Raw genomic sequence first — 44987 nt, 5'->3', positions numbered from 1 at the left:
GAACGTGGTGTCGTCGGGCTTGAGGCCGAGACCGGCGATCGAGGTGTAGAACCCGATCTGCGCGTTGATGTTGTTGTACGTGCCCGGCTTGAACAGCCGGGTGGCCGTGCGCGGCCACCCGGCCCCTCCCCGTCACACCTGCGGGTCGGTGGCCTCGAACCAGGTGGGGTCGTCGGTCATCGACTGCTTGATCCGGAAGAGCGCGAACTCCTCCAGGGGCGGAAGCGCGTCGATGTGGAACCAGTCCACTTCGAGCGACTCGTCGTCGTTGACCCGGGCCGTGCCGCCGGTGGCGCGGCAGCGGAAGGTGACGTCCAGATACTGGCAGCGGTCGCCGTTCTCGTACTGCACGGGAGGCAGGGCCTGGGTGAGCACCACCCGCTCCGCCACACAGCGCACGGCCGTCTCCTCGTAAACCTCTCGCTCCGCCGTCGCCGCGGGCTGCTCCCCCGGTTCGGAGATGCCTCCGACGATCGACCACTTGCCGGTGTCGGCGCGTCGTCCGAGAAGCACTCTGCCTTCGTCGTCGAAGACGACCGCGCTGACGCCGGGCAGCAGGAGCAACTGTTGACCCGCGGTGGCGCGGATCTCGCGGATGAAGTCAGGAATTGCCATGCCACGACCCTACGTGGCGCGCGCACCCGCTCAGCGGGAACGTCGTGCGCGCACCGTCCGCGTCGCGACCCAGCCGAGACCGGTCAGCGCGAGCAGCGCCAGCAGCCCCTCGGGCAGCGGGCCCATCCTGGTGGCCGGAGTCAGCGAGGAGCGCAGCGGCACCTCGTCCACCAGGGCGTCGGGCGTGAACATCTTCGTCTTCTGGACGACGGTGCCGTCCGGGCGGATCACCGCGCTGACACCGCTGGTGACCGGGACGACCACGGAACGGCTGTGCTCGACCGCGCGTACCCGGGACATGGCGAGCTGCTGGTAGGTCATCTCGCTGCGGCCGAAGGTGGCGTTGTTGCTGGGGACGGCGATCAGCTGGGCGCCGTGCTCGACCGTGTCGCGTACGGCGTCGTCGAACGCGGCCTCGTAACAGGTGACCAGGCCGACTTCGGTGCCCGCCAGGTCGAAGACGCCGACCTTCTTGCCCGGCCCGAAGTCGCGCTGCACCCGGTCGACGTCCGAACTGAACATGCGCACGAAGGAGCGCATCGGCATGTACTCGCCGAACGGCTGGATGTGGCGCTTGTCGTACGTGGCCACCGGCCCCTTGTCCGGGTCCCACTGGATGAGGGTGTTGCGCAGGTTGCCCGTGTCGGGTTCGACGACGGCCCCGACCACGGTCGGCACACCGATCGCCTTCACCGCGTCGTCGATGACGATCCTCGCGTCGGCGTTGCGGTAGGGGTCGAGGTCGGAGGAGTTCTCGGGCCACAGGACGAAGTCGGGCTGCGGGACCTTGCCCGCCTTCACGTCCCGGGCGAGCTGCTCGGTGCGCTTCGCGTGGTTGTCGAGGACCGCGCGGCGCTGGGAGTTGAAGTCGAGGCCGAGCCGCGGCACGTTGCCCTGGATCGCGGCGACGGTCGCGGTGCCGTCCTCGGCTGAGTCGTCCACCAGCGGCAGAGAGGCGAGGGCGGCGGCGACGGGTACCAGGACGGCCGCAGCGGTCGCGGCGGCGGCCAGGCGGGGCAGTTCACCGGTGGTGCGGTGGATACGGAAGCGGCGGACGGCTTCGAAGAGGCCGAAGCCGCACAGCACCACGGCGAAGGAGAGGAGCGGGGTGCCGCCCAGGGCCGCGAGCGGCAGGAACACGCTGTCCGCCTGCCCGAAGGCGATCTTGCCCCAGGGGAAGCCGCCGAACGGCACCCGGGCCCGGAGCGCCTCGTCGAGCGTCCATACCGCGGCCGCCCAGAACGGCCAGCAGGAGAGCCGGGACACGGCGGAGATACCGATACAGCCCACGGCGATGAACAGCGCCTCCGCCGCGGCGAGGGCCAGCCACGGCACCGGGCCGACCTCTTCGCCCGTCCAGTGGAGCAGCGGCAGCATGAAGCCGAGGCCGGCGAGCAGGCCGAGGCCGAACGCGGCGCGGAGCCTGCGCTCGAACAGCACCCAGCCGAGCAGCGCGAACCCGGGCAGAACCAGCCACCACAGCGGCCGGGGCGGGAAGCTCGCATACAGCATCACCCCGGACAGGACGGCGGCGGCGGGCCGCACGAGGCGCGGCAGCAGACGGCCGGCTCGGGGGGTGGAGACAGGCTTCTGCGGGTCGCCGACCTGGGCGATGGTGGTGCTCACCCGGCGGAGTCTACGGTGGCGGGCCGGTTACGGGGGAGCCCTGTCCTGGTGGCGGAATCCCTACTGCCGGATCGTTTCTCCGCATCTCCTGCACATATGACCGCTGTGGCCGTTAATCTGTGCGCCAGTCCCCCGCCGACCGGGCCGGATCCGGCCCTCGCGAACGGGACGGTCACAGGCCGGGGGACGGACGTGATGGTTGCACCAGCAGAGCGGGCACCCGAGGGCGGCAACGCGTCCGACGTCGCCGGGGCACTGATTCTCGCCGCCTGTGCGATCTGGTCGCTGATCAGCGCGGCCGGACGCGAGACCCGGCCGGAAGGGGTACTGCTCGCGCTGCTCGCCGTCGCTGCGGGTTTCGCCTGCGGACGGATCTGCGGAACGCTGCTGCCGGTGGCCACCGCGGCCGTCGCCGCTCTGGCCGCCCTCGTCATGGCGCTGGTCTGGCGTCGCGGCATGCCCGGTGCGACGGCGACCGTGGAAACCGCGCCGGGACACACCGGTGCGGCCGCCGCGCTGCTGGTTCTGGCTGCCGGTGCTGCCTGTTGCGCGGCGGCCGCGGCCCGGCGGGAATCGCTGCGCTTCGCCCTGCGGCTGCTGGCTCTCGGCACGGCCTGTGCCTCGCTCGCGCTCGGCTCGTTCGCCGGGTTCACGGCGGCGATCGGGGTGCTGCTGTGCTCTCTGGCGGCGGCCAGGATGCGCAGCCGCCTGCTCGGTCTCGCAGGATTCGCGCTGGCTGCCGGTCTGATGGTGGGCGTCTCGTGGGCGGTGGCCGAGGACGTGCTGCCCGACGGTCTCACGGTCTCCCTGGAGGGTCAGCTGACCGGCAACCGCGTACAGCTGTGGCAGGACGCCGCGCGGATGGCCGGGGAGCACCCGGTTCTCGGCATCGGACCCGACCGCTTCGCCGACCTGAGCCCCACCGCTCAGCAGTCCCTCGGTTCGGACGGGAAGCCGCACTCGGCCGTGCTGCAGCAGGCGGCCGAGCAGGGGGTGGTGGGTGTGGTGCTGCTGGGCGCCGCCTTCGGCTGGCTCCTGTACGTGCTGTGGCGCTCGCCGCGCAGCACCGCGGTCGCCCTGACCGCCGGGGCGGCGCTCACCGCGCTTGCGGCGCTGGCGAGCGTGGGCAATGCGCTGAGCTTCACTCCGGTGACAGCGGGTGCGGGGCTGCTGGCCGGGCTGGCATCGGCCAGGCGGCCGATCGGAGCGAACGGGCCGGCCGGCGGCAACGGTACGGAGCAGATTCCGCGCGGCGGTGACGACGTGCCCGGGCGTGGCCCGAAGGTCGACCGGGCGGGGCTGTGAGGCGGGGCTGTGAGGCGGGGCCGGGGCCGTGTACTCGGAGCGGGGGTCTGACGGCGGCCGCCGCGCCGGTGAGCGGCAGATACACGGCCGGGTGCGCCGAGGCGAGGATCAGGTCCCGGCACCACCACAACGGTGCGCAACAGACACACAGGCCAAGTGCGCCGAGGCGAGGATCAGACGCCGGCCGACGCGCCGGTGGGAGGCAGGTGCAGGCGGTCACGGATGAACCGGACGCCCTCCTCCGCATCGTCGACCGTGACCGTGAAGGTCCTGCCGTCGCCGAGCCGGAGCACCAGTCCCTCGCCCCGGCGCACGACCACGGCCGTGCCCTGTTCGGGGCGCCAGCGGTAGCCCCAGCCGCCCCACTGGCGCGGGGTGACCTGCGGTGCGAACTCCGCGCCCACCACATGGGTGAGCAGAATCCGGCGGCGCGGCAGACCCATGTGGCCACAGCGCACTTCGAGGGCGTCACCGTCGACGCGGACCACCACGTTCACGAAGGCGAGGGTTCCGAACAGCATGAGCAGTCCTGCCGCCACGCAGCCGATCACCGACATCAGCAATGGGGCGACGCCGGAGGTCCAGGTGGAGCTCACGGCGAGCTGGATGCCGAGCGCCAGGCACGCTGCGCCGGCGGCCGCGAGCACCCATTGGGTCCGGTTGGTGGCCCGGCCGGTCCAGACCGCGGTGTGCGTGTCGGCACCGGTACGCGTCGGATTTCGGGGGTGGTCCCTCATGCCAAGCAGCGTACTGAAGAATCCGCGCGACGGGACGGGCCCAACGACCCCCGTCGGGCCGCCGGACGGTCAGCGGGCGGTGCTGACCGCGGCGAGCCCGCGCCCTTCCCGGTAGGCCAGCGCGGCTTCCGGCAGCTCGGACGGGTGTCCGCCGAGGAGTACGGCGAGCCCGGCGGCAGGTTCGGCCGACGGAGCGGGCTCGGCCCCGATCCGGCGCAGGGCCTGGGCGGCGACGGCGCCGGCCGAGCCGTGCAGGACGACGGGCGGGCGGCCGGGCTGCTGCACGACGCGGCGGATACGCTCGGCGACCAGCTCGTAGTGGGTGCAGCCCAGCACGACGGCCTGCACATCGGGCGGCGTGAGCGCGGCGGCCGCGGCCAGGGCCTTCTCGATACCGACCTCGTCCGCGTACTCCACGGCGTCGGCCAGTCCGGGGCATGGCACCTCGGTGACGGCCGCGGACCCGGCGAAGTCGCGGATCAGCCCGCGCTGGTACGGGCTGCCCGTGGTGAGGGGGGTGGCCCAGATCGCGACCGGGCCACCGGCAGCGGCGGCCGGCTTGATAGCCGGGACGGTACCGATGACCGGCAGCGCGGGCTCCAGCTCGGCCCGGAGCGTGGCCAGCGCGTGCACGGAAGCCGTGTTGCAGGCGACGATCAGCGCGTCGGGCCGGTGGTCCGCGGCGGCGCGGGCGACGGCGAGGGCGCGCGCCGTGACGTCTTCGGGTGTCCGTGGGCCCCAGGGCATGCTGGCGGGGTCCGACGAGAGCACCAGATCGGCGTCCGGCCTCAGCCGGCGTACTGCGGCGGCGGCGGCCAGCAGGCCGATTCCGGAGTCCATGAGCGCGATCTTCACCCGGTCACCATAGTCGACAGCCCTTGCGGTCCCGGCTCAGTGGTGCAGACTTCGGCCAATGAGCGCCGTTGCCTGGATCGCCGTGGGTTCGCTGGTCGCGTGGGTGTGGCTGCTGCTGGGCCAGGGGTTCTTCTGGCGGACCGACCAGCGGCTGCCCAGCCGTGCGGCGCCGGCGCGCTGGCCCTCGGTCGCCGTCGTCGTCCCCGCGCGTGACGAGGCCGACATGCTTCCGGTGAGCCTGCCGTCGCTGCTGGCGCAGGATTATCCGGGACATGCCGAGATCTTCCTGGTCGACGACTGCAGCAAGGACGGCACCGGCGACCTCGCCCGTGAGCTCTCCGTGCGGTGCGCGGGGCTGCCCGTCACCGTGGTGTCGCCCGGGGAGCCCGAGCCCGGCTGGACGGGCAAGCTCTGGGCCGTCCGGCACGGGATCGCGCTGGCCCGGTCCCGGGATCCCGAGTACCTGCTGCTCACCGACGCCGATATCGCGCACGAGCCGGACAGTCTGCGGGAACTGGTGGCGGCCGCCGTGTCGGGCGGCTTCGATCTGGTCTCGCAGATGGCGCGGCTGCGGGTGGAGAGCGTCTGGGAGCGACTGGTCGTGCCGGCCTTCGTCTACTTCTTCTCGCAGCTCTATCCGTTCCGGTGGGTGAACCGGGCGGGGACGCGGACGGCTGCCGCGGCGGGCGGATGCGTGCTGCTGCGGACCGAGGCCGCCGTACGGGCGCGGGTGCCGGAGTCGATCCGGCAGGCGGTGATCGACGACGTGTCCCTGGCACGGGCGGTGCAGCGCAGCGGTGGACGGATCTGGCTGGGGCTCGCGGAGCGGGTGGACAGTGTGCGGCCGTATCCGTGCCTGGCCGACCTGTGGCGCATGGTCTCACGGAGCGCGTACGCCCAACTGCGTCACAATCCGCTGGTGCTGCTCGGCACGGTGCTCGGCCTCGCACTCGTCTACCTGGCGCCGCCGGTGACGCTCGCCGCGGGACTGCTGGGCGGCGCCCCGGCTGCCGCCTGGGCCGGGGGCGCGGCCTGGGCCGTGATGGCCGGGACGTACATGCCGATGCTGGGGTACTACCGGCAGTCGCTGTGGCTCGCTCCGCTCCTGCCGTTCACCGCGCTGCTGTATCTCCTGATGACGGTCGACTCCGCGGTGCAGCACTACCGGGGCCGCGGTGCGGCCTGGAAGGGACGTACGTACGCCCGTCCCGAGGCCGCCCCGGATCAGTGAGCCGGCCTACTTGCGGCCGGGGGTCCAGTTCATGCCCCATCCGTAGGCCTGGTCGATGGTGCGCTGCGGGCTCACGCCGCGCTCCGGCACGAGATAGCGGGCCTCGCGCTGCACCGTGAAGTCTCCCCCGTTGCTGGTGATGAGCGCGAGCGCGCAGACCGTCGACGGGACGGTGCATTCGTCGAGCGAGAAGTCGATCGCCGCGCCGTGCTGCGGCTGGAGGGTGACGGTCGCGTGCAGATCCGCGAAACTCCGGGCCCCTTCGTAGATGGTGACGAAGATCAGGATGCGGCGGATCCTGGCCTTCTGGTCGAGGTTGATCGTCAGGTTCTCCCCGGAGGTGACGGCGCCTGTCCGGTCGTCGCCGTCGAGCTGGATATACGGCGGCTGCTGGAGAGCGCCGAAGGCGTTTCCGAGCGCCTGCACCACTCCCTTGCGGCCGTCGGTCAGTTCGTAGAGGGCGCAGAGATCAAGATCGAGATCGGCATGGTGTGCGACGGCCCGGCCGAGTTTGCTGCCCCAGCCCTTGAACTGCTTACGCACTTCCCAGTTGAGATTGACGCGCATGGCTCCCGAAGTCCCGCCCTGCTTCGCGAGCGAGACGGACGGTGCGTCCTTCGTGAGCGTCACCTTGGTGAGGCGGACGGGCTGGGTGACGGGCGGCGCCGGGGGTGCGGGAGGGACCGGCGGAGCCATCGGGGTGGCGAGCGTCGGCTGGGGGTACTGCGGCGGAGGCGGCGTGGCGGCAACCCTCGTTGCAGGGCGCGGCGGTTGGGGTTGCCGGGGCGTATGGGGCCGAGGCGCCTGCGGCGGCTGCTGCGGTTCGTCGACGGAGATCCCGAAGTCCGTGGCCAGCCCTTCGAGTCCGGTCCCGTAGCCCTGGCCGACCGCCCGGAACTTCCAGGCCCCCTGGCGCCGGTAGAGCTCGCCGAGGATGAAGGCGGTCTCCACCGTGGCGTCGGTGCTGTCGAAGCGGGCGAGTTCCGAGCCGTTCGCCGCGTCCGTGATCCGTACATAGAGTCCGGTCACCCGGCCGAACGAACCACCGTCCGCGGAGGCCGCCAGCACCACGCGGTCGACGGCGGGCTCCACCCGGGCCAGGTCGACGAAGAGCGTGTCGGTGGCGGCGCCGGCAGCGGTCCGCTTGCCCTCGTGGCGCACCGCTCCGGATGCGTGGGACGGCTGATTGTAAAAGACGAAGTCCGCGTCGCTGCGCACCTTTCCGGACCCGAGGAGAAGGAGCGCCGAGGCGTCCACGTCCGGGGTCCCGGGGGCGGCGCGCCACCCCAATTCGACGCGCACGGCCTGGGCCGCCACCGGAACATTGGTTCCTTTTAGCATGGTCATGCTCGCCCCCATCGCGAGTCCGGCTGCCGAGACTTTCCCGGTCAACCTAATGCCCGTCCCGTCACGAGGCCCACAGTGGTGCCCGGGCGGACCCGTGGACCCATCGGTAACCCCCCGTGAACTCGCCTTTTACACGATCACAACGCTCCCGGGTGCCCTTTTTTCCCAAGTTCGCTCGCATTGGGGATCGCTGTTCACTCACAACACGTAAAACAACCCTCTTATCGGGCTCCCCAATCAGCACATCGTGGGCTTAACTTAGGTGGCATGACCTCCCCCCGCTCCACCTACGGCGGCGGCTACTACGCCGCACCGTCGTTCCCCGACACTCCGATCTACGACTCCCTGGTCGCGGAGCGGGGCACGCCTCAGATCGCGCCGATCCGAGTGCCTGCCGCCTATGACACCGGCAACAGCTATCTGCCGGCGCTCCCGTCGGCCCTGCCGGCTCTGCCCGCGGCGCCCTCCCAGCCGAATCCGTCGTACGGCTACCAGCAGCCGATGGCGCAGCAGGGGTACACGCCGATGCAGCCGGCGCACCTGCAGCACGCTCCGGCGCCGTACATCCCGCAGCAGCCTGCCGGCGGCCGCGGGGGCTACCAGTCGCCTCCGCCGTACCAGCAGCAGCGGCCCGCGCCGGGTACCGGCTACGAGTCGATGCGTCCGGCGTCGCCGCGGCCCGCGCCCGCGCAGTCACCGTACGAGGACCCGTACAACCGCCCGTACCAGGGCCGGGGCTACTGAGCGACACCGCCCACCGGTAGCGACTGGCCGTCGGGGAGTGGCTGGCAGGATGGGGGCATGCCGTCCCCCGAACTGAGTGCCGTCCACATCCACCCGGTCAAGTCGCTGGCCGCGTGCACAGTCGGCGAGGCCGCCGTCGAGCCATGGGGACTCGACGGCGACCGCCGCTGGATGCTGGTCGACACCACGGGCAAGGTGGTCACGCAGCGTCAGCAGCCCCGCATGGCGCTGATCTCCGCCACCCCCGTGCCGGGTGGCGCAATCGTGCTGGCCGCGCCAGGGAGCGCGGCGCTCACCGTGGAGGTTCCGGAGCCGCGGGCGACGATCGACGTGGCGCTGCACCGCAGTCGCCTCGACGTGGTCGAGGCGGCGCGGGACGCCCACGCATGGCTCGGCGACTTCCTCGGCGTGGAGGTCAGGCTGGTCCATCTCGACGCGCCGGACCGGCGCAGACTCATCGATCCGGCCTACGCGCTGCCGGGTGAGACCGTCAGCCTGGCCGACGGCTTCCCTCTGCTGCTCACCACCGTCGCCTCGCTCGACGCGCTGAACTCGCTCATCGCACGGGGCGACCACCCCGGCGAGGGGCCGCTGCCGATGAACCGCTTCCGTCCCAACGTCGTCGTGGCCGGCACGGCCGCGTGGGCGGAGGACGGCTGGACCCGGCTCTCGATCGGCGATGTGACGTTCCGCGTGGTCAAGCCCAGTGCCCGCTGTGTCATCACCACGACCGATCAGCACACCGCCCGACGGGGCGCCGAGCCCCTGCGCACGCTCGCCCGGCACCGCCTGTCCGGCAAGGAGCTGCTCTTCGGCCAGAATCTGATCCCGGACACGGCGGGCGTCATCCGGGTCGGGGACCCGGTGCGCATCCTGAGCTGACCGATCCCGGCGAGCCGGGAAGCGGGAACTCCTGGGGAGGCGGGGCGGGTTGACAGGGTGAGGTTGCTCTCTCTTCGTCGCTCCGGCGCGCGGACAGCGCCGTATCGGGTTATGACGGATACGGAAGGGGGTGCAGGACTGTGCGAGCGCTCACGGGAGTCTGGCGTTGGCGGCACAATCCCCTGCGCCGCGCCACGGACAGGCGCGAGGCGTGGGTGGCTCTGGTGGCGCTTCTTCTGCTCGTGGTGGTGGCACCGGCTCTCGGCTGGTACTGCGGATCGCGTACTGACCACGCGCTGCAGGAGTCGGTACGGGCCCAGCAGGCGGACCGCCGGCTCACCACCGCCGTCGTGGTGCGCCACGTGGCCGACCGGCACCGCGTGTCGGACCCCGAGGTCTCCACGGACCGGATGGGGCGGACCACCGTGGTGGCCCGCTGGCACGCCCAGGACGGTACGGCGCGCAGCGCCACGGTGACGACCGCCTCGCGCGACACCGCTGTCGGCGCGCAGGTACGGATCTGGACCGACCTGGCGGGCAACCCCGCACTTCGCCCCATGGACGCGCCGACGGCGCACACCCATGCCGCGCTGGCCGGATTCGGCGCGGTGATGCTGGCCGTCCTGCTGGTCGAGGGCGGGCGGCGCGTGATCGTATGGCGCATGGTGCAACGGCGGTACGAGCGGCTCGACCGGGCGTGGGCCAAGGCCGGTCCGGACTGGGGCAGGACGGGCACCGGGAGCTGACGAGCTGCTGATCGGGTCAACTCCCGCCCTCCACGCGCGCTACGGTGGACCGGCCCGCCCGTCACTCCTGCAGGCAGGCCCCGGGTGATCACTGCCGCGAGGCCGGTGACACGGGCATCACACACGCACGAGGTGGGGGCACGACAGCGCCATGGCACAGGGCACGGTCCAGGTGACGCACACCGGCACATCGCGGTGGCGGCGCCGCACAGGCGAGTACGCCTCCCTCACCGCGGCTCTGGAAGCGGCGGCGGACGGTGATGTCCTCACCGTCGCGCCGGGCACCTACCGGGAGAATCTGGTCATCGCCCGCGCGGTGACGCTGCGCGGTCCCGAGGGCTCCGTCGGTTCCGTACGGATCGCACCCGTCGACGGAGTGCCGCTGACCCTGCGCGCCTCCGCCGTCGTCCAGGACCTCCATGTGGAGGGCCAGGACTCCGCCGCCCCGGCCCTGCTGATCGAGGAGGGCGCTCCGGAGATCGCGGACCTGCGGATCGTGACCCGCTCCGCCGCCGGGATAGAGGTGCGCGGTGCGGCCAGGCCCACCGTGCGCCGCTGCACCGTCGACAATCCGGCGGGAGTCGGCATCGCCGTACTCGACGGAGCGGGCGGGGTGTTCGAGGAGTGCGAGATCGTCTCGGCCGGGCAGTCCGGCGTCTCGGTGCGCGACGGCGCACACCCCCGTCTGGAGCGCTGCCGCATCCACCACGCCTCGGGCGCGGGTCTGTCCGTGACGGGCGAGGGCAGCGGCCTGGAGGCGGTCGGCTGCGAGATCTACGAGATCAAGGGCAGCGGGATACAGGTGTCCGCCCGCGCCGCGGCCCATCTCACGGACTGCACGGTGCACCGCACCTCCGCGGACGGCGTCACACTGGACACCGACGCGGTGCTCACACTGGCGGACTGCGACATCCACGACATCCCCGAGAACGCGGTGGATCTGCGGTCGCGCTCCGTCCTCACGCTGACCCGCTCGACCGTGCGCAGGTTCGGCCGCAACGGGCTCTCGGTCTGGGACCCGGGCACCCGGGTCGACGCGAACCAGTGCGAGATCCACGACAGCACCGGCGACTACCCCGCGGTCTGGGTGAGTGACGGGGCCACCGTGATACTGGATTCGTGCCGCGTTCATGATGTGCCGGACGCCCTCTTCGTGCTCGACCGGGGCTCGCGCGCCGATGTCGTGGACAGCGATCTGTCCCAGGTCCGCAACACGGCGGTGTCGGTCAGCGACGGGGCGACCGCGCAGCTCGACGACTGCCGCATCAGGGAGGCGTCCACCGGCGCCTGGTTCCGCGACCACGGCAGTGGCGGAACCCTGAACAACTGCACCATCGACGCGGTACAGACCGGAGTGATCGTCACCAAGGGCGCCGATCCGACGATCGAGCGCTGCACCGTCATCTCCCCCGCCGAGGCCGGCTTCTACGTGTCGGCCGAGGGGCGTGGCACCTTCCACAGCTGCCGGGTCACCGGAAGCGAGGGCTACGGCTTCCATGTGATGGACGGCTGCCGTACGACGCTGACGCGCTGCCGCACCGAGCGGTGCGCCCGTGGCGGTTACGAGTTCGCGGAGGGCGGGGCCCACGGCGACGCCTCGGCCACCGGCCCGGTCGTGGAGGACTGCACCAGCGACGAGAGCGCTCTGCGTACCGCCACTCCCCCGCCGCCGGCCGTCCTGACGGCCACCCAGTCGACACCGGGGCTGCTGGGTGCGGTCCCCGCGCCGCGCGCGGTGGAACCCGTGGCGGCCGAGGTGCCTGCCGAGCCCGCGCGCACGTCCGGAGCGGTGCTCGGCGAACTGGACGCGTTGGTCGGCCTCGACAGCGTCAAGCGCGAGGTGCGCGCCCTCACCGACATGATCGAGGTGGGACGCCGGCGTCAGCTCGCCGGCCTGAAGGCGGCTTCGGTCCGCCGCCATCTCGTCTTCACCGGTTCCCCCGGCACCGGCAAGACCACGGTGGCCCGCCTGTACGGCGAGATCCTGGCCTCCCTCGGGGTGCTGGAGCGGGGGCATCTGGTCGAGGTGTCCCGGGTCGACCTGGTCGGCGAGCACATCGGCTCGACCGCCATCCGCACCCAGGAGGCCTTCGACCGGGCGCGCGGCGGGGTGCTGTTCGTCGACGAGGCGTACGCCCTGTCACCCGAGGACTCCGGCCGGGACTTCGGCCGGGAGGCGATCGACACGCTGGTGAAGCTGATGGAGGACCACCGGGACGCGGTGGTCGTCATCGTCGCCGGGTACACCCACGAGATGGAGCGGTTCCTCACGGTCAACCCCGGCGTGGCGTCCCGGTTCTCGCGGACCATCACCTTCAGCGACTACGCGCCCGACGAGCTCCTTCGCATCGTCGAGCAGCAGACCGAGGAGCAGGAGTACAGCCTGGCGTCCGGGACCGGGGAGGCGCTGCTGAAGTACTTCACCGAGCTTCCCAAGGGACCCGCCTTCGGCAACGGCCGCACGGCCCGCCAGACCTTCGAGTCGATGGTCGAACGGCATGCGGGCCGGGTCGCGCAGCTTGCCGAGATGAGCACGGACGACCTCACTCTGCTGTTTCCGGAAGACCTTCCGGAACTTCCCTGAGCCCTCTCCCGGACTCGTCCGCCTGATGGGGCAGGACGGGGACGAGCCGGGCCAGGAGCGCGGCGCGCTCCTGGGCGAAGACGGGGTCCGCCTGGTAGTCGGAGTGCCCCAGCACCGGCTCGGGGAGCGGGTGTTCGGGGGTGCGCCCGTAGACCAGGGGATCCTTCAGCGGGCCCCGGTCCACCTCAGGACCGGATTCCTCGCCGAGCCGTACCTCGCCGCCGATCGGGTCGGTGGCCCGCCACAGGTTGCGCCAGCAGTGCACCGACCGGTGCAGCCCGTGCAGCTGGACAGGCCCGAAGTAGGCCGGGAACCAGCGTCCGTAGAGGCGTTCGATCGGCGAGCCGTAGGTGAGCAGGGCGACCCGGGCGCGGGTCTCGGCTGGCAGTTGCCAGACGGCGGAGGCGGCCAGGACGCTGCCCTGGGAGTGGCCCGAGATGACGAGCCGGCCGCGGGTGCGTGCGGTCCAGCCGGACATCCGGGAGGCCAGGTCGGGGACGGCCCGCTCCGCGTAGCAGGGCGGGGCGAAGGGGTGTGCGGCACGCGGCCAGAAGGTCCCCACGTCCCAGAGGATGCCGATGGTGCGCCGGGCCGAGGCATCCCGGTAGGCGCGCCGCCCGCAGGCGACGAACAGCAGGAACCCGAAACCGATGAGCCAGGATCCGGTGGACTGCGCCGCCTCGGCCACCGATTCGACGAAGGGACTGCTGCCGTCCATCGCGAGCCCGGGAACCTGTCCGCTCGCCCACGCCCCGCCGACCGCCCCCGCGCCGAGCATCAGTGTGGCGCCGGAGACCAGGCCCAGCATCCCGGGTGCGGAGTCGGTGAGCGCGGCCGTGGCCCGGGTCCGGGCGATCTGCTTCGTACGCGCGGGGTCGGGCCGCGCCTCCTCGTACTCCGTGTCGATCAGCGGCTCCAGCCGACGGGCCGCGCGATAGGTGCGGACGCCGAGCACGAGGCCCGGGACCAGGAGCATCATCAGCAGCACGGGGATGACGGAGGCCTGCCAGCTGAGGAGCACGGGTGGTCCCTCTATGACGGCGCTGCGTCCCATGCCCGGGCTGCCGGGCCCGTCGAGCCAGTCCGCGACGCGCTGGGCCACTCCCCCGGTCATCACACCGCCGAGCGCGCACGCGAGCATCGCGACGGCGGGGCCTCCGAGTCCGTGCATCACGGTCCGGGGCTCCGGGCTGCGCCGGTACAGGTTCAGTGACACGACGGCGAGGACGACGACGAGGGCGCCCTGGGCGAGGGTGACGACGCGGAACATGACGTCACCGGGAAGCGTCCCGGCGGAGACCCAGCCGGGGCGCGACCAGGCGGCGTGCAGCGCGGCGAGGACGAGCAGGACGAGGGCGGTCACGGGGAGGTAGGTGACGACGGCGCGGTCGAGGCGGTTGTCCAGGCGCCGTTCGCTCCGGCCGCGCCTGCAGACGACCCAGAGGACGACGAGCGTCCCCGCCACGAGCAGCGCCTCGATCAGCCTCCCGAACACCTCGGGTACCGGGCCGGCGACGGAACGGTCCTGGCGGGCGGCCGCGCCCGTGACGAAGGCGGTGACGGTGAGGAATCCGGCGGCGGTGTGGGCGGCACGCAGTCGCGCGACGAGCCGGCGTCCGTACCAGAATCCGGGCCTTCCGAGCGCGGGCCGCACCACGGGGTCGGTGTCCGTCCCGGGGGCCGGCCGCGGTGCGTCCTGCTCCGGGTCCGTGCCGGTGAGCGGTCGCTGGGACTCGTACGCGCTCCAGGTCCGGTTGGACAGATACCAGAGCAGTCCGACCAGCGCGGTCGGCGCCAGGGCGGCCAGGGCGAGGCGGCGGCCCGGCTGGGACCACCAGCCGCCCTGCGAGGCCGACAGGAACCCCAGCCACGACCGCTGGTCGGAACAGTCCGGCACGCCCGCGCACTGCCATGCGGTCAGATCGAGCGCGACCTCGCACACGGCGGCGGTCAGCAGAATGGTGAGGCTAAGCGCGATGAGCCGGACGACCAGGCCGTACAGCCGGATCGCCCGGGGGCGGCGCGTGGCGGCCGGGCGCATCCAGTGGGCGAGGTTGATCACCATGAACGGGAGCAGCAGGAGCCACAGCGCGCGGGAGCCGTTGCCGGAGGTCAGGTTGGACCAGCAGTACGCCTCGGGGATGGGCCGGTCCTGGTAGCGCTCGGGGTGCGCCTCCGCGTCGATGTCGCCGGAGCGCCGGTAGATGGCTGCCGTGGCGTCACCGGTGATGCGGACGGTGCGCGGATCGACGAGCATCTCCTGGGGGGTCGCGCCGCCCACGCCGTGGACCAGCAGCTCCAGTGCGGGTCGTTCGCTCTGCGGGGCGTGGGTGGCAGATGGCACGGGGGACTCGCTCTCGGAGGTGGAAGCCGGAAGGGGGACGCGGCTGATGCCCAGTCACCAGAGTGGTGGATGAGTCCGGGTGCCCGCACCGCTCTTCCGGATTCTCCCCGGTGCGGCGGCCCGCGACACCGCGTGGCAGGATGAGCCGTCGACATGGACTGCCGCACGGCCAGAGGGAAGGACCGGGCACTGCGTTGAGCGAGAATCAGAATCTGCTCGCGGAGCAGCGGCGTGCGCTGATCCTCGACGAGGTGCGCAGACGCGGCGGGGTCAGGGTCAACGAACTGACCCGGAAACTGAACGTCTCCGACATGACCGTCCGCCGGGACCTGGACGCGCTGGCCCGCCAGGGAGTCGTCGAGAAGGTGCACGGCGGTGCCGTGCCCGTGGTCGAGGCGAGTACGCACGAGCCCGGCTTCGAGGCGAAGTCGGCGCTGGAGCTGACCGCGAAGGAGGACATCGCGCGGGCCGCCGCCGCGATGGCCGTGCCCGGCAGCGCCATCGCGCTCTCCGGCGGTACCACCACCTACGCCCTCGCCCAGCATCTGCTGGACGTACCGGACTTGACCGTGGTGACCAACTCGGTGCGGGTCGCCGACGTGTTCCATGCGGCGCAGCGTCCGGGCTCACCCGGCTCGCGGCCCGGTGCCGCGACGGTGGTGCTCACCGGTGGGGTCCGGACCCCGTCGGACTCGCTGGTCGGCCCCGTCGCCGACCGGGCGATCGCCTCACTCCACTTCGATGTGCTGTTCCTCGGTGTACACGGGATCTCGGTGGAGGGCGGACTGTCCACGCCGAATCTGGCCGAGGCCGAGACCAACCGCCGCTTCGTCCAGTCGGCGCGGCGCGTGGTGGTGGTCGCGGACCACACCAAGTGGGGCACGGTGGGCCTGAGTTCGTTCGCCACGCTGGATCAGGTGCACACGTTCGTGACGGACGGGGGCCTGTCCGGGGGTGCCCGCGAAGAGATCGAGGAGCATCTTCCGGGTCTCGTGGTGGCCGGCCGGAGCGTGGACGGCGAGCCGGCGCAAGGCTGATCCGCGGATTCCGCTCAGCTCGCACCGGGGCCGTGACGTCCTAGGATCAACCTGTGGCCGTCTTCCGGATCGAGCGCTTCACCCCTCTGCCCGCAGCCGAGTCCTGGCGCCGGGTGACGGACTGGGAGCGGCACGCCGCGCAGGTCCCGCTGACGACGATCACGGTACCCACCGGGCTGCCGACCCGGATCGGAACAGTCTTCGTGGCCCGCACCGGGGTCGGCCCGCTGGCGTTCGACGATCCGATGGAAGTGGTGCGGTGGTCACCGCCGGCCGGCAGCCGGGCGGGTATGTGCCGGCTGGAGAAGCGCGGCCGGGTGGTGCGGGGCCGGGCCTCGATCGATGTGTATCCCACCCATGCCGGCTCCCATGTGGTGTGGGTGGAGGAGCTGGGCGCGCGGCTGCTGCCTCGGTGGGCCGATCCACTGGTCGCCGGAGCGGGCCGGCGGATCTTCGGCCGGGTGCTCGACTCCATGCTGGACCGGCCCGCGCGGCCCTACGCCTGACCGCTCCCGGATTCCCGGTCACGGGCCCCTTGAGCAGGTGATGTGACCGTCACACGATCGAGTCGTTTGTCAGTGTGACGGTTTTAGCCTACGGCTCAGAAGGCACCGAATCCATGCCGATCCACCCCACGCAGCAACGGTCCACCGGCAGCGGCGAACGCTCCGGCGTGCAGCAGGCCGAAGCCACGCTGATGGAGCACTATCCGCGTCTCGTCCGGCTGGCCTACCTGGTACTGCCGCCGTCCCTCGGCCGGCACCGCCGGGTGCTCGCCGCGCACGCCGCGGTGCAGCGCGCGCTTCCCCGGGCACGTAAAGCGCCTGAGGCCCCGGCTCCGGCGCATGTCCCCGCGCAGAACCGCGGCGCCGCGCACGGGCCGCCGCCGGAGGGCGCCGGGCCGGAGTACGTCCGGCTGCGGCTGCGGGTGCTGCGAACGGCGCTGGCCCACGAGCGGCGGCCTCGCTGGTGGCCGGGCGGGCTGGCGGCTCCGGCGGCGCTGCGCCCCTCGCTCCCGGCCGTCTGGGGCCTGCGGCTCTTCCCGCGCGCCGGTGGCGCGTCGGAGCTGGCCCTGGACCAGGCGCTGGCCGCGGTTCCCGCGGCGGTACGGGCCGCGTTCGCGCTGCGGCAGCTGGAGGAGCTGGATGAGCCCGCGGTCCAGGCGCTGCTCGTCCGGGCCGGAGCGCCGGACGCCGCGGAGGCGGTGCGGGCGGCGGGACATCTGGGCGGCGCCGACCGTGCGGCGGCCGGGTCACTGCTGCGCTCCGGGGAGTTCGACCCGTGTGTGCTCCAGACGCGTCCGAGTGATCTGCTGCGGCGTCGGCACCGCGTCCGGGCCGTGTCGGTCGCCGCGGCGCTGTGCGCGGTCGCGGGCGTGGTCTCACTGGCGGCGGTGGGCACGCCCGGCGCCGCGCCCACCGGCCGCGGCGTGCCGAGCGGGTACGCTCCCGCTCTCGATCCGGCCGCGCTGTCGCGCACGGCCGCCGGGCAGTGGGCGGACACCTCCCGCGTCGATTTCACCGCCTGGCCCGCCCGCGGCGACCGCGCCGACGACCCCGCTCTGCTCGGCCGGGCACTGCGCACCTGGGGCGGTGCCGCGACCGGCGTCGAGGTCTCCAGCACGCCCGGGACCCTGACGGTGCCGCCGGCCCAGCCGCCGCAGCTGCTGTACGCGGGCGAGGTGGACGGCGCCGCCGTGGTGCTGTTCCACGACCGCGGTGTGCGGGTGGTGCGCTACGCGGAGCCGCTGTCCGGGCCGGGAAGACCAGCGCTGGACTTCGCGCGGACGGATGACGCCGATGTGACGACGGGGGCGGCCGTGGTCGTCAGCCGCAGCGGGAACCGGGCCCGGTTCCTGCTGGCTCCCTGGATCTCGCAGACCACGACGCGCGATCTGCTGGCGCCGGACTCACCCGCGCGTGCGCTGCGGGTGGCCTCGGACGGAGTCACCGCGGCAGTGCCTCGTCCGTCGCCCGGCGTCCTCTGCGACGCCTGGCCGGTGCTCCAACTGCGTTCCTCCGAACGCATCGTGGAGAACCACGCGTTCCTCCTCACCGATCTGGGTGACCTCGCGCCGGTCCACCTCACCTTCACCCCCAAGCCGGTGGGTGGCGCTCCGGCACGCCAGCCGAGGGAGGCGACAGGCACCCCCGCTCTGCTGGCCTGGGCACGCACCGCCTGTTCGCTGGCGACGCTGCGCGGCAGCGGCGTCCGCGCGGTCAACAACTGGGAGTTCGCCGAACAGCGCCTGCCGGAGGTCGGCGCCCCCGCCCGGTGGCTCTGCACCCGGGCCGACACCTGGCAGGGCCCAGGGCGTGTTCTGGTGCAGTTCCTGGCCCCCGGCGGTTCGCCGACCGCGCCGGGGACGGTGGTGGCGGAGGAACGGGACACCGCCCGGTGCAGCCGCTTCGGTCAGCACGTCCTGGCGGGCACGCACTGGAGGGCGCCGTCCGGGAAGTGGTACGTGCTGGCCGCGGGAAGCCGCGCGGTGAGCCGGATCGAGGCCTCCGGGGCCGTGCACGGTGCGGCCGGCGGCAGGACGCTCGCGGTGCGGGCGCCGCGGGACGCTCCGGTGGAACTGACGGCCCGGCTGGAGGAGGGCGGCTCGCTCACGGCGGTGGGCCGGACCGGCCCCGGCACCACCGGCTGATCCCGTGCCGCCGTGCCTGACGACTTCTGACGGCGCGCCCGCTATGGTGTGCGCGGCCCGTCCGCCACCGACCGCACGGGAGGTGCGTTCCATGACACGCCGACTCCGCTCCGTGGGCCTCGACTTCATCGAGGCCGCTCCGCTGCGCCTGGTCTTCGCAGCCGAGGTCTCCGCACCGCCCGATGTCGTGTACCGCGCACTGGCCGAAGACGTCGAGGGCTGGCCCGGCTGGTTCACTCAGGTCACGGCGGCGCTGCCGCTCGACGGCGGCGCCGGCCGCGAGGTGCGGTTGCGGGGCGGGATCGCGTTCCGGGAGACGGTCGTCGCCACCGATCCGGGCGAGCGGTACGCCTACCGGGCCGACCGGTCCAACGCCCCCGGGCTCCATGCCCTGGTGGAGGAGTGGCAGCTGACCCCGGCCGGCACCGGAACCCGGGTGCGGTGGACCTTCGCCGCGGACGGCTCCGCCTTGTTCCGATTCACGATGCGGTGTGCGCGGGCGGCGGTGGGCAGGTCGTTCCGGGACGCCGTGCGCAACCTCGACCGCCGCCTCGCGGCGGCCACCGCCTGATCCGTCACGGACACGGGCCGGGGGCCTGTCAGACCGGCCCCTCTCCCTGCCCCGGCCAGTTGCCGGTGGCCAGGAAGTGGTCGATCGTCCGTGTGTACGGAGCGATGTCGAGGCCCTGGGCGGCCAGCCAGGTGTCGGAGTAGTACTTGTCGAGGTAGCGGTCGCCCGGGTCGCAGATCAGGGTGACGATGCTGCCGGTACGGCCCTGCGCGACCATCTCGGCGACCAGCTTGAAGGCGCTCCACAGCCCGGTGCCGGTGGAGCCGCCCGCCTTGCGGCCGATGGACCGTTCCAGGGCGCGCACGGCGGCGACGGTGGCCGCGTCCGGGACCTTCATCATCCGGTCGATGGCGCCCGGGACGAAGCTCGGTTCCATCCGCGGCCTGCCGATGCCCTCGATGCGGGATCCGCGGTCGCTCGTCGCGTGGGGGTCGTGGTGCGTCCAGCCGTCGAAGAAACAGGAGTTCTCCGGGTCGGGTACGCAGATGCGGGTGTCGTGCTGCATGTAGTGCACGTACCGAGCGATGGTGGCCGAGGTGCCACCCGTGCCCGCCGTGGCGACGATCCAGGCGGGCTCGGGGTACCGCTCCAGCCTGAGTTGCTGGTAGATGGACTCCGCGATGTTGTTGTTGCCCCGCCAGTCCGTCGCCCGCTCCGCGTAGGTGAACTGGTCCATGTAGTGGCCGCCGGTCTCCGCGGCGAGGCCCGCGGAAACCTCGTAGAGCGTGCGCGAGTCGTCGACGAAGTGGCAGCGGCCGCCGTGGAATTCGATGAGCCGGCACTTCTCGGGGCTGGTGGTGCGGGGCATCACGGCGATGAACGGGACGCCGATCAGCTTCGCGAAGTACGCCTCCGAGACGGCGGTCGAACCGCTCGACGCCTCGATCACCGGCTTGCCGGGACGGATCCAGCCGTTGCAGAGCCCGTAGAGGAACAGCGACCGGGCCAACCGGTGCTTGAGGCTGCCGGTCGGGTGCGTCGACTCGTCCTTGAGGTAGAGGTCGATCCCCCAGCTCTCGGGCAGCGGGAATCGCAGCAGATGGGTGTCGGCGGAGCGGTTGGCGTCGGCCTGGACCTTGCGGACGGCCTCCTTGAGCCAGGCGCGGTACGCCAGGTCGGTGCGGTCGATGTCGACGGTCGCCACGGCTTCGCCGCCGTGCCTGTGCTCACTCGTGCCCATCAGCGCGCTTCTCCTCGTACGACCGGTCTCGGCGAGCCCCACGATATTCCCCCCACCTGGGCAAACGTTGACTTTGATACTCCATAGCACTGCCTTGGTGCTGCGGGCCGGACCGGCGGACCAGCGCGTCGGGAATGGATACTTGCGTCCCGTTCCGCCCTGGTGCACAGGCTTCCGGATGTGCACACTTCCTCTCAGGGGTGCAATCGGAGGGGGCGAAAAGACCGTGTACGAAACGGAGTTCAGTGAGACGGGTGTACGCATCGACCGGTGGGCGCGATCGCTCACCCGGGCGGGGCAGGTGACCGTCAAGGACGGCAGGGTGGCCCTGCTCACCAGCTACGGCCGGGAGATCGACAGTGCGCCGGTGGGAACGGTGAGCGCGGGCAGACCGTGGTTCGCGGGCGAGGACGCGACGGTGGCGCGGGTCAACGGGACGCGGTACCGGCTGACGATGCCGCGGCGGCGCGGCAAGCCCGATGACACCGCCCCCGCTCGCCGCTTCCTCGAGGCCGTGCTCAGGGCGGGGGGCCGGCGGGGCTGACGGAGCGGCGCCACGGAGACACCGCGAGTTGCGGAGCCGTGGCAGCTGGGCGACATTGGAGACGCGTCACTCATGGTTCACCAGCGGTGACACTGCGATCCGGGCCACCGGCCAGTATCAGCAGGCAGCCATCCGCTGGATCCGTTCCTTCGTCTTCTTCCGGACCTACTTCGGGGAGTCGCAGCCGTGATCAGCGAGCCAAGCAGGCACTGCACGGTGGAGCTCCAGGCCCTGCCGTCGCGGATCGGTCAGGTCCGCAGAATCATCTCGGCGCAATTGCGCTACTGGCACCTCGATCCTCTGATCGACCAGGCAGCGCTCGGCGTCACAGAACTGCTGACCAATGTCCACCGGCATGCACAGCCGGACAAATCATGCACCGTCGAGGTCGAGTTGCTTCTCGAACGGCTGACGGTGTCCGTCCATGACCACGACCCACGGCTGCCGACCGTGCGCGCGGCCAGTGACTCCAGCACGTCGGGGCGCGGACTCGCGCTGATCGCCGCGGTCAGCGAGAGCTGGGGCGTCCGCCCCCGGGGCGGAGCGGGGAAGGTGGTCTGGTTCACCCTTCCCACGCCCTCCCTGTTCGCCACGCAGCCGCCGCATGCGCTGTACGGGGCGACGACCGACGGACCGTTCGAGCTGAGCGGCATCACGGCGCCCGAAAGCGTGTCGCCCTCGGTCGCGCGCTCGGTCGTCATCGGCTGACGCGGCAGGAGTGGGGCGCCCCTTGCGGGGGCCCCACTCCTCTCGTCGGGTCGCCGCTCGGACGCCCCTTCCTGCCGCATCCGTACGCGCCCCCGTGCCCGTGCCCGTACGCCTAGTCGGTGGCGATGGCGCGGAGCACGTCCAGCCGCGCAGCCCGCCGGGCCGGCGGCCGGCCGGCCAGTACGCCCGCCGCGATGCCCACCAGGGCGACCACGAGCAGCCGCATCGGCGGCAGCGCGAAGGCGAACACGGTGTCGCCCGTCCCTTCGGAAGCCTTGACCAGCACCCAGCCGAGGAAACCGCCCAGCAGCAGACCGCCGGCCGTGCCGAACGCGGCGACCAGGACCGACTCCCAGCGGACCATGGCAGGCAGCTGCCTTCTGGTCTGTCCGACCGCTCGCAACAGGCCCAGTTCCCTGGTGCGTTCGTGGATGGCCAGGGTCAGCGTGTTCGCGATGCCGAGCAGCGCGATCAGTACCGCCAGGGCCAGCAGCGCGTAGACCAGGGTGAGCATCATGTCGATGCCGCTCGCCGAGGACTGCGCGTACTCACCGCGGGTCTGCACGTCCGGGTTGCCGTACGCGGCGGCGGCCTTCTCGACCGCGGCCTTGCCGTCGGCCGTGGACACCCCGCCCCTGAAGGAGACGGCGATCAGCGAGTCGGAGTCCTGGCCGCGGTGCGGGGCCCAGGCCTGGCGGGTGATGGCGTAGTCACCGGCAGGCCCGGACTGTCCGTACACGGCCCGGACGGTGAAGGTCCGCTGCGTGCCGTCGGTGAAGGTGAGCCGTGCGGTGGAGCCCGTGTGCAGTCCGCGCTTGCCCGCCTCGGTTTCCGAGACGGCGAGGCCGTTCGCACCCAGCGTCCTCATCGACCCGTCGATCCGGCCGAGGTCGAAGACCGCGGCCAGCGCTGCCGGGTCGGTCACGGTGAGGGCGCGCCCGGAGCCGTCGACCTCCGCGACGCCCTTGCCGAGGCCGACCGCGGTGGCCACGTCGGGCAGCCGGCCGACAGCCGGCGCGAGGCGGGGGCTGAGACCGCTGCCGCCCGCGCCGAAAGCCGGTGCGCTGATGGCCACGTCACCGGCGAACGACCGGTCGACGGTCTCCTTCATGGTGGCCTTCAGCGAGGCGCCGAACACCGTGAACAGCGAGACCACCGCGACGCCGATCATCAGGGCGGTCGCGGTCGACGCGGTCCGCTTCGGGCTGCGCAGCGCGTTGCGCCGGGCCAGGTGCCCCGTGGCACCGCGCAGTCGGCCGAGCGGCGTGCCGAGAGTCCTTACGGCGCAGGTGGAGGCGACCGGGCCGAGTACGACGAAGGCGGCGAGGGCCAGTACCGCGCCGACAGCCGACAGCCAGACGGACGGGGCGGCCAGGACGCCGGTCAGGATCACCCCGACCGCGGCGAGCAGCAGTGCGAGCCCGGTGCCGGCACGGGCCCGGGAGGCGGCCGAGTCGTCGACGGCCGTCTCGCGCAGGGCGGCCAGGGGGGCGGTGCGTCCGGCGTGGAGGGCGGGCACCAGGGCTGAACCGACGCAGACGACCACGCCGACGGTGAGCGGCAGCAGCATGGACACGCCGCTGATGACGAGGGGCCCGTCGGGGAACGGGAATCCGATCGCGGGGAAGAGCGCCTGGAGTCCGGCGGCGATCCCGATGCCTCCGGCCAGACCGGCCGCGGAAGCGATCCCGCCGACGATGCCCGCCTCGGTCAGGGTCGATCCGAGGATCTGCCGACGGGAGGCGCCGAGCGCGCGCAGCAGGGCGTTCTCCCGGGTGCGCTGGGCGACGACGATGGCGAAGGTGTTGTGGATGGAGAAGGTCGCGACCAGCAGCACGATGCCGGAGAACACCAGCAGCAGGGTGGTGAACAGGCTCAGGAAGGCTCCGGAGACCATGTCCTGGTTCTCGGCGGCCGATGCCTGTCCGGTGACGGCCTCGGTGTCAGGCGGCAGCACGGGCCCCAGTGCGTCGACGAGTTCCTGCTGGCTGATGCCGGGTCCGGCCCGCACCTGAATGCTCGATGCCCGGCCGGGCATCGGGGTGAGGTGCTTCTCGGCGTCGGCGAGCGTCATTCCGGTGTACGTCACCTGCGCCATGCCGTCCTCGCCGCCGAAGGTGGCCAGGCCGACGACGGTGACACGGACCGGGTCGGGGGTGCGCAGGACGGTCGTGTCCCCGATCTTCAGCCCGCCCCTGTCGGCGGTACCGCGGTTGACGACGACCTCGCCGGGTGCGGAGGGGGCGTGTCCCTCGGCGAGCCGGTAGGGGTTGAGCTTCGGGTCGTCGATCCAGTTCCCGGCGAGGGTGGGCGGTCCCTGACCGCCGATGGGTGTGCCGTCGGCACCGAGCAGCTGGCCGGCTCCCTGGATGTCGGGGGCGGCCGCGGCGACCTGGGGCAGCTTGTCGATGCGCTGTACCAGGGCGGTGGACACGGGCCGCCGGGTGCCCTCCGACTCGCCGGAGACGGTGATGATGTCGGTGCTGCGTACGACGGCGTCCGTGCCGCCGGCCGCGTTGCCGAACATCGTGCCGAAGCTCGCGCGCAGGGTGTCCCCCATGACGAGCGTGCCGGCGAGGAAGGCGACGCCGAGCAGCACGGCGGTCAGGGTGCCGACGAAGCGGCGCCGGTGGGTGAGGAGCGAGGAGAGGCCGATGCGCACGGAGGCGGGGGTGCCGGTCATGACTCCCCCTGGGCGCCCGGTGCCGGGTCGAACGCCTTGAGGCGGTCGAGTACGCGTTCAGCGGTGGGGGCCTGCATCCGGTCGACGAGCCTGCCGTCGGCGAGGAAGACGACTTCGTCGGCGTGCGCGGCGGCGACCGGGTCATGGGTCACCATGACGACGGTGCGGCCGGTCTGCCGGACCGTGCGGCCGAGCAGCCGGAGCACTTCCTGGCCGGCCCGCGAGTCGAGGTTGCCGGTGGGTTCGTCCGCGAAGACGACGTCCGGATCCCCTGCGAAGGCCCGGGCGACGGCGACCCGCTGCTGCTGGCCGCCCGAGAGTTCGCCGGGCCGGTGGTGCAGCCGGTCGCGCAGTCCGACGGTGTCGACGATCGCGTCCAGCCGGGCCCGGTCGGGCCGCTCCCCCGCCAGGTCCATGGGAAGCGTGATGTTCTCGGCGACGGTGAGCGTCGGGAGGAGGTTGAAGGCCTGGAAGACGAATCCGATGCGCCGGCGGCGCAACAGCGTGAGCCCGCGGTCGTCGAGCGCCCCGAGTTCGGTGTCGCCGATGAAGGCGGAACCGGAGGTGAGGGTGTCGAGTCCGGCCGCGCAGTGCATCAAGGTGGACTTGCCGGAGCCCGAGGGCCCCATGATCGCGGTGAAGCGGCCGGCCGGGAAGTCGACGCTCACCCCGTCCAGGGCCCTGACCTCGGTGTCGCCCGTGCCGTAGACCTTCACGGCACGGGCGACCCGGGCGGCGGTCGTGGTGGGGGTGGCGGGCGCGGTGGTGGTCATGCCGCACCGCCCTTGCCGAGGGTGCCGAACTGCTCGTCGAGGACGGAGAGCCGGCGCCAGTACTCGTCCTCGTCGATCTCCCCGGCGGCGAAGCGCCTCCCGAGCAGCGTGATCGGTGAGGCCTCGGCAGGACCGTTCCGCTCCGCGCGGACCTGCCCGGGGCCACGCCGGCCGCGCCACACGGTGCGTCGCAGGACGGTGACGACGGTGATGACGACGACTGCCCAGACGAGCGGGAACAGGAGGACCCAAGGTCCGGGTCCGCCGTCGAAGGCGAGGGTGTTCATCTCGGTCAGCTCCTCGGTTCACGGTTCGGATGCACGCTTCTCTTTCATCACCGAGCCTGTCTCCGCAGGGGGGTCCGCGTCGTCGTACGGCCAGCGGCCGTACGCGTACCCCACCGGGAGTAGGCGGCGGTCCCGCGGCTGCTCCCGTCCTGCGTGATCCCGGAAACCTGGATTCTGTACCTACTGGTATGTACAGTGGGCGCATGAGCACTTCTGACCGTCTGATCGAAGCCACCCGGGAGCTCCTGTGGGAGCGCGGCTATGTGGGCACCAGCCCCAAGGCCATCCAGCAGCATGCGGGCGCGGGCCAGGGCAGCATGTACCACCACTTCACGGGCAAGCCCGATCTGGCCCTCGCGGCCATCCACCGCACCGCCCAGGAGTTGCGTGCCACGGCGGGCCGCGTGCTCGACACACCGGGTTCGGCGTACGAGCGGATCTCGGGCTATCTGCTGCGTGAGCGCGACGTGCTGCGCGGCTGTCCGGTCGGGCGGCTGACGATGGACCCCGAGGTCATCGCGAACGACGAGCTGCGCGCGCCCGTCGACGAGACGATCACCTGGCTCCGCGACCGGCTCGCCGCGATCATCCAGGAGGGCCTGGACAACGGCGAGTTCACCCCTTCACTGGAGCCCGACGACATCGCTGCGACCGTTGTCGCGACCGTGCAGGGCGGCTATGTGCTGGCCCGCGCCTCGGGCTCGACGGACGCCTTCGACGCGGCCGCACGTGGGCTGCTGGCACTGCTCGCCCCTCGCACGGAAGCCGCCTGACCCTCCGTCGTACGCCGCCCACCCCGAGGAGCACTTCGCGCATGCGCATCACCAGGAACCGCCCCGACACGCGGTCCGGACCGGCCGAGCACTTCAACGGCACCGTCTGGCTCGACGAGGTTGCTTCCCCCGAACCACCTTCCAGGCTGCGGGTGTTCAGTGTGCACTTCGCACCGGGCGGGCACACCGGCTGGCACACCCACCCGCACGGCCAGGTCCTGCACGTCACCGAGGGTGAAGGCCTGGTGCAGCGCAGGGGCGGTCCGGTGGAGGCGATCCGGGCGGGCGACACCGTGTGGATCGAGCCGGACGAGTGGCACTGGCACGGCGCCGCGCCGCGCACGTTCATGACCCATCTCGCCCTCGTGGAGGCAGCCGAGGACGGCGCCACCATCCACTGGCACACCGACCCCGGCGTCCCCGAGTACCCGGCAGCCTGAGGAGCCCACGATGCACGCGATGCAGTACGAGATCACGTTGCCCGCCGACTACGACATGGGCATCATCCGCGACCGGGTGGCGAAGCGGGGCCACCTCATGGACGCCTTTCCGGGACTCGGTGTCAAGGCGTACCTGATGCGGGAGATCGGCGAGGACTCCCTGGTCAACCAGTACGCGCCGCTCTATCTGTGGACCGGCTCCGAGGGCATGAACTCCTTCCTCGGGGGGCCCGGATTCCAGGGCATCGTGCAGGACTTCGGACGCCCCGCGGTGCAGCACTGGACCGGCCTGTCGTACGAGGAGGGCCCGTCGTCGGCCACGCTCCCCCGCTCGGCCACCCGCCTCCGCTCGCCCGTCCCTGCCCCGACCCCTCCGGCGGACGCGATCGGGGCCGCGGTGGAGGAGAGCCGGCGGCTCGCGAAGGTGCCCGGTGCGGTCGCCACGGCAGTGGCCGTCGACCCCCGCCACTGGGAACTCCTCCACTTCACGCTCTGGGACCGTCCCGCGCCGCAGGAGGCCGGAGACCGTTACGAGGTGCTCCACCTCAGCGTCCCGGAGCGTGCGCGGCTCGGGGAGGGGCACCGGTGGTAGCCGCGGTCCGTACCGTCCTCGGGGACATCCCCGCAGGTGGGCTCGGTGTGTGCGACGCCCATGACCATCTCTTCCTGCGCAGTCCCGTGCTCCCGGGCCAGGAGCTCGACGACCCGGTGGCGGCGGCCGAACGGCTGAGGGCCTTCCGCGGGTTCGGTGGCCGGTCCGTGGTGCAGTGGACGCCGTACGGCATGGGGCGTCGAGCGGACACGCTGACCGAGCTGTCCCGTTCGACGGGTACGCATGTGGTGGCGGCGACGGGGCTGCACCAGGCCGTGCACTACCCGGCCGCACTGCTCGAACGGATCCGGGACGATCTCGCGGCGCTGTTCGTCTCCGAGCTGACCGTCGGCATCGGCTCCACGACGGTACGAGCGGGTCTGATCAAGGTCGCCGGTGCCTTCCACACCGTCGATCCCCACGCCCGGCTCACGATGACGGCGGCCGCCGAGGCACATCACCGTACGGGGGCACCCATCGCCGTCCATCTGGAGCTGGGCACGGCCGCCCCGGACGTACTCGACCTCCTGTGCGGCACGTTGGGCGTCGCACCGGACCACGTGATCCTCGGGCATCTCGGCCGGTCGCCCGACGGAGCGGCCCAGCGGGAGGTGGCGCGGGCCGGGGCGTTCCTCGCGTTCGACGGTCCCTCGCGGGCCCACCATGCGACGGACTGGCGGCTGCCCGAGGAACTCGCGGCGCTCGCCGGGGCCGGGTTCGGCGGGCAGTTGCTGCTGGGCGGCGACACCACGGTGCCGGAGACTCCGGGCATGCCGCATCTGCTCCGCCGGCTGCGCCCACGGCTGACCGAGGTGCTGGGGGCGGGCATCGTGGAGGACATGCTGGTCGCCAACCCGGCACGGGCGTTCGCGTTCGCGGCGCCTACGCCGGCTGCCTGACGGGCGGGCAGCCACCCCGGAGCGGCGGCGAGCCGTCCCGCCTCAGGCGAGCGCGCTCAGCGGGTCGTCCAGTACCGGCTGCCAGGCCAGCTCCGCCGCGCCGACCAGACTGTTGTGGTCCAGAGTGCAGGGCAGGATCGGCACACTGCCGCTGCGCCCCCACAGGCTGCGGTCGGCGACGACCGCGCGCAGCCGTTCCGGGTCCGCGTCCAGCAGGGCGCGGTGCAGGCCGCCGAGGATGATGCGGTCCGGGTTGAGAATGTTGACGAGTCCGGCGAGGCCGAGGCCCAGCCGGTCGATCAGCTCCTCGGCGGCGTTGCGCACCGCCACATCGCCGTACTCGTTGCGCAGCAGGTCCCCTGACTGCTTGAGCAGGGACTCCTCGGGGCCGGGCGCGCGTCCGGCCGCGGTGAGGAAGGCGAGCGGGTCCGTCTCGACGTCGAGACAGCCGCGGCCACCGCAGTGGCAGGGCCGGCCCTCGGGGTTGACGGTGAGGTGGCCGACCTCCAGGGCAAGGCCCGAACTGCCGGTGTGCAGACGGCCGTCCAGGACGAGTGCGCCGCCGACACCGCGGTGGCCGGTGGCGACGCACAGCAGATGCTGGGCCCCGCGCCCGGCTCCGTGACGGTGCTCGGCGAGCGCGGCGAGGTTGACGTCGTTTCCGGTGAACGCCGGTCCGGTGATGCCCGCTTCGCGAACACATGTGGCGAAGATCTCGCGGACCGGGGCGCCGGCGGGCCAGGCGATGTGGAGCGGGTTGAGGGCGGTGCCCTCCGGCTCGGCGACGGCGGACGGCACCGCGAGGCCCGCCCCCACGCATCGCAGACCACTGTCGCGCAGCAATCGTGCGCAGTCGTCCACGACTTCACCGATGACCTGGGCGGGATCGGCCGTGATGGTGACGCAGCCCGGGGCGGTGGCGACGAGCCGGCCGCCGAGCCCGACCAGTGCGGCCCGGAATCCGTCCGCGTGCACCTGGGCGGCGAGGGCCACCGGCCCGGACTCGCGTACGGAAAGCCGGTGCGAGGGCCGGCCCTGCGAGCCGGCGGCCGAGCCGGGGCTGGAGTCGACCTGGATCAGGCCGAGGGCCTCCAGCTCCGCAGCGACCGCTCCGGCGGTGGCACGGGTGACACCCAGCTCGGAGGTGAGGACGGCGCGGGTCGGCGCGCGTCCGGTGTGGACCAGCTCAAGCGCGGGCCCGAGCGCGCTGCGGCCCCTCTCCAACTTCGTCCGGGTGGTGGTCCCCTTGCCGTTCATGGGGGCGAGTCTCCCATGATCCGGAGGTGGCGCGGACGCCACCGCGTGCACCTGCTCGCCCGCGCCGCCCCGCTCCATGGCGTGGAACCGCCGCCCGTGTCACGGCATACGGGCCGGATGGACGGCGGTCTTGCGTCCCCCGTCCACGCGCCCCTATGCTGAGTTTGTGCCGCAACTAAACAAACTGCGGACGGCCCTGCCGGGGGGACCGGGCGGAAACACCGCCCCACCTTCATCGACACGCCTCCGTACCGCGCTGACCGTGTTCTTCGCCCTCGACGGGTTCCTCTTCGCCGGCTGGGTGGTCCGCATCCCGGCCATCAAGCAGCAGACCGGCGCCTCGGCCTCCACTCTCGGCCTCGCACTCCTCGGCGTGTCCGCCGGCGCCGTGATCACCATGATGCTCACCGGCCGGCTCTGCCGCCGTTTCGGCAACCATCCGGTGGCCGTGGTCTGTGGCGTCCTGCTGCCGCTCAGCATCGCACTGCCCGCCCAGACCCATTCGGCACTCTCGCTCGGGCTGGTGCTGCTCGTGTTCGGCGCCGCGTACGGCGGCATGAACGTGGCGATGAACAGTGCGGCGGTGGATCTGGTCGCCGCTCTGCGGCGTCCGGTGATGCCCAGCTTCCACGCCGCGTTCAGCCTCGGCGGCATGATCGGCGCCGGACTGGGCGGCCTCGTCGCGGGCGGCCTCTCGCCCTCCGCGCACCTGCTCTGCCTGACCGGAATCGGGCTGCTCGTCACCGCCTTCGCGGGCCCCGTCCTGCTGCGGTATCCGTCGCTCAAGCCCGCCCCGTCGGCGGCCGACGGTGAGGAGGGCACCCGGCGCCTGAGCGGACGGGCACGCCGTGTGGTGATCCTGTTCGGCGTGATCGCGCTCTGCACCGCGTACGGCGAGGGCGCCCTGGCCGACTGGGGTGCCCTCCACCTGGAGCAGGACCTGCACGCCCACCCCGGGGTGGCGGCAGCGGGATACTCGCTGTTCGCGCTCGCCATGACGGCGGGCCGGCTCACCGGCACGGCACTGCTCGAACGGCTCGGGCAGACCCGCACCCTGGTCGCGGGCGGCGGCACGGCGGCGGCCGGAATGCTGCTCGGCTCGCTCGCCCCGACCACCTGGCTCGCCCTTCTCGGGTTCGCCGTCACCGGACTCGGTCTGGCGAACATCTTCCCGGTGGCCGTCGGCAGGGCGGGCGAGCTGGCCGGCCCCGGCGGAGTGGCTGCGGCCTCGACGCTCGGCTACGGCGGCATGCTGCTCGGCCCGCCCGCGATCGGCTTCCTGGCCGACTGGTTCTCCCTGCCCGTGGCCCTGACCACAGTGGCGCTGCTGGCCCTGGCCGCGGCGGCACTGGGATACGGCGCCCGCAATGCGGTGCAGTGAGTAGCCGTACTCAGGCAGGAACGGTTCTCCCGCCCCAGGATAGAGACACAACGCCCCTCCCGCCTGCTGTCGCGGGGTGAGGGCGCAGGTCATCCACGGGGAGCACGCCATGAACAAGCCGGTCCTGGCCAAGCAGCACGTCCACGCGCTCGCACGCCTCACGTTCGGCAACGCCGCATCGCTGATCTACCTGGGTGTGGTGGCGGCGACAACGGTACTCGTCACCGTGGACACGCTGTTCGTCTCCCACGAGGACGCCTCGTTCGCCGGGGTGTGGCTCTTCTTCCTGGCGGCACCGACCGTCTTCGCCTTCTTCGTCGGCAGTGCGCTGCTGGGCGCGGAAACGGCCGGACCGGCCTGGTTCGTCCACGTGGCCCTGGTCGCGTCCGTACTGGTGCAGTCGCTCGCGCTGGGCTGGTTCGTACGACTGATGCGCGGGGGCCGGGGCCGGACCCGTCAGGCCCGCCCCCAGGGCGCCTGATCCCCTGGCACAATCCCTGCCATGAAGATCGCGGAGCACATACGATCCCTGGCCGCCGAGGGCCGCTTGCTGGCCGACGCTGCGGAGGGGGCGGGGACCGGGGCGCCGGTGCCGACCTGTCCGGGCTGGCAGGTGCGCGACCTGCTCAGGCACACCGCGATGGTGCACACGTGGGCGGCCGCCTTCGTGACCGAGGGCCACACCTCGTACGTCCCCGACGCCGGGGAGCCGGACCTGGACGGGTCCGAACTGCTCGACCGGTTCCGTGCGGGGCACGGGCTCCTGGTGGAGGCGCTGGAGCGCGCACCGGAGGACCTGGAGTGCTGGGCCTTCTTCGCGGCGCCGTCGCCTCTGGCCTTCTGGGCGAGGCGGCAGGCGCACGAGACGGCGATCCACCGGGTGGACGCGGAGTCCGCGCGCGGCGGGGCCCTCTCCCCCGTGTCGTCCGCCCACGCGGTGGACGGCATCGACGAGTTGCTGCTCGGGTTCCACGCCCGCCCCAAGAGCAAAGTGCGCACCGACGTACCGCGCATCCTGCGTGTGCGGGCCACGGACACTGACACCGCATGGACCGTACGGCTCTCCGCCGAGCCCCCGGCAGCCGTGCGCGAGGACGAGTCGTCCGTACTGCCGCCCGTGGACTGCGAGTTGAGCGCCACCGCCCAGGAGCTCTACCTCACGCTCTGGAACAGGCTGCCCCTCACGGCTCTTGCGGTGGAGGGCGACCCCGACCTTGCGCGGCTGTGGCGCGAGCGCTCCTCGGTCGTCTGATCCTGAGCCGGCCGGGATCCTGAGCCGGCCGGGACACGGGAAGGGCGGGACACGGGAAGGGCGGGACACGGGAAGGGCGGGCTTGTCCGCCCGCCACCGCGACTGTGACACTTCGGACATGGGACACAGAAGCCAGGCGGACCGTGACGCCATGACCGTCGAGATCGGCTTCGCGGTGCTGACCGGAGCCTTGCTGGCGGCGGTCGCGTTCGTCGCGGTCTGCGCCCCCGCCCTCCTGGCGTCGGGCGGCGGTGTGGGCCCCGGGCTGCCCGTCGCGGCGGCCGCCGTGGCGGTGCTGGTCTTCGTCGGCCGCGTCGTGGACGTGCTGCGGCGGTTCAGCCGGCGCGACACGGAGCGCGAGGTCGGCGGGCGCGGCCCCCTGCTGCCGGATCAGCCCAGCCAGCCCGGGCGCACCAGCCCCGACTCATAGGCCAGCACGACCAGTTGTGCCCGGTCGCGGGCGCCGAGCTTCACCATGGTCCGGCTGACGTGGGTCTTGGCGGTGAGCGGGCTGACGACGAGGCGACGGGCGATCTCGTCGTTGGACAGGCCGATGCCGACCAGCGCCATCACCTCCCTCTCCCTGTCGGTCAGTTCCTTCAGCGTGGTCACCGCGGCAGGCTCCTTGGACCGGGCGGCGAACTCGGCGATCAGGCGGCGTGTGACGCCCGGCGACAGCAGTGCGTCACCGCCGACCACCGCCCGGACGGCCCGCAGCAGTTCCTCCGGCTCGGTGTCCTTGACCAGGAAGCCGGAGGCTCCGGAGCGGATCGCCTCGAAGACGTACTCGTCGAGCTCGAAGGTGGTGAGCATGATCACCTTCACGTCGTCGAACGCGGGGTCCCCGGTGATCGTGCGGGTCGCGGCGAGGCCGTCGAGGCGCGGCATGCGAATGTCCATCAGCACGGCGTCCGGACGCAGTTCACGCACCAGGCGGACGGCCTCCTCGCCGTCGGCGGCCTCGCCCGCCACCTCGATGTCCGGCTGGGCGTCCAGCAGGGCCCGGAATCCCGCCCGGACCAGCAGCTGGTCATCGGCGAGCAGTACGCGAATCACGGAGTCTCCTTCTGGTGCGCCGTCCGGCCCGAACCGTCGGCCGGCAGCGGAAGTTCGGCTCGTACCCGGAAGCCGCCGTCGGGCCGGGTCCCCGCCTCGATCGTGCCACCCAGGGCGGCCGCCCGCTCCCGCATCCCGGCCAGCCCGTTGCCGCTGCCCCCGGCGTCCGTGCCGGTGGCGGGTCCCTCGTCGTCGATCTGCAGCGTGATGAGGTCCGGCCCGTATCCGACCCGGACCTCCGCGGTACGCGAACCGGAGTGCCGGACCACATTGGTCAGCGCCTCCTGGATGATCCGGAACGCGGCCAGGTCCGCGCCGGGCGGTACGGCCCCGCGCACGCCGTCCGTGGCGACGGTGACGGTCAGTCCGGTGCTCGCGGCCTGATCGACGAGTTCGGGAAGCCGGTCGAGTCCGGGGGCCGGCGCTCTGGGCGCCTCACCGGGCGTACGGAGGGTGTCCAGGACCTGCCGCACCTCGCCGAGCGCCTCCTTGCTGGCGGCCTTGATGGTGGTGAGCGCCGTACGGGCCTGCTCGGGATCGGTGTCGAGCAGGGCCAGTCCGACACCCGCCTGGACGTTGATGACGGAGATGCTGTGCGCGAGGACGTCGTGGAGCTCGCGGGCCATCCGCAACCGTTCCTCGTCGGCCCGCCGCTTCTCGGCGCGTTCCCGCTCGGCACGCTGTGCGGCCCACTGCTCACGGCGTACGCGGACGAACTCGGCGGCCACGATGATGGCCACCACCCAGGCGGCGACGCCCACTTCCTGCCCCCCAGGGCGCCGCGGCGTCGCCGTCGGGAGGCAGCCACCGGTAGAGCCAGTGCCCCACCAGCAGGTGGCCCACCCACACCATGGCGACCGCCGACCACGCGGCCCGCCGGTGTCCGGCGACGACGGCACTGAAGCAGCCCACGGCGACGGCCAGGAAGACCGGTCCGTACGGGTAGCCGGCGCCGAGATACAGCGTCGCCGCGGCCGCTGCCCCGAAGACGGCCGCGACAGGGTGGCGGTGGCGGAACAGCAGTACCGCAACGGCGGCGATCAGCAGCAGCCGGGCAAAGAGGTCGAGCGGGGCCCTCTCATCAAGTTGTCCGTGCGCTGCGACGGTCGAGCCGACCATGACGACGACGCCGAGCAGGATCGTGGACGCCCAGGGCAGCCGGCCGGCGGAACGGCCCTGCGTGCCCGTCAGCCAGCGCGGCGGCCGGCCGTTCCTCCAGAAGTCCCATGGGCCCTGCGAGGTCGTCCGGTCATCCGGCCCGCCGCGCGCCCAGGACGGTCGACGCGACGTTCCGCCCTGGTTCCCGGAGGGACCGCCGCCGGTCCGTGCGCGCTGCTCTTCCATGGCGGCCACGCTAGACCGCGCACCCGCGCCCGGGCATCCGCCGGGCGTGGTGATCACCCGTACTCCCCCGGGAGTACGGCGAACGGGGCCGTCGGCCTCGTCGACGGCCCCGTTCCCAGGACCTCTCGCCCGGATCATCCCGGTCCGGCGGAGTCCCGCCCGATCCGAACGGAAGAACCTCAGCGGCGTCCGCCGAGCAGACCGACCGTACGGGCGAGCTCGGTCACGGCCTGCCGGAAGAAGGCCTCACGGGCCTCCACCACGCGGTTGAACTGGCCGAAGATCTCGAACGACAGCAGCCCGAAGAGCTGAGACCACGCGGCGACGAGCGGCACCGCCGCCGCCGGCGGAAGCCCCGGGGCGATATCCGCGGCAAGCCGTTCGGCCTCGGGGCGCAGTTCCGCGGAGAGCGGCGGCAGCGCAAGCCCCTCCTCGCGGTACGCGTCCTCGACCACGGCGATGAGGACGAGACCGACCCGGGAGGCGGGACCGACGGTGTCCTGCGGCGCGGTGTAGCCGGGCACGGGCGATCCGTAGATGAGCGCGTACTCATGGGGGTGTGCCAGGGCCCAGTCCCGCACGGCGCATGCGACAGCGACCCAGCGGGCCAGATGGACGGCGGTCGCGGTCCGGGCGGATGCGGGGGCCCTCGCAGCGGCGGTCCGGGTGGGGACGGGGGCCTCTGTCGCCACTTCCGTCTCTTCCGCCCCTTCCGCCTCTGCCCGGTGGGCGCGTTCGGCGGCCTCGCCGACGGAGTCGTACGCGTCGATGATCAAGGCGGTGAGCAGATCGTCACGGCTGGGGAAGTAACGGTAGAGCGCCGAGGAGACCATGCCGAGCTCGCGTGCCACGGCGCGCAGCGAGAGTTTCGCCGCGCCCTCGGCCGCGAGCTGTTTCCTCGCCTCGTCCTTGATGGCGGCGGTGACCTCGATGCGGGCCCGTTCCCTGGCTCCCCGGATAGCGCTCATGGTCGTCAGTCTGCCACGAATATGGAGCACCGACCAATAACGAGAGCAGTGCTCTTGCTTTTGCGTACAAGTTCCGTGCACACTGATCTCAAGCGAGAGCACCGCTCTCTCAAACTGTAGGGGTCCCCATGTCGCAGCCGTACTACCTTCAGGGCAGCCCGTTCGCCATCCGGATGAACAGCGTCATCGGCTGGCTCGCACGGCACGGGGTCAGCCTGCTCGGTTCTCAGGAGCTGTCGGTGAGGGGCCGCAAGAGCGGGCAGCTGCAGCGCATCCCCGTGAACCCCCACACCCATGAGGGCGTGCAGTACCTCGTCTCCGCACGGGGCCACTCCCAGTGGGTGCGCAACATGCGGGCCGCGGGCGGCGGTGAGCTGCGGGTGGGCCGCAGGACCCGAGCCTTCACGGCCGTGGAGATCGCGGACGACGAGCACAAGGTGATCGTCGTCCGCGCCTATCTGGAGCGCTGGGGCTGGGAGGTCAACCAGTACTTCAAGGGCATCACGGCCAAGTCCACGGACGCCGAACTGCTGGCGGCCTGCCCCGACCACCCCGTCTTCCGGATCACCGTCGAAAGCTGACCCGGAGCCGGATCACCACCGAGAGCCGCTTCGAGGGCCGGGATCAACGTCGAAAGCCGGCCCGGGGGCCGGGATCACCGCCGGGAGCCGGCCCAGGACCGGTTCACCGCCGGGAGCCCGCCCGGGGGCCGGATCGCCCTACCTTCCCGATCCGGCCGGACCTCTGATGTGCCGCCGGTCCTGGCAGTCCCCTACCGGTCCATCGCCGACAGCGCCCGCTGCGCCAGCGGGTGCGACCGGACCAGTTCGGCCAGCGAGGTCGTCCCCCGGGTGATGCCCGCGAACGCGTTCCACGCGGGGCGGAAGCCCGTCAGCACCGCGTGCAGCATGCCCGGACGCCGCTCGAAGAGCTTCAGCATGCGCCGTCCCACGCTCATCTCGACGCCGAGTCCGGCCTTGATGGCGAACGCGTAGTTGAGCGCCTGACGGCGGGCGTCCACCGCGTCGTGCGACTCCGCCACCCGCACCGCCCACTCACCGGCGAGACGTCCCGAACGCAGGGCGAACGAGATGCCCTCGCGGGTCCATGGCTCCAGCAGACCGGCCGCGTCCCCGCACACGAGCACCCGGCCCCGCGAGAGCGGCGAGTCGTCGCTGCGGCAGCGCGTCAGATGGCCGGAGGAGATCTTCGGCTCGAAGCCGGCCAGGCCGAGCCGTGCGATGAAGTCCTCCAGATACCGCTTGGTGCCGCCGCCGTCACCGCGAGCCGAGATCACCCCGACCGTCAGGGTGTCCCCCTTGGGGAAGACCCAGCCGTAACTCCCCGGCATGGGGCCCCAGTCGATCAGTACCCGGCCCGCCCAGTCCTCCGCGACCGTCTCCGGCACGGGGATCTCGGCCTCCAGACCGAGATCCACCTGGTCGAGCTTCACCCCGACATGCGCTCCTATCCGCCCGGCGCTGCCGTCCGCGCCCACGACCGCACGGGCCAGGACCGTCTCGCCGCCGGACAGCACGACCGCGACTGTGCGCCGGTCGGGCACGGCGGCACCGTGCTGCTCGACCCGGGAGACCGTCGCCCCGGTGCGGAGTTCGGCACCCGCCTTCTGTGCCTCCTCGACCAGGCCCGCGTCGAACTCCGGGCGGTTGATGAGGCCGAAGAGCATGCGCCTGGAGCGGCGGGTGCGTGCCAGCCTGCCGTTCAGCGAGAACGTGACCGCGTGGATCCGGTCCCGCAGGGGCAGTTCGAAACCGGGCGGCAACGAATCGCGCGAATACCCGATGATGCCGCCGCCGCACGTCTTGTAACGGGGCAGTTCCGCCTTCTCCAAGAGCAGTACCCGACGGCCGGCGACCGCCGCCGCGTATGCCGCGGAGGCTCCCGCCGGTCCGGCGCCGACTACGACGACGTCCCACACGGACGACTCTTCGTGCTCATGTCCGGCGTCTGCGTTCTCGCTGCTCACGATGTGCTTCTGCTCCCGATCCGACCAGTGGCCCAAGCTGCTTCCGGCATCCTACGGCGCGTTGCGGCCGGGACCTGCTGTGGGAGGATCGGCCGAGCCTCCGTCGCACCTGCAACGCCGCACTCCTGGCGTTCATGTACCCGGAATACGTACACATAACGTCGCACCCACGAGGAGCGTGCCCATGACCGCCCATCCGATTTCCGAGACCGTCGCCTCGCTGATGCCCCGCGCCAAGGCGGAGCTGACCGAGCTGGTGGCCTTCCAGTCGGTGGCGGATCCCGCGGTGTTCCCGAAGAGCGAGTGCGAGGCGGCCGCCGCATGGGTCGCCGACGCGCTTCGCACCGAGGGGTTCCAGGATGTCGCCCTGCTCGACACCCCGGACGGCACCCAGTCCGTCTACGGCTTCCTGCCCGGCCCGGCCGGCGCACCCACCGTGCTGCTCTACGCGCACTACGACGTGCAGCCGCCGCTCGACGAGTCCGCCTGGCTCTCCCCTCCGTTCGAGCTGACGGAGCGTGACGGCCGCTGGTTCGGCCGGGGCTCGGCCGACTGCAAGGGCGGCTTCATCATGCACCTCCTCGCGCTGCGCGCCCTCAAGGCGAACGGCGGGGTCCCGGTCTCGGTCAAGGTGATCGCGGAGGGCTCGGAGGAGCAGGGCACGGGAGGCCTGGAGCAGTACGCGCAGGCGCACCCGGAGCTGCTCGCCGCGGACACCGTGGTGATCGGCGACACCGGAAACTTCCGGGTCGGTCTGCCGACCGTCACCTCGACGCTGCGCGGGATGACGATGCTGCGGGTGCAGCTCGACACACTCGAAGGCAACCTGCACTCCGGCCAGTTCGGCGGCGCCGCGCCCGACGCCCTTGCCGCGATGATCCAGCTGCTCGCGTCGCTGCGCGCCGAGGACGGCACGACGACCGTCGACGGCCTCACGACGGACACGAAGTGGGACGGTCTGCAGTACCCGGAGGAGGAGTTCCGCAAGGACGCCAAGGTCCTCGACGGGGTCGGGCTGATCAGCACCGGCACGGTCGCCGACCGGATCTGGGCGCGGCCCGCCGTCACCGTCATCGGGATCGACTGCCCCGCGGTCGTCGGCGCGACACCCTCGGTGCAGGCGAGCGCAAGGGCGCAGATCAGCCTGCGGGTGCCGCCGGGCGAGGACGCGGGCGAGGCGACGAAACTGCTGACCGCCCACCTGCGGGCGCACGCCCCCTGGGGCGCGCGCGTCTCGGTCGAACAGGTCGGACAGGGACAGCCGTTCCGTGCCGACATCACCAGCCCGGCGTACACCGCGATGGCGGACGCCATGCGGATCGCGTACCCGGGCCAGGAGATGCAGTCCTCCGGCATGGGGGGCTCGATCCCGCTCTGCAACGCGCTGTCCGAGCTGTACCCGGAGGCGGAGATCCTGCTGATCGGACTCAGTGAGCCCGAGGCGCAGATCCACGCGGTGAACGAGAGCGTGTCCCCCGAGGAGCTGGAGCGGCTGTCCGTCGCCGAAGCGCTCTTCCTGCAGAACTACGCCGCTTCGAAGAAGGCCTGAAGCACATCGGTGGCCGGAGCGGGCGGGCCCCGTTCCGGCCGTCTCCGGCCGCTACGCGTTGAGCGAAGCTCGCCCGGAGCGCAGATCCGTGCGAAGGGCGCCCGCTCCTGCGTACGTTCGGTGCATGGATGTTGTCGAGGTGCTTCCCCAGCTGCACATGTTCCGGTTCCGGATCGGCCAGGCGTACCTATGGCGCGACGAGGCGGAACTGACCCTGATCGACGCGGGCGACCTGAACGCGGCACCCGCCATCGAGGACGCGGTGCGCGAACTCGGTCACGACCCCGCCCGCATCGCCCGCATCGTGATCACCCACGGCCATCGAGACCACTACGGCGCGGCCCAGGAACTCGCCGACCGTCACGGCGCCGAGATCCTGGCGCACCGGCTCGACGCGCCGGTGATCCGCGGCGAGGAGGAGATCGGCGATCCGGTCCTGCTCGACTGGGAACGCCCGCTGCACGAGAACGGGCTGACCCTGCCCGCGGCTCCACCGACCCGGGTCGACACCGAACTGTCCGACGGCACGGTACTGCCCTTCGGCGATGGGGCACGGGTCGTCCACTCCCCCGGACACACCCCGGGAGCCATCGGTGTCCATCTCCCCCGCCACGGGGTGCTGTTCACGGGTGACTGTGTCGCCGAAGCGGGGGGCGTGATGCTGGGCGTGATCAACATCGACCGCGAGCAGGCCGCGGCCTCCTTCCGGCGGCTGGCCGCACTGGAGGCGGCCACGGTCTGCTTCGGCCACGGCGATCCCCTCACCGCCGACGCGGTCGCGGTCATGCACGCCTCAGCCGACCGGGACTCCGGCCTCGAGGTTGAGCACGGCTGAGCGCTCACGGGCGCGCAGCGCCCAGCGCAGCCTTTCGTATCTGGTGGGCGGCAGCATGGTGGCGGCCTCCTCCTCGGTGACGAACCGCCAGGCGCGCAGTTCGGAACCGGGCAGCACCAGCCGTTCGGCGACCGCGTCCGGCAGCGTCCCTCCGTCGAAGAGCAGCCGCAGCCCTCCGTATCCGGGCGGCTCGGGCGCCTCCCAGTCGATGACGAGGAGTCCGGGCACCCGTTCGAGGTGGATCCCTATTTCCTCGGCCACCTCCCTGATCCCGGCCTGTGCCGGTGCCTCGCCCGCCTCCACCACCCCGCCGGGGAACTCCCAGCCGGGCTTGTACGTGGGGTCGACGAGCAGCACACGGTCGTGTTCGTCGAAGAGCAGCACGCCGGCCGCGACGGTTTCCGCCGTGGGGTCGGGTGTCTGGACGATCTCGCAGGCCGGGGCCTCTCCGGTGCGCACGGCCTCGGCGATGCGCTCGGCCGTCTCGCGGGGGGTGAGTGCGCTGTTGTCGATGGTGTGCGCGTCCCGGGTGATCCAGTCGAGTGCCGAACGGTAGGGCTCGATACGGTCGTACGCCCACTGCCCGGTCCCGCCGACCGTGCCTGAATCGTCGGGGAACTCGGCCCGGTGGGCGATCCGTTGACGCAGGATCGTTTCCTCTGGTGAGAGCAGTACATGGCGCACGGCGATGCGCCTGGAGGCGAACCCTCCGAATATCTCGTCGCGATACTCCTGTCGCAGCAGTGTCATCGGCACCACCAGTACCCCGCCGACCTCAGCCAGCAGCGCTGCCGCGGTGTCCACCACGAGACGCCGCCAGATCGGCAGGTCCTGGAAGTCCGTCACCTCGGCGAACTTCTTCTGGGGCAGCAGGGATCCCAGCCCCGTGCCGGTCAGTTCCGGGTCGTAGAAGGTGCTGTTCGGGATCAGATCGATCAGTTCACGCGCGGCGCTGGTCTTGCCCGCGCCGAACGCACCGTTGATCCAGACGATCACGGTTCCCCCTCTTCCGTAGCCCCCTGTGGCTTGCCCGCAACACCCTGCCGCGAAAACACGACTGTGGCGATGACGTTGCACGAACGCAACCGCGCAGGCCGCCGTCCGGCGTCTTCCGCTGCGGGAACGGCGCCCGACCGGGCGGCATCCGGCCGTAACGGCGACGGCGGGACCGTCGTTGGAGCGGACAGCAGAACGAACGACAGGGGGCGGACCGTGCGTCGCACCGTACTTGAGCAGTTTCCCGCCGGGGGCCCGCGGGGCAGTTGGCCCGCGGAGGAGTTCGCTGCGGCCCGTCGCGGGGAGGGCGTGGCGGCGGAGGTCGTGATGGACCTGGAACAGGACGCGTTCCTGGTGGTCGTACCGCAACAGTCCTCGGATCGGGGCCGCTGACGTCCGTGGGCACGGCACGGGCGGTGAAGCTGCCCGTCATACCTGCGGCGCGCGGAGCGAAACGGCCGGGTCCGCAGGTCGGTCCGACCGGTCGGTGGCACCCCGCTGCGGGCCCGCGTCGCCCTCGTGCCGACGGGCGGACACCACGTCGAAAAGCGTCCAGCCGTCGATGCACCGCGGCGCGGCGTCGTCGGTGCACCAGCCGTGGGTGGTCACCGCCTCTTCGAGCAGCGCGCGGACGGTGCCCGGCTCGTGCAGGTTGAGGTAGGCGCCTCCTGTTCCGACCGCGCCGGAGGGCAGCAGGCCGTCGGGCACCGCCCGGCCCGGCCCTCCCGAAAAGGTGATCTCCAGCCGGCCCCGGCCGTCCAGCGGGTGGAGAGCCAGTACCTCGCGGCAGCCCTGTGCGAGGCCGTTGACTCTCTCGTGCCGGTGACCGACCTTCCAGAGGAAGGTGGTGCCGTCGACGACGAGACGGCGGGACTTCTTCTCGCTCCGGGCCATCCCCGGATGCTAGGGCGTGTCACCCCGCCAGTCCCACTTGTTTGAATCCTCGGCCCGCGGCCCGTACTCGGCTCTGCCACCCGCCCCGTACGCACCGATCTCGGTGACCAGCGCGGATCCGTCCGCCAGTGCCACCTTCGTCCAGCCGGTCACGTCCAGCAGCAGCCCGTCGAGCGGACCGCCCACCAGCTCCCGGTAGACCCGCCCCGGCCGGGGGCCCGGATCCGGGTCGTCGTGATCGGCGCCGTACACCCGTCGCCGCATGATCTCGTCCATACCCGAAGGATCGCATCGACCACTGACAACTTCCTCGGTCGGTGAGCTCGTGTGACTCGATCGGAGGCACGTGCGCTCGCCCGGGCGTTGATCCTTCGGATCCGTACCGGGCTCGGGGTGCCGGCTAACGGCTGTCCCGTAATCCGTGGTGGATCAGCGCGCGGCGTCGGATGCGGTGCATCGCTAAGCGGAGAGGCGTCCACATACCGGATGTATCCGGGTGTTCCGACAACGCGGCGAGGTGCCGTAGCTGTCGTCGTGCGCCCGCCAGGGATTGTCGGGACAGCCCTCAGCTCGGTGACCGGGGAGGTTCGCCGGGTCAGCCGGTCATTCCTTCTCTGAGGCAATCGCGAGATGGCGGCGGCAAATGTCGGCGGCCGTGAGGTGCGGTGTGTGCAGCGCATTGGTGTAGAGCCGCATCTCACGAGCTGCCCGGTCGAGGCGCTGCCAGAATGCGAGCGGCAGGTCAAGGTCGTCACTGAGATCGACGAGACAGTCGAAAGCAAGTTCCAGCTCGTTGTGCTCAAGAAACTCAAGCGTTGCTGAGAGGTCGACGTCGGGCAGGCCCTTCAGGCAGTCCCGGGCGGCGTCGAGGTGTCCGAGGGTCCGGCTCCAGCTGGCCTGAAGTACCTCGCGATCAAGGGTCATGACGTCAGTGTCGTCGGTGCTGTCCGCATGGTCACGCGGCTTTCGCCGGTCGCCCGCCCGAGCGGAGGCCCTTCTCGCCTAGAACTCCCAACAGAACGATTCTCGAGGCGGTTGGATCAGTCCGGGACTGGTGACCTGGAGGTGTGGGGCAGCTCGGCCGAAGCCGAGGATCCCCACCGTCCGCCCCACCCGCGCCGCGAACCGGCCCAACCACTCCGGCAAACACCGCCGTCACGGCCTGCACTTCCTCGCCCTCACCGACGAGAACGGCCGCCTGATCCGGATCTCCACAGCCCACCCCGGCCGCACCCACGACATCACCGCCGCCCGCCGCGACCACATCCTCACCCCCCTGCGCGCGGCCGGCCTCGGCGCCCTGGCCGACCTCGGCTTCCTCGGCCTCACCGACGACAGCGACGACAGCGACGACAGCGACGACCCGGTGATAGTCATCGGCTACAAGGCCACCCGCGCCCGCAAGCTCACCCCCGGCGAGAAGCAGGCCAACCAGGTCCTAGCCGCCGCACGCGCTCCCGTCGAACATGGCTTCGCGCGCCTGAAGACCTGGCGCATCCTCACCAGACTACGCACCGATCCCGCTCGCGCCACCGACCTTCTGCGCGCTCTCCTGGTCCTCTCGAACCTCGACTCCCACGCTGACAGATGATCAGTCATATTCGGCGCGGCGCGGCTCCGTCCTGCCAGCGGTAGAGGTCGCGCAGCAGGGAAATCTCGGCGCCGTGATGGATCAGCTCCCTGTTGACGTGCAGGACCCTGTTCTCCATGGGATACCGCTCGGGGCCCACCGTGGGCGGATTGTCCAGGTCAGCGTCCGAGAGCTCGCGGACCCCCGCGTTCCATCTCCCATACATCTCATCGAGCTGTTCTAGCGCCTCGTCAGCGGTCCCCGCGTAGGCGAATGCCTGGGACTCGAGGTCCTGGCCGCCGAAGTGCCATCCGACCCGATAGCCCAGGCAGGAGACGGTGATGTGCGCCAGCCGCCAGGCAATCGTGGTCACCGGCGCAGGCACCGGGGCAGGGGACGCGGAGTCCATCGCCCATTCCCCCGAACCTTCCGACATCGGTGCGGGCGACGTGCCACGTGGGCGGATGCTCCAGCAGCCGCGCACCGGCTCCCAGAAGTACTCCTCGTCGGAAAGACCTTCCAGCCGTGGCCGCAGGTTCTTGCTCCAGTACCAGTCCAACTGGTCCGCGAGCCGCTCGCTTCTTTTCATTTCCGCACACTACATACAACGGATACCTGGCTGCGCCCCTCGCGGACGCCGCCACCGGCCGTGGACCGCGAGACCTACCGAACCAGGAGATGACGCTGGGGCCTGACGTGCCCTTCGGGCCGCGCCGCCACGAGCGGCTCAGCCTCGACCGATGACATGACGGATGATCAAGACCGCAGACTCCCGCCCGCGATCAGCACGAGTATCCCGAGCGAGCGCCACGCCAGAGCTTCCGACCTGCATGTTCGAAGATGGCGAAGACTCTCTGATGGTCATCGACGAGGGCTGCTTCTCCCGGGTCAGCTGCTCTGCTTCCCTGCGTTGGGAAGGCAGGCTTGCGCTGGCTGCCTGACGTGGGAACACAGTCCGCACCAGTCCTCGTTCCGCCACACTCCACCCGTCACCGCGTGCCGTAGCGCATCGACCGTGGTCGCCAGGTTCTCGGCCCGCTCCGTAAAGCAACGCACGACCCAAATATCTTCTTCGCCCCACCACTTGTGAAGCTTCAGATGAATCGCAGTCTCGCTGCCGACCCACCACCTGTCGGCGGGCCCAGTTGCCTCGACGTCGAGGGCAGGGAGGCCGGCTTCGGCGACCGTCGGCTCCTGGCTGGGTCCGGTGGCAACAGCGAAGGTCACATGGGGCCAGTATCGGACCTGTGACAACTGGGCATGGGCCTCCAAGCGCTGAAGGATGCTGCTGTTGATGATCCGGGGACGTCCCGCGAGCGTCATGGCGGTGCGCTGGTCCGGGAGGACGTCGACCGACCAGGTCTGGTCACCGTCGTGGATGCCGCGGAAGGTCCAGCCCTCGATGTTGAGGTAGATGGTGGCCTCGCCGTACAGGCCGTGTTCCATGCCGTTGGAACCCAGGAGCGGGTACCACAGGCCGCCGTAGCGTTCCTCGAAACGAATCATCGCCTCGATGGCCTCAGGCGGCACTGCTGCCTCATCCCCGTCGGAAGTCTGCGCGCGGGCCAGTGCACGTATGCGGTCGGCGGGCATCTCAGGGCCGCGCCGTGCCCGCGCCAGGAGAGTCGCGACGCGGGGCGACAAGCAGGGTGTCGGCGTACACGTGAACGCACATAGTCGCGTACGGATGAACGTGCAGGGTTCTTGATGCGCTGAGTGCCGGCCCCCGGCACGCTGCTGCCTGT

General features: G+C 71.8%; 44 protein-coding genes and 2 pseudogenes. 25 read left to right on the top strand and 21 right to left on the bottom strand.

Annotation, left to right across the window (positions count from 1 at the left end; genetic code table 11):
• Positions 1-132 precede the first annotated feature (132 nt).
• Both ABT025_RS30190 and lnt read right to left on the bottom strand, forming a co-directional pair.
• Entirely contained in the window at positions 133-615 is a 483-nt protein-coding gene (locus ABT025_RS30190; protein ID WP_351001365.1) for an NUDIX hydrolase, read from the bottom strand.
• Between the two features lie 30 nt (positions 616-645).
• Positions 646-2241: an apolipoprotein N-acyltransferase gene (gene lnt / locus ABT025_RS30185; RefSeq protein ID WP_351001362.1), complete on the bottom strand. Its 1596-nt coding sequence runs from the start codon at positions 2239-2241 to the stop codon at positions 646-648.
• Between the two features lie 195 nt (positions 2242-2436).
• On the opposite strand from lnt, the gene ABT025_RS30180 reads away from it, so the two are divergent.
• On the top strand, positions 2437-3546 hold the full coding sequence (locus tag ABT025_RS30180) for an O-antigen ligase family protein (RefSeq protein WP_351001359.1): 1110 nt from the start codon (positions 2437-2439) through the stop codon (positions 3544-3546).
• 173 nt (positions 3547-3719) lie between these two features.
• On the opposite strand, the gene ABT025_RS30175 is transcribed toward ABT025_RS30180, so the two are convergent.
• Both ABT025_RS30175 and ABT025_RS30170 read right to left on the bottom strand, forming a co-directional pair.
• On the bottom strand, positions 3720-4283 hold the full coding sequence (locus ABT025_RS30175) for a hypothetical protein (protein ID WP_351001356.1): 564 nt from the start codon (positions 4281-4283) through the stop codon (positions 3720-3722).
• Positions 4284-4352: 69 nt separating this feature from the next.
• A complete protein-coding gene (locus ABT025_RS30170) occupies positions 4353-5138 on the bottom strand; it encodes a glutamate racemase (protein ID WP_351001353.1) in 786 nt (261 codons plus the stop codon).
• A gap of 58 nt (positions 5139-5196) precedes the next feature.
• Between ABT025_RS30170 and ABT025_RS30165 the strand changes: the two genes are divergently transcribed.
• A complete protein-coding gene (locus ABT025_RS30165) occupies positions 5197-6369 on the top strand; it encodes a glycosyltransferase (RefSeq protein WP_351001350.1) in 1173 nt (390 codons plus the stop codon).
• A gap of 6 nt (positions 6370-6375) precedes the next feature.
• Here the strand turns inward: ABT025_RS30165 and ABT025_RS30160 are convergent, their stop codons facing one another.
• Positions 6376-7728, bottom strand: coding sequence for a TerD family protein (locus tag ABT025_RS30160; RefSeq protein ID WP_351001347.1), 1353 nt, complete (start codon positions 7726-7728; stop codon positions 6376-6378).
• A 255-nt stretch (positions 7729-7983) separates the two neighbouring features.
• Here ABT025_RS30160 and ABT025_RS30155 point away from each other — a divergent pair, with 255 nt between their 5' ends.
• The 4 genes from ABT025_RS30155 to ABT025_RS30140 all read left to right on the top strand — a co-directional run bounded on the left by ABT025_RS30155 (position 7984) and on the right by ABT025_RS30140 (position 12672).
• Complete coding sequence (locus ABT025_RS30155; RefSeq protein WP_351001344.1) at positions 7984-8460, top strand: DUF6643 family protein; 477 nt, start codon at positions 7984-7986, stop codon at positions 8458-8460.
• Positions 8461-8517: 57 nt separating this feature from the next.
• The gene (locus ABT025_RS30150; protein ID WP_351001341.1) at positions 8518-9342 is read left to right on the top strand and encodes an MOSC domain-containing protein; all 825 of its coding nucleotides are present in this window, start codon (positions 8518-8520) and stop codon (positions 9340-9342) included.
• 140 nt (positions 9343-9482) lie between these two features.
• Positions 9483-10088, top strand: coding sequence for an Rv1733c family protein (locus ABT025_RS30145; RefSeq protein WP_351001338.1), 606 nt, complete (start codon positions 9483-9485; stop codon positions 10086-10088).
• 151 nt (positions 10089-10239) lie between these two features.
• Positions 10240-12672: a right-handed parallel beta-helix repeat-containing protein gene (locus ABT025_RS30140; RefSeq protein WP_351001335.1), complete on the top strand. Its 2433-nt coding sequence runs from the start codon at positions 10240-10242 to the stop codon at positions 12670-12672.
• Here the strand turns inward: ABT025_RS30140 and ABT025_RS30135 are convergent.
• A pseudogene (locus tag ABT025_RS30135) lies at positions 12645-14929 on the bottom strand (hypothetical protein); the annotation flags it as partial. The gene ABT025_RS30140 and the pseudogene ABT025_RS30135 overlap by 28 nt on opposite strands.
• A 281-nt stretch (positions 14930-15210) precedes the next feature.
• Between ABT025_RS30135 and ABT025_RS30130 the strand changes: the two are divergent.
• The 4 genes from ABT025_RS30130 to ABT025_RS30115 all read left to right on the top strand — a co-directional run bounded on the left by ABT025_RS30130 (position 15211) and on the right by ABT025_RS30115 (position 19274).
• On the top strand, positions 15211-16053 hold the full coding sequence (locus ABT025_RS30130; protein WP_351001332.1) for a DeoR/GlpR family DNA-binding transcription regulator: 843 nt from the start codon (positions 15211-15213) through the stop codon (positions 16051-16053).
• A gap of 53 nt (positions 16054-16106) precedes the next feature.
• Positions 16107-16559: an SRPBCC family protein gene (locus tag ABT025_RS30125; protein ID WP_351001329.1), complete on the top strand. Its 453-nt coding sequence runs from the start codon at positions 16107-16109 to the stop codon at positions 16557-16559.
• 113 nt (positions 16560-16672) lie between these two features.
• A complete protein-coding gene (locus ABT025_RS30120; RefSeq protein ID WP_351001326.1) occupies positions 16673-18703 on the top strand; it encodes an amino acid adenylation domain-containing protein in 2031 nt (676 codons plus the stop codon).
• Between the two features lie 91 nt (positions 18704-18794).
• Complete coding sequence (locus tag ABT025_RS30115) at positions 18795-19274, top strand: SRPBCC family protein (RefSeq protein WP_351001323.1); 480 nt, start codon at positions 18795-18797, stop codon at positions 19272-19274.
• A gap of 28 nt (positions 19275-19302) precedes the next feature.
• Here the strand turns inward: ABT025_RS30115 and cds1 are convergent, their stop codons facing one another.
• A complete protein-coding gene (cds1, locus tag ABT025_RS30110) occupies positions 19303-20454 on the bottom strand; it encodes an L-cysteine desulfhydrase Cds1 (RefSeq protein ID WP_351001320.1) in 1152 nt (383 codons plus the stop codon).
• A 178-nt stretch (positions 20455-20632) separates the two neighbouring features.
• On the opposite strand from cds1, the gene ABT025_RS30105 reads away from it, so the two are divergent.
• Together ABT025_RS30105 and ABT025_RS30100 are read left to right on the top strand one after the other, a co-directional pair.
• The gene (locus tag ABT025_RS30105; protein ID WP_351001316.1) at positions 20633-20998 is read left to right on the top strand and encodes a hypothetical protein; all 366 of its coding nucleotides are present in this window, start codon (positions 20633-20635) and stop codon (positions 20996-20998) included.
• Positions 20999-21184: 186 nt separating this feature from the next.
• The gene (locus tag ABT025_RS30100) at positions 21185-21706 is read left to right on the top strand and encodes an ATP-binding protein (RefSeq protein WP_351001313.1); all 522 of its coding nucleotides are present in this window, start codon (positions 21185-21187) and stop codon (positions 21704-21706) included.
• 112 nt (positions 21707-21818) lie between these two features.
• Here the strand turns inward: ABT025_RS30100 and ABT025_RS30095 are convergent, their stop codons facing one another.
• Genes ABT025_RS30095 through ABT025_RS30085 form a run of 3 tightly spaced genes read right to left on the bottom strand, consistent with a single transcriptional unit; the run spans position 21819 to position 25449 of the window.
• Positions 21819-24389 (bottom strand): ABC transporter permease, encoded by a 2571-nt coding sequence (locus ABT025_RS30095; protein WP_351001310.1) that lies wholly within the window; start codon positions 24387-24389, stop codon positions 21819-21821.
• Positions 24386-25162 carry an ABC transporter ATP-binding protein gene (locus ABT025_RS30090; protein WP_351001307.1) on the bottom strand — a complete coding sequence of 259 codons (777 nt, stop codon included), beginning with the start codon at positions 25160-25162 and terminating at the stop codon, positions 24386-24388. Before ABT025_RS30090 ends, ABT025_RS30095 begins: the two co-directional genes overlap by 4 nt.
• Positions 25159-25449 carry an SHOCT domain-containing protein gene (locus tag ABT025_RS30085; protein ID WP_351001304.1) on the bottom strand — a complete coding sequence of 97 codons (291 nt, stop codon included), beginning with the start codon at positions 25447-25449 and terminating at the stop codon, positions 25159-25161. Before ABT025_RS30085 ends, ABT025_RS30090 begins: the two co-directional genes overlap by 4 nt.
• A 203-nt stretch (positions 25450-25652) precedes the next feature.
• On the opposite strand from ABT025_RS30085, the gene ABT025_RS30080 reads away from it, so the two are divergent.
• The 4 genes from ABT025_RS30080 to ABT025_RS30065 are packed head-to-tail and all read left to right on the top strand — an operon-like array spanning position 25653 to position 28153.
• A complete protein-coding gene (locus tag ABT025_RS30080; RefSeq protein ID WP_351001301.1) occupies positions 25653-26222 on the top strand; it encodes a TetR/AcrR family transcriptional regulator in 570 nt (189 codons plus the stop codon).
• A gap of 41 nt (positions 26223-26263) precedes the next feature.
• Positions 26264-26662, top strand: coding sequence for a (R)-mandelonitrile lyase (locus ABT025_RS30075; protein ID WP_351001298.1), 399 nt, complete (start codon positions 26264-26266; stop codon positions 26660-26662).
• Positions 26663-26672: 10 nt separating this feature from the next.
• The gene (locus ABT025_RS30070) at positions 26673-27254 is read left to right on the top strand and encodes a DUF4865 family protein (protein WP_351001295.1); all 582 of its coding nucleotides are present in this window, start codon (positions 26673-26675) and stop codon (positions 27252-27254) included.
• A complete protein-coding gene (locus ABT025_RS30065; RefSeq protein ID WP_351001292.1) occupies positions 27248-28153 on the top strand; it encodes a phosphotriesterase family protein in 906 nt (301 codons plus the stop codon). Before ABT025_RS30070 ends, ABT025_RS30065 begins: the two co-directional genes overlap by 7 nt.
• A 42-nt stretch (positions 28154-28195) precedes the next feature.
• Here ABT025_RS30065 and ABT025_RS30060 read toward each other — a convergent pair whose 3' ends face one another.
• A complete protein-coding gene (locus tag ABT025_RS30060; protein WP_351001289.1) occupies positions 28196-29410 on the bottom strand; it encodes an ROK family protein in 1215 nt (404 codons plus the stop codon).
• A 262-nt stretch (positions 29411-29672) separates the two neighbouring features.
• Between ABT025_RS30060 and ABT025_RS30055 the strand changes: the two genes are divergently transcribed.
• From ABT025_RS30055 to ABT025_RS30040, 4 genes are all read left to right on the top strand, one after another.
• Complete coding sequence (locus tag ABT025_RS30055; RefSeq protein ID WP_351001287.1) at positions 29673-30791, top strand: MFS transporter; 1119 nt, start codon at positions 29673-29675, stop codon at positions 30789-30791.
• A 109-nt stretch (positions 30792-30900) separates the two neighbouring features.
• Complete coding sequence (locus ABT025_RS30050) at positions 30901-31272, top strand: SCO4225 family membrane protein (RefSeq protein WP_351001284.1); 372 nt, start codon at positions 30901-30903, stop codon at positions 31270-31272.
• A gap of 21 nt (positions 31273-31293) precedes the next feature.
• Positions 31294-32043 carry a maleylpyruvate isomerase family mycothiol-dependent enzyme gene (locus ABT025_RS30045; protein ID WP_351001281.1) on the top strand — a complete coding sequence of 250 codons (750 nt, stop codon included), beginning with the start codon at positions 31294-31296 and terminating at the stop codon, positions 32041-32043.
• A 118-nt stretch (positions 32044-32161) separates the two neighbouring features.
• Positions 32162-32473, top strand: a complete 312-nt coding sequence (locus ABT025_RS30040; RefSeq protein WP_351001279.1) for a DUF6332 family protein — start codon at positions 32162-32164, stop codon at positions 32471-32473.
• On the opposite strand, the gene ABT025_RS30035 is transcribed toward ABT025_RS30040, so the two are convergent.
• The 3 genes and pseudogenes from ABT025_RS30035 to ABT025_RS30025 form a co-directional block, all read right to left on the bottom strand.
• Entirely contained in the window at positions 32434-33099 is a 666-nt protein-coding gene (locus ABT025_RS30035) for a response regulator transcription factor (protein ID WP_351001276.1), read from the bottom strand. The two genes, ABT025_RS30040 and ABT025_RS30035, sit on opposite strands and share 40 nt — an antisense overlap.
• Positions 33096-34452, bottom strand: a pseudogene (locus tag ABT025_RS30030) (histidine kinase). Before ABT025_RS30030 ends, ABT025_RS30035 begins: the two are co-directional and overlap by 4 nt.
• 170 nt (positions 34453-34622) lie before the next feature.
• Positions 34623-35411, bottom strand: a complete 789-nt coding sequence (locus ABT025_RS30025; RefSeq protein WP_351001273.1) for a TetR/AcrR family transcriptional regulator — start codon at positions 35409-35411, stop codon at positions 34623-34625.
• Positions 35412-35539: 128 nt separating this feature from the next.
• Between ABT025_RS30025 and ABT025_RS30020 the strand changes: the two genes are divergently transcribed.
• Positions 35540-35992 (top strand): nitroreductase family deazaflavin-dependent oxidoreductase, encoded by a 453-nt coding sequence (locus ABT025_RS30020; RefSeq protein ID WP_351001269.1) that lies wholly within the window; start codon positions 35540-35542, stop codon positions 35990-35992.
• 191 nt (positions 35993-36183) lie between these two features.
• Here ABT025_RS30020 and ABT025_RS30015 read toward each other — a convergent pair whose 3' ends face one another.
• Positions 36184-37398: a geranylgeranyl reductase family protein gene (locus ABT025_RS30015; RefSeq protein ID WP_351001266.1), complete on the bottom strand. Its 1215-nt coding sequence runs from the start codon at positions 37396-37398 to the stop codon at positions 36184-36186.
• 184 nt (positions 37399-37582) lie between these two features.
• Between ABT025_RS30015 and ABT025_RS30010 the strand changes: the two genes are divergently transcribed.
• Positions 37583-38947 (top strand): dipeptidase, encoded by a 1365-nt coding sequence (locus tag ABT025_RS30010; RefSeq protein ID WP_351001263.1) that lies wholly within the window; start codon positions 37583-37585, stop codon positions 38945-38947.
• A 124-nt stretch (positions 38948-39071) separates the two neighbouring features.
• Positions 39072-39782, top strand: a complete 711-nt coding sequence (locus ABT025_RS30005) for an MBL fold metallo-hydrolase (protein ID WP_351001260.1) — start codon at positions 39072-39074, stop codon at positions 39780-39782.
• Here the strand turns inward: ABT025_RS30005 and ABT025_RS30000 are convergent.
• On the bottom strand, positions 39741-40778 hold the full coding sequence (locus ABT025_RS30000) for an NUDIX hydrolase (protein ID WP_351001258.1): 1038 nt from the start codon (positions 40776-40778) through the stop codon (positions 39741-39743). The genes ABT025_RS30005 and ABT025_RS30000 overlap by 42 nt on opposite strands.
• Positions 40779-40994: 216 nt before the next feature.
• On the opposite strand from ABT025_RS30000, the gene ABT025_RS29995 reads away from it, so the two are divergent.
• Positions 40995-41171 carry a DUF8839 family protein gene (locus ABT025_RS29995; RefSeq protein WP_187284892.1) on the top strand — a complete coding sequence of 59 codons (177 nt, stop codon included), beginning with the start codon at positions 40995-40997 and terminating at the stop codon, positions 41169-41171.
• A 36-nt stretch (positions 41172-41207) separates the two neighbouring features.
• On the opposite strand, the gene ABT025_RS29990 is transcribed toward ABT025_RS29995, so the two are convergent.
• The 3 genes from ABT025_RS29990 to ABT025_RS29980 form a co-directional block, all read right to left on the bottom strand.
• Positions 41208-41672, bottom strand: a complete 465-nt coding sequence (locus ABT025_RS29990) for a hypothetical protein (RefSeq protein WP_351001255.1) — start codon at positions 41670-41672, stop codon at positions 41208-41210.
• 9 nt (positions 41673-41681) lie between these two features.
• Complete coding sequence (locus tag ABT025_RS29985; protein ID WP_351001252.1) at positions 41682-41948, bottom strand: hypothetical protein; 267 nt, start codon at positions 41946-41948, stop codon at positions 41682-41684.
• A gap of 327 nt (positions 41949-42275) precedes the next feature.
• Entirely contained in the window at positions 42276-42596 is a 321-nt protein-coding gene (locus ABT025_RS29980; RefSeq protein WP_351001249.1) for a MafI family immunity protein, read from the bottom strand.
• A 130-nt stretch (positions 42597-42726) separates the two neighbouring features.
• On the opposite strand from ABT025_RS29980, the gene ABT025_RS29975 reads away from it, so the two are divergent.
• On the top strand, positions 42727-43263 hold the full coding sequence (locus ABT025_RS29975) for a transposase family protein (RefSeq protein WP_351001246.1): 537 nt from the start codon (positions 42727-42729) through the stop codon (positions 43261-43263).
• 4 nt (positions 43264-43267) lie between these two features.
• Here ABT025_RS29975 and ABT025_RS29970 read toward each other — a convergent pair whose 3' ends face one another.
• Both ABT025_RS29970 and ABT025_RS29965 read right to left on the bottom strand, forming a co-directional pair.
• Positions 43268-43831 carry a DinB family protein gene (locus tag ABT025_RS29970; protein WP_351001243.1) on the bottom strand — a complete coding sequence of 188 codons (564 nt, stop codon included), beginning with the start codon at positions 43829-43831 and terminating at the stop codon, positions 43268-43270.
• 299 nt (positions 43832-44130) lie between these two features.
• Positions 44131-44835, bottom strand: coding sequence for a hypothetical protein (locus ABT025_RS29965; RefSeq protein WP_351001240.1), 705 nt, complete (start codon positions 44833-44835; stop codon positions 44131-44133).
• Positions 44836-44987 lie beyond the last annotated feature (152 nt).

It is taken from the genome of Streptomyces sp. NPDC002809, assembly GCF_040295435.1.
GTDB lineage: Bacteria > Actinomycetota > Actinomycetes > Streptomycetales > Streptomycetaceae > Streptomyces.
Note: the sequence above shows the minus strand (reverse complement) of the source record. Positions and strands in the feature narration are given on the sequence as shown.

Excerpts from the sequence above, each read along its gene's own strand:
- ABT025_RS30095 (WP_351001310.1), bottom strand. The coding sequence starts at position 24,389 with ATGACCGGCACCCCCGCCTCCGTGCGCATCGGCCTCTCCTCGCTCCTC.
- ABT025_RS30020 (WP_351001269.1), top strand. The coding sequence starts at position 35,540 with ATGTCGCAGCCGTACTACCTTCAGGGCAGCCCGTTCGCCATCCGGATG.
- ABT025_RS30005 (WP_351001260.1), top strand. The coding sequence starts at position 39,072 with ATGGATGTTGTCGAGGTGCTTCCCCAGCTGCACATGTTCCGGTTCCGG.
- ABT025_RS30120 (WP_351001326.1), top strand. The coding sequence starts at position 16,673 with ATGCCGATCCACCCCACGCAGCAACGGTCCACCGGCAGCGGCGAACGC.
- ABT025_RS30160 (WP_351001347.1), bottom strand. The coding sequence starts at position 7,728 with ATGGGGGCGAGCATGACCATGCTAAAAGGAACCAATGTTCCGGTGGCG.
- ABT025_RS30150 (WP_351001341.1), top strand. The coding sequence starts at position 8,518 with ATGCCGTCCCCCGAACTGAGTGCCGTCCACATCCACCCGGTCAAGTCG.
- ABT025_RS30165 (WP_351001350.1), top strand. The coding sequence starts at position 5,197 with ATGAGCGCCGTTGCCTGGATCGCCGTGGGTTCGCTGGTCGCGTGGGTG.
- ABT025_RS30010 (WP_351001263.1), top strand. The coding sequence starts at position 37,583 with ATGACCGCCCATCCGATTTCCGAGACCGTCGCCTCGCTGATGCCCCGC.
- ABT025_RS30180 (WP_351001359.1), top strand. The coding sequence starts at position 2,437 with ATGGTTGCACCAGCAGAGCGGGCACCCGAGGGCGGCAACGCGTCCGAC.
- ABT025_RS30115 (WP_351001323.1), top strand. The coding sequence starts at position 18,795 with ATGACACGCCGACTCCGCTCCGTGGGCCTCGACTTCATCGAGGCCGCT.
- ABT025_RS29980 (WP_351001249.1), bottom strand. The coding sequence starts at position 42,596 with ATGACCCTTGATCGCGAGGTACTTCAGGCCAGCTGGAGCCGGACCCTC.
- ABT025_RS30090 (WP_351001307.1), bottom strand. The coding sequence starts at position 25,162 with ATGACCACCACCGCGCCCGCCACCCCCACCACGACCGCCGCCCGGGTC.
- ABT025_RS30085 (WP_351001304.1), bottom strand. The coding sequence starts at position 25,449 with ATGAACACCCTCGCCTTCGACGGCGGACCCGGACCTTGGGTCCTCCTG.
- ABT025_RS30075 (WP_351001298.1), top strand. The coding sequence starts at position 26,264 with ATGCGCATCACCAGGAACCGCCCCGACACGCGGTCCGGACCGGCCGAG.
- ABT025_RS30155 (WP_351001344.1), top strand. The coding sequence starts at position 7,984 with ATGACCTCCCCCCGCTCCACCTACGGCGGCGGCTACTACGCCGCACCG.
- ABT025_RS30060 (WP_351001289.1), bottom strand. The coding sequence starts at position 29,410 with ATGAACGGCAAGGGGACCACCACCCGGACGAAGTTGGAGAGGGGCCGC.
- ABT025_RS30050 (WP_351001284.1), top strand. The coding sequence starts at position 30,901 with ATGAACAAGCCGGTCCTGGCCAAGCAGCACGTCCACGCGCTCGCACGC.
- ABT025_RS30025 (WP_351001273.1), bottom strand. The coding sequence starts at position 35,411 with ATGAGCGCTATCCGGGGAGCCAGGGAACGGGCCCGCATCGAGGTCACC.
- cds1 (WP_351001320.1), bottom strand. The coding sequence starts at position 20,454 with ATGGGCACGAGTGAGCACAGGCACGGCGGCGAAGCCGTGGCGACCGTC.
- ABT025_RS30080 (WP_351001301.1), top strand. The coding sequence starts at position 25,653 with ATGAGCACTTCTGACCGTCTGATCGAAGCCACCCGGGAGCTCCTGTGG.
- ABT025_RS30140 (WP_351001335.1), top strand. The coding sequence starts at position 10,240 with ATGGCACAGGGCACGGTCCAGGTGACGCACACCGGCACATCGCGGTGG.
- ABT025_RS29990 (WP_351001255.1), bottom strand. The coding sequence starts at position 41,672 with ATGGCCCGGAGCGAGAAGAAGTCCCGCCGTCTCGTCGTCGACGGCACC.
- ABT025_RS29970 (WP_351001243.1), bottom strand. The coding sequence starts at position 43,831 with ATGAAAAGAAGCGAGCGGCTCGCGGACCAGTTGGACTGGTACTGGAGC.
- ABT025_RS30105 (WP_351001316.1), top strand. The coding sequence starts at position 20,633 with ATGTGCACACTTCCTCTCAGGGGTGCAATCGGAGGGGGCGAAAAGACC.
- ABT025_RS30175 (WP_351001356.1), bottom strand. The coding sequence starts at position 4,283 with ATGAGGGACCACCCCCGAAATCCGACGCGTACCGGTGCCGACACGCAC.
- ABT025_RS30040 (WP_351001279.1), top strand. The coding sequence starts at position 32,162 with ATGGGACACAGAAGCCAGGCGGACCGTGACGCCATGACCGTCGAGATC.
- ABT025_RS30070 (WP_351001295.1), top strand. The coding sequence starts at position 26,673 with ATGCACGCGATGCAGTACGAGATCACGTTGCCCGCCGACTACGACATG.
- ABT025_RS29985 (WP_351001252.1), bottom strand. The coding sequence starts at position 41,948 with ATGGACGAGATCATGCGGCGACGGGTGTACGGCGCCGATCACGACGAC.
- ABT025_RS29965 (WP_351001240.1), bottom strand. The coding sequence starts at position 44,835 with ATGCCCGCCGACCGCATACGTGCACTGGCCCGCGCGCAGACTTCCGAC.
- ABT025_RS30190 (WP_351001365.1), bottom strand. The coding sequence starts at position 615 with ATGGCAATTCCTGACTTCATCCGCGAGATCCGCGCCACCGCGGGTCAA.
- ABT025_RS30045 (WP_351001281.1), top strand. The coding sequence starts at position 31,294 with ATGAAGATCGCGGAGCACATACGATCCCTGGCCGCCGAGGGCCGCTTG.